This window comes from Ruegeria sp. AP12 (assembly GCF_056540025.1).
In genome coordinates this window covers 54,243-109,270 of sequence record NZ_JBQFVZ010000009.1, presented here as the reverse complement: position 1 = coordinate 109,270, position 55,028 = coordinate 54,243, and the positions used below count along the sequence as shown (strand labels likewise).

At 60.4% G+C, this 55,028-nt stretch carries 57 protein-coding genes (2 of these 57 cut by a window edge); 25 read left to right on the top strand and 32 right to left on the bottom strand.

The window, feature by feature from the left end:
- From ACR0E6_RS19435 to ACR0E6_RS19405, 7 genes are all read right to left on the bottom strand, one after another.
- A protein-coding gene (locus ACR0E6_RS19435) for a GcvT family protein (RefSeq protein ID WP_480586344.1) crosses the window boundary here: on the bottom strand, positions 1-2,373 show its 5' portion. 75 nt of this gene lie to the left of the window's left edge; 2,373 of the gene's 2,448 nt are visible here — the first part of the coding sequence; it begins with the start codon at positions 2,371-2,373; its stop codon lies off the left edge, out of view.
- Between the two features lie 15 nt (positions 2,374-2,388).
- Positions 2,389-2,769 carry a GFA family protein gene (locus ACR0E6_RS19430; RefSeq protein WP_480586341.1) on the bottom strand — a complete coding sequence of 127 codons (381 nt, stop codon included), beginning with the start codon at positions 2,767-2,769 and terminating at the stop codon, positions 2,389-2,391.
- 4 nt (positions 2,770-2,773) lie between these two features.
- Positions 2,774-3,397 carry a LysE family translocator gene (locus ACR0E6_RS19425; RefSeq protein WP_480586338.1) on the bottom strand — a complete coding sequence of 208 codons (624 nt, stop codon included), beginning with the start codon at positions 3,395-3,397 and terminating at the stop codon, positions 2,774-2,776.
- 13 nt (positions 3,398-3,410) lie between these two features.
- Positions 3,411-3,980, bottom strand: a complete 570-nt coding sequence (locus ACR0E6_RS19420; protein ID WP_170523903.1) for an XRE family transcriptional regulator — start codon at positions 3,978-3,980, stop codon at positions 3,411-3,413.
- Positions 3,981-4,135: 155 nt separating this feature from the next.
- Positions 4,136-5,620, bottom strand: coding sequence for a peroxidase family protein (locus tag ACR0E6_RS19415; protein ID WP_480586335.1), 1,485 nt, complete (start codon positions 5,618-5,620; stop codon positions 4,136-4,138).
- 226 nt (positions 5,621-5,846) lie between these two features.
- A complete protein-coding gene (locus ACR0E6_RS19410) occupies positions 5,847-6,296 on the bottom strand; it encodes a GAF domain-containing protein (protein ID WP_170455191.1) in 450 nt (149 codons plus the stop codon).
- Between the two features lie 93 nt (positions 6,297-6,389).
- Entirely contained in the window at positions 6,390-7,562 is a 1,173-nt protein-coding gene (locus ACR0E6_RS19405) for an acetyl-CoA C-acyltransferase (protein ID WP_480586332.1), read from the bottom strand.
- Positions 7,563-7,666: 104 nt separating this feature from the next.
- On the opposite strand from ACR0E6_RS19405, the gene ACR0E6_RS19400 reads away from it, so the two are divergent.
- The 3 genes from ACR0E6_RS19400 to ACR0E6_RS19390 all read left to right on the top strand — a co-directional run bounded on the left by ACR0E6_RS19400 (position 7,667) and on the right by ACR0E6_RS19390 (position 10,267).
- Positions 7,667-8,005, top strand: coding sequence for an STAS domain-containing protein (locus tag ACR0E6_RS19400; protein ID WP_480586329.1), 339 nt, complete (start codon positions 7,667-7,669; stop codon positions 8,003-8,005).
- Positions 8,006-8,024: 19 nt separating this feature from the next.
- Positions 8,025-8,474, top strand: coding sequence for an ATP-binding protein (locus ACR0E6_RS19395; protein WP_480586327.1), 450 nt, complete (start codon positions 8,025-8,027; stop codon positions 8,472-8,474).
- Between the two features lie 215 nt (positions 8,475-8,689).
- Positions 8,690-10,267 carry a gamma-glutamyltransferase family protein gene (locus ACR0E6_RS19390; RefSeq protein WP_480586324.1) on the top strand — a complete coding sequence of 526 codons (1,578 nt, stop codon included), beginning with the start codon at positions 8,690-8,692 and terminating at the stop codon, positions 10,265-10,267.
- A 35-nt stretch (positions 10,268-10,302) separates the two neighbouring features.
- Here ACR0E6_RS19390 and hspQ read toward each other — a convergent pair whose 3' ends face one another.
- Positions 10,303-10,629, bottom strand: coding sequence for a heat shock protein HspQ (gene hspQ, locus ACR0E6_RS19385; protein ID WP_170455199.1), 327 nt, complete (start codon positions 10,627-10,629; stop codon positions 10,303-10,305).
- A gap of 80 nt (positions 10,630-10,709) precedes the next feature.
- Between hspQ and ACR0E6_RS19380 the strand changes: the two genes are divergently transcribed.
- Together ACR0E6_RS19380 and ACR0E6_RS19375 are read left to right on the top strand one after the other, a co-directional pair.
- Positions 10,710-11,591, top strand: a complete 882-nt coding sequence (locus ACR0E6_RS19380) for an AEC family transporter (RefSeq protein WP_480586321.1) — start codon at positions 10,710-10,712, stop codon at positions 11,589-11,591.
- A 61-nt stretch (positions 11,592-11,652) separates the two neighbouring features.
- Entirely contained in the window at positions 11,653-12,234 is a 582-nt protein-coding gene (locus ACR0E6_RS19375; protein ID WP_170455203.1) for a transglycosylase SLT domain-containing protein, read from the top strand.
- A gap of 10 nt (positions 12,235-12,244) precedes the next feature.
- Here ACR0E6_RS19375 and ACR0E6_RS19370 read toward each other — a convergent pair whose 3' ends face one another.
- From ACR0E6_RS19370 to ACR0E6_RS19355, 4 genes are all read right to left on the bottom strand, one after another.
- Positions 12,245-12,841 (bottom strand): outer membrane lipoprotein carrier protein LolA, encoded by a 597-nt coding sequence (locus ACR0E6_RS19370; protein ID WP_170455204.1) that lies wholly within the window; start codon positions 12,839-12,841, stop codon positions 12,245-12,247.
- Positions 12,842-12,880: 39 nt separating this feature from the next.
- Entirely contained in the window at positions 12,881-15,727 is a 2,847-nt protein-coding gene (locus ACR0E6_RS19365; RefSeq protein WP_480586318.1) for a DNA translocase FtsK, read from the bottom strand.
- A gap of 14 nt (positions 15,728-15,741) precedes the next feature.
- The gene (locus ACR0E6_RS19360) at positions 15,742-16,923 is read right to left on the bottom strand and encodes an aminotransferase class I/II-fold pyridoxal phosphate-dependent enzyme (RefSeq protein WP_480586316.1); all 1,182 of its coding nucleotides are present in this window, start codon (positions 16,921-16,923) and stop codon (positions 15,742-15,744) included.
- 109 nt (positions 16,924-17,032) lie between these two features.
- Complete coding sequence (locus ACR0E6_RS19355; RefSeq protein WP_480586313.1) at positions 17,033-18,361, bottom strand: amidase; 1,329 nt, start codon at positions 18,359-18,361, stop codon at positions 17,033-17,035.
- A 52-nt stretch (positions 18,362-18,413) separates the two neighbouring features.
- Here ACR0E6_RS19355 and ACR0E6_RS19350 point away from each other — a divergent pair, with 52 nt between their 5' ends.
- Positions 18,414-19,676 carry an FAD-dependent monooxygenase gene (locus ACR0E6_RS19350; RefSeq protein ID WP_480586311.1) on the top strand — a complete coding sequence of 421 codons (1,263 nt, stop codon included), beginning with the start codon at positions 18,414-18,416 and terminating at the stop codon, positions 19,674-19,676.
- Here ACR0E6_RS19350 and ACR0E6_RS19345 read toward each other — a convergent pair.
- From ACR0E6_RS19345 to ACR0E6_RS19330, 4 genes are all read right to left on the bottom strand, one after another.
- Positions 19,673-19,858 (bottom strand): Trm112 family protein, encoded by a 186-nt coding sequence (locus tag ACR0E6_RS19345; RefSeq protein WP_170523870.1) that lies wholly within the window; start codon positions 19,856-19,858, stop codon positions 19,673-19,675. The two genes, ACR0E6_RS19350 and ACR0E6_RS19345, sit on opposite strands and share 4 nt — an antisense overlap.
- Positions 19,855-20,496, bottom strand: coding sequence for an LON peptidase substrate-binding domain-containing protein (locus ACR0E6_RS19340; protein WP_170523867.1), 642 nt, complete (start codon positions 20,494-20,496; stop codon positions 19,855-19,857). Before ACR0E6_RS19340 ends, ACR0E6_RS19345 begins: the two co-directional genes overlap by 4 nt.
- A gap of 27 nt (positions 20,497-20,523) precedes the next feature.
- The gene (gene trxA, locus ACR0E6_RS19335) at positions 20,524-21,441 is read right to left on the bottom strand and encodes a thioredoxin (RefSeq protein ID WP_480586308.1); all 918 of its coding nucleotides are present in this window, start codon (positions 21,439-21,441) and stop codon (positions 20,524-20,526) included.
- Between the two features lie 76 nt (positions 21,442-21,517).
- Positions 21,518-22,306 (bottom strand): exodeoxyribonuclease III, encoded by a 789-nt coding sequence (locus tag ACR0E6_RS19330; protein WP_480586305.1) that lies wholly within the window; start codon positions 22,304-22,306, stop codon positions 21,518-21,520.
- A gap of 376 nt (positions 22,307-22,682) precedes the next feature.
- Here ACR0E6_RS19330 and ACR0E6_RS19325 point away from each other — a divergent pair, with 376 nt between their 5' ends.
- Positions 22,683-23,387 carry a hypothetical protein gene (locus ACR0E6_RS19325; protein WP_480586302.1) on the top strand — a complete coding sequence of 235 codons (705 nt, stop codon included), beginning with the start codon at positions 22,683-22,685 and terminating at the stop codon, positions 23,385-23,387.
- A gap of 316 nt (positions 23,388-23,703) precedes the next feature.
- On the opposite strand, the gene ACR0E6_RS19320 is transcribed toward ACR0E6_RS19325, so the two are convergent.
- Complete coding sequence (locus ACR0E6_RS19320; protein WP_050605036.1) at positions 23,704-24,390, bottom strand: response regulator transcription factor; 687 nt, start codon at positions 24,388-24,390, stop codon at positions 23,704-23,706.
- Between the two features lie 161 nt (positions 24,391-24,551).
- Between ACR0E6_RS19320 and ribA the strand changes: the two genes are divergently transcribed.
- Together ribA and ACR0E6_RS19310 are read left to right on the top strand one after the other, a co-directional pair.
- Positions 24,552-25,646, top strand: a complete 1,095-nt coding sequence (gene ribA / locus ACR0E6_RS19315; protein ID WP_480586299.1) for a GTP cyclohydrolase II — start codon at positions 24,552-24,554, stop codon at positions 25,644-25,646.
- Positions 25,643-26,143: a L,D-transpeptidase family protein gene (locus tag ACR0E6_RS19310; RefSeq protein ID WP_480586296.1), complete on the top strand. Its 501-nt coding sequence runs from the start codon at positions 25,643-25,645 to the stop codon at positions 26,141-26,143. Before ribA ends, ACR0E6_RS19310 begins: the two co-directional genes overlap by 4 nt.
- Here the strand turns inward: ACR0E6_RS19310 and ACR0E6_RS19305 are convergent.
- A complete protein-coding gene (locus ACR0E6_RS19305; protein ID WP_480586293.1) occupies positions 26,127-26,786 on the bottom strand; it encodes a YggS family pyridoxal phosphate-dependent enzyme in 660 nt (219 codons plus the stop codon). The two genes, ACR0E6_RS19310 and ACR0E6_RS19305, sit on opposite strands and share 17 nt — an antisense overlap.
- Positions 26,787-26,890: 104 nt before the next feature.
- Complete coding sequence (locus ACR0E6_RS19300) at positions 26,891-27,919, bottom strand: porin (RefSeq protein WP_480586290.1); 1,029 nt, start codon at positions 27,917-27,919, stop codon at positions 26,891-26,893.
- 285 nt (positions 27,920-28,204) lie between these two features.
- Between ACR0E6_RS19300 and ACR0E6_RS19295 the strand changes: the two genes are divergently transcribed.
- The 5 genes from ACR0E6_RS19295 (at position 28,205) to ACR0E6_RS19275 (ending at position 33,459) form a co-directional block, all read left to right on the top strand.
- Positions 28,205-28,693: a DUF3576 domain-containing protein gene (locus tag ACR0E6_RS19295; protein ID WP_480586287.1), complete on the top strand. Its 489-nt coding sequence runs from the start codon at positions 28,205-28,207 to the stop codon at positions 28,691-28,693.
- Between the two features lie 72 nt (positions 28,694-28,765).
- Positions 28,766-31,300, top strand: coding sequence for a leucine--tRNA ligase (gene leuS / locus ACR0E6_RS19290; protein ID WP_480586284.1), 2,535 nt, complete (start codon positions 28,766-28,768; stop codon positions 31,298-31,300).
- The gene (gene lptE, locus ACR0E6_RS19285; protein WP_480586281.1) at positions 31,287-31,778 is read left to right on the top strand and encodes an LPS assembly lipoprotein LptE; all 492 of its coding nucleotides are present in this window, start codon (positions 31,287-31,289) and stop codon (positions 31,776-31,778) included. Before leuS ends, lptE begins: the two co-directional genes overlap by 14 nt.
- Positions 31,775-32,803, top strand: a complete 1,029-nt coding sequence (holA, locus tag ACR0E6_RS19280; protein WP_480586278.1) for a DNA polymerase III subunit delta — start codon at positions 31,775-31,777, stop codon at positions 32,801-32,803. The genes lptE and holA overlap by 4 nt, the downstream gene beginning before the upstream one ends.
- A gap of 68 nt (positions 32,804-32,871) precedes the next feature.
- Entirely contained in the window at positions 32,872-33,459 is a 588-nt protein-coding gene (locus ACR0E6_RS19275; RefSeq protein ID WP_480586275.1) for a glutathione S-transferase family protein, read from the top strand.
- Here the strand turns inward: ACR0E6_RS19275 and ACR0E6_RS19270 are convergent.
- Complete coding sequence (locus ACR0E6_RS19270; RefSeq protein WP_480586272.1) at positions 33,456-34,646, bottom strand: TIGR03862 family flavoprotein; 1,191 nt, start codon at positions 34,644-34,646, stop codon at positions 33,456-33,458. The genes ACR0E6_RS19275 and ACR0E6_RS19270 overlap by 4 nt on opposite strands.
- Positions 34,647-34,692: 46 nt before the next feature.
- Here ACR0E6_RS19270 and ACR0E6_RS19265 point away from each other — a divergent pair, with 46 nt between their 5' ends.
- Positions 34,693-34,989, top strand: a complete 297-nt coding sequence (locus tag ACR0E6_RS19265; protein ID WP_480586269.1) for an HNH endonuclease — start codon at positions 34,693-34,695, stop codon at positions 34,987-34,989.
- Here ACR0E6_RS19265 and ACR0E6_RS19260 read toward each other — a convergent pair whose 3' ends face one another.
- The 3 genes from ACR0E6_RS19260 to ACR0E6_RS19250 are packed head-to-tail and all read right to left on the bottom strand — an operon-like array spanning position 34,990 to position 37,072.
- Complete coding sequence (locus tag ACR0E6_RS19260) at positions 34,990-35,727, bottom strand: VOC family protein (protein WP_480586267.1); 738 nt, start codon at positions 35,725-35,727, stop codon at positions 34,990-34,992. It lies immediately after the preceding gene.
- Positions 35,724-36,332 (bottom strand): enoyl-CoA hydratase/isomerase family protein, encoded by a 609-nt coding sequence (locus ACR0E6_RS19255; protein WP_480586264.1) that lies wholly within the window; start codon positions 36,330-36,332, stop codon positions 35,724-35,726. Before ACR0E6_RS19255 ends, ACR0E6_RS19260 begins: the two co-directional genes overlap by 4 nt.
- The gene (locus ACR0E6_RS19250) at positions 36,329-37,072 is read right to left on the bottom strand and encodes an SDR family oxidoreductase (RefSeq protein ID WP_480586261.1); all 744 of its coding nucleotides are present in this window, start codon (positions 37,070-37,072) and stop codon (positions 36,329-36,331) included. The genes ACR0E6_RS19255 and ACR0E6_RS19250 overlap by 4 nt, the downstream gene beginning before the upstream one ends.
- A gap of 139 nt (positions 37,073-37,211) precedes the next feature.
- Here ACR0E6_RS19250 and ACR0E6_RS19245 point away from each other — a divergent pair, with 139 nt between their 5' ends.
- The 5 genes from ACR0E6_RS19245 (at position 37,212) to lpxK (ending at position 43,218) form a co-directional block, all read left to right on the top strand.
- Complete coding sequence (locus tag ACR0E6_RS19245; protein WP_170624617.1) at positions 37,212-38,732, top strand: DUF2125 domain-containing protein; 1,521 nt, start codon at positions 37,212-37,214, stop codon at positions 38,730-38,732.
- Positions 38,733-38,867: 135 nt separating this feature from the next.
- The gene (locus tag ACR0E6_RS19240) at positions 38,868-40,214 is read left to right on the top strand and encodes a TldD/PmbA family protein (RefSeq protein ID WP_480586258.1); all 1,347 of its coding nucleotides are present in this window, start codon (positions 38,868-38,870) and stop codon (positions 40,212-40,214) included.
- Entirely contained in the window at positions 40,201-41,001 is an 801-nt protein-coding gene (locus ACR0E6_RS19235) for a 3'(2'),5'-bisphosphate nucleotidase CysQ (RefSeq protein WP_170624621.1), read from the top strand. The genes ACR0E6_RS19240 and ACR0E6_RS19235 overlap by 14 nt, the downstream gene beginning before the upstream one ends.
- Entirely contained in the window at positions 40,998-42,233 is a 1,236-nt protein-coding gene (locus tag ACR0E6_RS19230; RefSeq protein ID WP_480586256.1) for a 3-deoxy-D-manno-octulosonic acid transferase, read from the top strand. Before ACR0E6_RS19235 ends, ACR0E6_RS19230 begins: the two co-directional genes overlap by 4 nt.
- Entirely contained in the window at positions 42,220-43,218 is a 999-nt protein-coding gene (gene lpxK, locus ACR0E6_RS19225) for a tetraacyldisaccharide 4'-kinase (RefSeq protein WP_480586419.1), read from the top strand. Before ACR0E6_RS19230 ends, lpxK begins: the two co-directional genes overlap by 14 nt.
- 40 nt (positions 43,219-43,258) lie before the next feature.
- On the opposite strand, the gene ACR0E6_RS19220 is transcribed toward lpxK, so the two are convergent.
- Positions 43,259-43,921, bottom strand: coding sequence for a DsbA family protein (locus ACR0E6_RS19220; protein WP_170455256.1), 663 nt, complete (start codon positions 43,919-43,921; stop codon positions 43,259-43,261).
- Positions 43,922-43,934: 13 nt separating this feature from the next.
- On the bottom strand, positions 43,935-44,441 hold the full coding sequence (locus ACR0E6_RS19215) for a DciA family protein (RefSeq protein WP_170737802.1): 507 nt from the start codon (positions 44,439-44,441) through the stop codon (positions 43,935-43,937).
- A gap of 81 nt (positions 44,442-44,522) precedes the next feature.
- Here ACR0E6_RS19215 and mutY point away from each other — a divergent pair, with 81 nt between their 5' ends.
- Positions 44,523-45,578 carry an A/G-specific adenine glycosylase gene (mutY, locus tag ACR0E6_RS19210; RefSeq protein ID WP_480586253.1) on the top strand — a complete coding sequence of 352 codons (1,056 nt, stop codon included), beginning with the start codon at positions 44,523-44,525 and terminating at the stop codon, positions 45,576-45,578.
- Between the two features lie 61 nt (positions 45,579-45,639).
- Positions 45,640-46,776, top strand: coding sequence for an alkane 1-monooxygenase (locus tag ACR0E6_RS19205; RefSeq protein WP_480586416.1), 1,137 nt, complete (start codon positions 45,640-45,642; stop codon positions 46,774-46,776).
- Positions 46,777-46,854: 78 nt separating this feature from the next.
- On the opposite strand, the gene ACR0E6_RS19200 is transcribed toward ACR0E6_RS19205, so the two are convergent.
- The 4 genes from ACR0E6_RS19200 to ACR0E6_RS19185 form a co-directional block, all read right to left on the bottom strand.
- Complete coding sequence (locus ACR0E6_RS19200; protein WP_480586251.1) at positions 46,855-48,231, bottom strand: adenylate/guanylate cyclase domain-containing protein; 1,377 nt, start codon at positions 48,229-48,231, stop codon at positions 46,855-46,857.
- 141 nt (positions 48,232-48,372) lie between these two features.
- Complete coding sequence (locus ACR0E6_RS19195) at positions 48,373-49,473, bottom strand: DNA methyltransferase (RefSeq protein ID WP_480586249.1); 1,101 nt, start codon at positions 49,471-49,473, stop codon at positions 48,373-48,375.
- A 107-nt stretch (positions 49,474-49,580) separates the two neighbouring features.
- Positions 49,581-50,198, bottom strand: coding sequence for a ribonuclease HII (locus ACR0E6_RS19190; protein WP_480586246.1), 618 nt, complete (start codon positions 50,196-50,198; stop codon positions 49,581-49,583).
- Positions 50,199-50,310: 112 nt separating this feature from the next.
- A complete protein-coding gene (locus ACR0E6_RS19185; protein ID WP_170523816.1) occupies positions 50,311-50,775 on the bottom strand; it encodes a hypothetical protein in 465 nt (154 codons plus the stop codon).
- Positions 50,776-50,951: 176 nt separating this feature from the next.
- Here ACR0E6_RS19185 and ACR0E6_RS19180 point away from each other — a divergent pair, with 176 nt between their 5' ends.
- The 3 genes from ACR0E6_RS19180 (at position 50,952) to ACR0E6_RS19170 (ending at position 53,575) form a co-directional block, all read left to right on the top strand.
- The gene (locus ACR0E6_RS19180) at positions 50,952-51,239 is read left to right on the top strand and encodes a hypothetical protein (protein ID WP_170455270.1); all 288 of its coding nucleotides are present in this window, start codon (positions 50,952-50,954) and stop codon (positions 51,237-51,239) included.
- Entirely contained in the window at positions 51,211-51,912 is a 702-nt protein-coding gene (locus ACR0E6_RS19175) for a helix-turn-helix domain-containing protein (protein WP_170523814.1), read from the top strand. The genes ACR0E6_RS19180 and ACR0E6_RS19175 overlap by 29 nt, the downstream gene beginning before the upstream one ends.
- Before the next feature lie 91 nt (positions 51,913-52,003).
- On the top strand, positions 52,004-53,575 hold the full coding sequence (locus ACR0E6_RS19170; RefSeq protein WP_480586241.1) for a DUF427 domain-containing protein: 1,572 nt from the start codon (positions 52,004-52,006) through the stop codon (positions 53,573-53,575).
- Positions 53,576-53,686: 111 nt separating this feature from the next.
- On the opposite strand, the gene ACR0E6_RS19165 is transcribed toward ACR0E6_RS19170, so the two are convergent.
- The 3 genes in view from ACR0E6_RS19165 to flaF are tightly spaced (each overlapping or abutting the next) and all read right to left on the bottom strand, a layout consistent with a single transcriptional unit that may run on beyond the window.
- Positions 53,687-54,481, bottom strand: coding sequence for a DUF1217 domain-containing protein (locus tag ACR0E6_RS19165; RefSeq protein WP_480586239.1), 795 nt, complete (start codon positions 54,479-54,481; stop codon positions 53,687-53,689).
- Positions 54,478-54,879, bottom strand: coding sequence for a flagellar biosynthesis repressor FlbT (gene flbT, locus ACR0E6_RS19160; RefSeq protein WP_170455278.1), 402 nt, complete (start codon positions 54,877-54,879; stop codon positions 54,478-54,480). The genes ACR0E6_RS19165 and flbT overlap by 4 nt, the downstream gene beginning before the upstream one ends.
- A protein-coding gene (flaF, locus tag ACR0E6_RS19155) for a flagellar biosynthesis regulator FlaF (RefSeq protein WP_170455280.1) crosses the window boundary here: on the bottom strand, positions 54,879-55,028 show its 3' portion. The gene runs 225 nt beyond the window's last position; 150 of the gene's 375 nt are visible here — the last part of the coding sequence; the start codon falls outside the window, past its right edge; its stop codon occupies positions 54,879-54,881. Before flaF ends, flbT begins: the two co-directional genes overlap by 1 nt.

Here is a 55,028-nt window from a genome sequence, read left to right as displayed (position 1 = left end):
GTAGATTTCGACCTCAAGCTCGGTGCCGGGATTGGCAAGCTCGGTCCTGATCATGCCCAGCGCGATGGATTTGCCCACGCGATAACCCCATGCGCCCGAGGTCGTCTCACCCACAATCTGATCGCCTTGCCAGATGCAGGACATATAGGGCGCGTCACACTCACCGGCTTCGACCGTCAGGGTAACGAACGACTTCTTCACGCCCTGCTGCTTTTCGTTCAGGATCGCCGCCTTGCCGGGGAAGTCCTGCGGCTTGTCCAGCTTGACGAACCGCCCCAGCCCGCCTTGCAGAAGCGAGTAATCGGTCGACAGATCGCCTTTCCACGCGCGGTATCCCTTTTCGATACGCAAGCTGTTCAGCGCGTACATGCCAAACGGCTTGGCCCCGGCGTCGATGATCGCACCGTAGATCGCGGGCATATGCTCGTTCAGGGCATGAACCTCCCAACCCAGTTCACCGGCAAAGGACACGCGGATCAGATAGGCGGGTTGGCCTGCAACGGTGGCCGACTGGTGGGTCAGCCATCCGGTGGACAGGTCCGCATCGGTCAGACCCGACAGGATTTCGCGCGATTTCGGGCCGGTCACGATCAGCGTGTCGCGGGTGGTGGTGACATCCTCGACCGACACCCCGGCAGGCATCGCCTTCAGCAGGATGTCGCGGTCATGCCACTGCGCGGTGGCGGCGGTGATCATCACGAACTCATCTTCGCCCAGACGGATACAGGACATCTCGGTCAGGATGCGGCCCCGGTCGTCCGAGATATAGACAAGGTTCATCCGGCCCGCCTTGGGCAGACCGCCCGTGACCAGACCGCGCAGCGCCTCGGCGGCACCCTCGCCCTTGACCATGAAGCGCGAGAAACCCGGCAGGTCGAGCACGCCGCAATGGTCGCGCACGGCCTCACATTCTTCTTTGATGCGGCTCTCCCACGGACCGGAGCGGCCCCATGTGTGCGTGGCGTCAAGCGAGGTGTCGTCGCCCGGCTGCGCGAACCAGTTGGCGCGTTCCCAGCCGTTATAGGCGCCCATGACACCGCCCAGCTCCTTGACCGTGTCATGCACCGGCGACAGTTTCTTGTCGCGCGCGGCGGGCCATTCGTGGTGGGGGAAATGCATGGCGTATTCGTTGCCGTAAACCTCCATCCCCTTTTTCACGCAGTAATCGTGATCGGTGTAGTCGGTGTAGCGGCGCGGATCGACCGACCACATATCCCATTCGGTGTGGCCATCGACGATCCATTCCGCCAGCACCTTGCCAGCACCGCCGCCCTGCGCGATGCCAAAGGTAAAGACGCAGGCCTCGAACGCGTTTTTCACACCGGGCATCGGGCCGATCAGCGGCAGGCCATCGGGCGCATAGGGGATCGGGCCGTTGATGATGCGCGAGATTCCGGCCTCACCGGACAGCGGCACACGCTCCATCGCGTCGGCGACGATGTCTTCGATCCGGTCCAGATCGTCGGACCAGAGCTGGAAGCTGAAATCGTCCGGCATCGGGTCAGAGTCGGTCTCCCAATGGGCGCGGCAGTTGGGCTCATATGGGCCGATGTTAAAGCCGTGCTTTTCCTGACGCAGGTAATAAGACACATCCACGTCGCGCAGCAGAGGCAGCTTTTTGCCGGTTTGCTTCGACCAAGCCTCAATCTCGGGGATTTCTTCGGTCAGCAGATACTGGTGGCTCATCACCATCATCGGCACCGTGCGCCCGCCATAGGGCTTGAACCACTCACCAACGCGCTGCGCGTAATACCCGGCGGCGTTGACCACGTAATCGCAGTCGATATCGCCCTTTTCGGTGCTGACGGTCCAGGTGCCATCCTCATGTTGGGTCACACCGGTCGCGGGCGTAAAGCGCAGGATTTTCGCGCCCATATCGCGCGCGCCTTTGGCCAGCGCCTGCGTCAGCTGCGCCGGGTCGATGTCACCATCGCTGGGGTCGAACAGCACGCCTTCCAGATCGTGGGTTTCCAGGAACGGGTATTTCTCCTTGGCCTGCTCGGGAGTCCACATCTCCATCTCGATGCCCTGATAGCGGCCCATGGCGCAGGCGCGCTCGAACTCCTGCACACGCTCTTTGGTGTGCGCCAGACGGATGGATCCGGTCTGGTGGTAGTTCATCGGGTAATCGACTTCCTCGCCCAGACGCGCATACAGCTCGGTCGAATAGCGCTGCATGTTCATGATCGCCCACGAGGTCGAGAAGGTCGGCACGTTCCCTGCCGCGTGCCATGTAGACCCGGCGGTCAGTTCGTTCTTTTCCAGCAGAACGCAGTCGGTCCAGCCTTTCTTGGCCAGATGATACAGCGAGGAGGTCCCCACCACACCGCCACCGATAACAACCACGCGGGCTTTTGTCGGAAAATCACTCATTCGTCTTGATCCCTGTTACTGTGCCCGTTGGGGCAAATCGTCCGTGATGTCGTAGTAATCGCCCTTGTCGGCGACAAAGATATGCTGCGAGAGCATCAATCCGGTGGGCGCATCAAACGCCCCCATGGAAATCGAAATCGTGTCCTCATCATTGTGCTTCCAGAACAGGAACGAGCCGCATTGGGCACAGAACCCGCGCCGGGCAATGTCCGAGGCACGGAACCAGCGCAGCGTGTCGCTGGCGGTGAAACTCAGGTTGTCCTGATGGGTCGAGGTCGAGGACCAGTGATGGCCCGATTGCTTACGGCACTGGCCGCAATGACAGGCAGAGGGTGGCGACAGATCCCCATCGATGGTAAAGGCGACCGCGCCGCACAGGCAGGAACCCTTGTGCATGTGATTACCCCCTTGCAACGGGTGTGGAGCTGGTGCCCAGCAACACGCCGTAGATGATGAAACAGGCGGCCATGATCCGGCGCACCCATATGTTGAACACCGCCCCCAGCGCCGCCTTGCCCATCAGCGCGCCTAGCAGTGTGAAGCCGGTATAGCTGAGCGTGGTGATGACCAGCGCGGTGGGCATGATGACCCCCATTTGCTGCCAGATCGGCACGTCCGGCTGCACGAATTGCGAAAAGGCGGCGAGATATCCGGCCACACTTTTGGGATTGATCGTCGCCACCGCCAGCGCGTGCAGATAGACATGCCGAGCGGGCCGTTCAGATGCAGGCGCGGGCTTGGTGGCGTTCATCCAGCCACGGATACCGACCCAGATCAGGAACCCAGCCCCCACCAGTTTGGCGATGAAGAATCCGGTCGGAGACGCCGTGATCAGCGCGGTGATGCCGAGCGCCGACAGGACCAAAAACGCGCTGGCCTGCGTCAGGATCGCCAACACCCCCAGCATCGCCTTGGGAAACGGCAGGCTCATACCGTTCGAGATGCAATTGACCGCATTTGGTCCGGGCGTAGTGACGAACACCACCCAGAACAGCGCGAATATGGTCCAGGCCTCAAAGCTCATCAATACGCTCTCATCAATACACCGGCGGGGCGATGACCCAGATCGCCACGGCGGGCTCATCATAGGGGTTCGCCCATTGATAGGGTTCATGCTTGATGCGGAAACTATCGCCCGGTCCCACCGTGAACTGGCGGCTGCCGATGGTCAGGTCCAGATGGCCGGATACCATATACCCGACCTCCTGCGTCGGTCGGTTGGCCGGGGTTTGCATTTGCGACCGAGGCTCGAAGGTGGAATGCACCATTTCGAAATCGTCGGTCAGATCGGGCGAGAGCAGTTCTTCGATCAGGCCCTCTTCATCCGATCCCATGGGTCTGCGGGTTCCGGCCCGCACCACATAGCCCTGTTCGTCGCTGGGAACAGCAGAATGCGCAAACAGCATCGACATTGGCACGCCCAGCGATTCCGCAATCTGGCGCAGGTCGGAAATCGACGGGTCGGATTTGTCGCGTTCAACCTGGCTGAGCCACCCGACAGAGCGATCCAAACGTGCCGCGATCTCGGTCAGCGTCAACCCACGCGCCTTTCGCAGCGCGCGAATATCGGCACCCAATGTGGCACTTTGGGGGGCTTGGCTGTTCACTGGCCGCTCCGAATCTCGTGAAAATTTCTCCCTGTTTTTCACGATGCCAGAGGTTCGTGAAATTTCAAAGCATTTTTTCACGCAATTTCATCGAGCCGGTAACAGTATCGTTGGACCTGTCGGGCACCGGATGCCCGACAGGTTTTCACACCTCTTCAGCCACACATCAGACTGTGCGGATCGCGGATATGCCCCCGGTTGGCTTCGACATAAGCAATAATGCCGGCCATACAGGACGGCTGGCCACCAAATCCCGGCCAGGGCGTGAAGTGGGGAATATGCACAAAGGTCGTCGGATCCCGTTGCAGCAGATTGGCAAAGACCGAGGCGACGATCAGACCGCCAACACCGGTGAGTTTGCCGTGCCCATGCTGCTCAGCCTCTTGCAGGGCATAGAACCACAAGGGCGTTTTCTGAAACCCTTTGGCGGCAAGCTCTGGCGGTACGGCAACGGGGGCGGTTCCCAGATGCGCGGCAAAGTGCTGACCACTGGCAAGTTGATAGGTGTAACGGTCGCGGATCATGTTGCGCAGCGCCAGGTTCTTGGATTGCGCCTCGGTCAGCGTCTCGCCGATATCCTCCAACGCGATCTGGCCGGTGACAAAGGGCAGCTCCAGCAGCGGTGCGCCCATTTTGGGACCAACCGGTCGGGCCTTTTGCGACGCGGTCTTGCCGTTCATCGAGAAATACAAGTCCATATCGATATTGGCTGCCTTGTCCCTTGGGCCGAAGCCTTGCGTTGCAAACAGGCTGACGGGGCTGCCGGACGCGTTCAGCTTGTATTCGAATTGCGTCGTTGCATGGCCGAAACGATAACAAGCACCGGTGAATTCAACCGGCATGACCGGCGCATCCCAGCCAAAGATCGGACGTTTCATCGCTGCTGTCAGGCAGCTGTCTTCGACGAAGGCATGCAGCAACTCGTTCCAGACGATCCACTGGTAGTGCAGACGAATGAACCGCCGCACTTCCTGAAAGTTGCTTAATCCGGGGGATACGTGATCCTTCCAGATTTTGGCACTGATCCCTTCATGGGCGCAGGCGTGAATATCCTTGGCCTCGGACCCGCCCTCGATCAGCTTGCTCATCAGGATGTTGTGCAACTCGATAAAGATGCCCTGCACCTGTGCGACGATGATGTTCTCGTCGTTGCGCGGATCACCGATCAGGGCCTTGCCCGCGCAGGTGCGTGCCAGATCCAGATGGTTTTCCTTGCGCCCGAACATCAGCATATGGTCCTGATCCCCGGCTCCATAGAGATGCGGTGACGCCTCGGGCCCGGCACCATAGACGCAGTCGAGGTCCAGGCTGGGCGTTCTGACATTCGGGATGGTGGCCGGATCGATCCGGGTGCCCAGGGCCGATGTCGCATCCAGTGTGATGTCGTGGTCAACGAACTGACCCAGAAAGGTCATGCCCGCATCCGCCGGGCCATCATGGTTTTCCTTGGCTCGCATGGACTGGGACAAGTCGTCCAGCGCATGGATCACATCCGCATGGGTGATTTTGACGATATGAACCGGGTTTGGTGGCTTGAGACGCCCAAGTGTCTGCACAAAAGGTCTGGAGGGGCCCGCGCCGCTGAGACAAACCTTGGTGAGTTGATCAATGCGCGTAAGGCCGTGATGCATACCTGCCATAACAAAATACTCCTGAAACAAATAAAAAATGCCGGTGAAAATAGAAATCCGACAGGTCGATTCATAGCAGAAACAGGGAAGATTCTCAATTTGACGGCGCGCGAATCCGCCGACGAGAAAGGGTCTTTCAGACCTTTCCGGTACTTGGCAGCACAAGCTCAGGTTTAAAGAACCTGAGGTGAAGAGGCGTCAGACGGGTCGGGGCAGGCGGAACCGGATGTGGCGATCAGCCAAAGACCCGCGCCAGAATTGTGCCCAGCGCATCCGCGTCCGCATCGTTGAACGCATCAGGCTGATCACTGTCGATATCGAACACCGCAATCACCTCGCCCGAGGCGTCCCGCACGGGCAAGACCAGCTCGGACCGGGTGGAGGAGGCACAGGCGATATGGCCGGGAAACGCATCTACGTCGGGAACCAGTTGTACCTCACCCGTACGCGCCGCAGCACCGCAGACACCGCGATCGAACGGGATGGTCAGGCAGCCATGTCCGCCCTGATACGGGCCGATCTTCAGCAACCCGGGTTCAGTCACACGGTAAAAGCCCGTCCAGTCAAACCGATCATCGGCGTGATGCACTTCGCAGGCGATGGTCGCCATCAAGGCAACCTGATCGGTCTCGCCTTCTGTCAGCGCGGCGATGGTTTTGGCAAGCGTGTCGTAATCGGCGGTCATGGTTGCGCTTTTGTCTCTTGGGGGCGGGGGCGCTGCCCCCTCTTGAGCCTTTGGCTCAATTCACCCCCGCCGTATTTGAAACAAGAAGAAGGGTCAATTGCGTTCTATGGCGATGGCCGTTCCTTCGCCGCCGCCGATGCAGATCGCTGCGACGCCGCGTTTGAGGCCCCGTTTCTCCAGGGCGTTCAGCAGTGTGACCATGATCCGAGCGCCAGACGCGCCGATGGGGTGGCCCAGCGCGCAGGCCCCGCCGTTCACGTTCATCTTGTCCCGGGGCAAGCCCATTTCATGCATGAAGGCCATCGGGACAACGGCGAAGGCTTCGTTCACCTCCCAAAGGTCAACATCTTCAGTGCTCCAGCCGATGCGGGCCAGAAGTTTCTGCGCGGCCGGAACCGGGGCTGTGGTGAACAGGCCCGGGGCCTGCGCGTGGCTGGCATGGCCAAGGATACGCGCACGAACGGACAGATTCTGTGCCTCAGCAGCCGAGGCAGACGCTAGAACCAGCGCCGCCGCGCCATCCGAGATCGATGAGGCATTGGCAGCGGTCACCGTGCCATCCTTGCGGAAAGCCGGCTTCAGGGTTGGGATCTTTTCGGGCCGGGCTGATTTTGGCTGCTCATCCGCCGATTGAATCACCTCTCCTTTCCGGGTGCGTACCGAGACCGGGGCGATCTCGCCGTCGAACGCGCCGCTGTCCTGCGCCGCCAGAGCATTGGACAGGGATTGCAGCGCGTATTCGTCCTGCGCCTCGCGGGTGAATTGGAAGGATTCGGCACAGTCTTCGGCGAAGGTGCCCATCAGGCGGCCTTTGTCATACGCATCTTCAAGCCCGTCGAGGAACATGTGATCGACGACCTGACCGTGCCCGATACGCGCGCCGCCGCGCATTTTCGGCAGCAGGTAGGGGGCGTTCGTCATGCTTTCCATTCCGCCCGCAACCATCAGATCGGCATGTCCCAGTGCGATCTGGTCAAAGGCCATCATGGCCGCCTTCATGCCCGATCCGCACATCTTGTTCAGCGTCGTGGCCGGCACCTCTTGGCCCAGACCGGCGGCGAAACCGGCCTGACGTGCCGGGGCCTGCCCTTGTCCTGCGGGAAGAACGCAGCCCATCAGCACCTCGTCCACGGTTTCGGTGCCTGCCTGTACCAATGCGGCGCGAATTGCGGCCCCGCCCAGATCCGCGGCTGCGACCCCGTCGAACATGCCCTGAAATCCACCCATCGGCGTGCGGGCGGCCCCCGCGATCACAACCTCATTCATCACGGTCTTCCTTTGTTCATTTTCCGGCTTCTGCATACCGAATGGTAAGATTTGCCGTCTAGCGTATTTCTACGAAGCAATTCCAGGAAAGAGGGCGGTCAAACATGGGCCTGACCACTACAACATCCGGTGAGACTCAGATCATCACGGTCCAGACCGACCGGATCGACGCCGCCATCGCCATTCAGTTCAAGGAAGACATGCGGCGCGCAACCGAAACGGGATGCAACCGGGTGGTGCTGGATCTTGGCGGGGTCGAATTTATCGATTCCAGCGGGCTGGGCGCAATTGTCGCCTCGATGAAGCAGCTTGGGGCCGGGCGCAGGCTGGATCTGGCCGGGCTGCAACCGGTGGTCGAAAAGGTGTTTCGCCTGACCCGCATGGACACGGTGTTCAATCTGTTTGCCACCCTGGATGACGCCCTGGCCGGTTCCATCGACTGATCTGGGCGGAGTGGACTGCGTGAAGCCGATAGGGACCAAAACCTGCCTTGAACTGACCTTCCCAGCCACTGAGGCCGAAGCGAGCGCGGGAATTTCGCAACTCAGCACCGGCCTGTCACGGCAGGGGCTGCCGACGCATATGGCGGATGATGTGAAGATCGCGCTGGCTGAGGCGATCAACAACGTGGTCGAACATGCCTATGCGGGCATCGCCCCGGCCAAAGTGCAGGTGACCTGCAGGCTGGACCACAACCGGCTGGACATCCTGATTTCCGATACCGGCAATCCCCTGCCCGGCTACAAACTGCCCGACGGGGTTCCTGCTTCGGTCGAGACAGGCGTTCAGGACCTGCCCGAAGGCGGATTTGGTTGGTTTCTGATCCACCAGCTAACCAGCGATATCTGGTATGAAAGGCGGGACGGATGTAACCGCCTGTCGCTGCGGTTCGACTTCGATCCGCAAGACTGACCGGCAAGCAATAGCCATAATAAGGCCTTTTTCGAACCATTGTCGCGCCGCAAACCCCCGTCATACAGTGACTTGTAGCTCAGATAGCTTCCCTCGGCGCCAAGTGTCACAGCCCCCACCCAGTGAACGGCGCCGAGGAACTTCTCTCCCTAATATTACTGGACAAACACAGGCCTCGTCTTAGGTTCGACCCGTCGATGGGGAGGAGGAATACCATGCGGGATCTGCATCTGCCGGGCCGGTCTGAAGTTCTGGCAACCGAAGGGATATGTGCAACGTCGCATCCTCTGGCCGCAAAGGCGGCGCTGGATATTCTGGGTCAGGGCGGCAATGCGATGGATGCCGCAATTGCCGGGGCCATCCTGTTGGGCATTTGCGAACCGCAGATGACGGGTTTGGGCGGCGATTGCTTTGTGCTGTTCAACCGGGCAGGTGAAGACAGGATCCGCGCTTTGAATGGTTCCGGGCGTGCCCCGGAACTGGCGGATGCCGAGACTTTGCGCGCCAAGGGGCTGGCTGCGGTACCTCTGACCAGCCCTGACGCCGTCACCATTCCCGGCGCGGTGGATGCGTTCTGTCATCTTTCGGAAAACGAAGGTCGTCTGGGACTGGACGCCATTCTGCAACCGGCGATTCATTATGCCGAACTCGGCGTACCGGTTGCGCCCCGGGTCGCTTTTGACTGGCAACGCGGCGCGCGCACTCTGCACGGGGCCGCCAGGCAGCACTATCTGATCAACGGCGGCGTCCCAGAGATCGGTCAGGTCTTCCGGTCTCCGGGTCAGGCCGAGGTTCTGCGCCAGATTGCCAAGCACGGGCGCGACGCCTTCTACACCGGTGAAATTGCCGAGGATATGCTTTCGGCGCTGACCCAACTAGGCGGTGTTCATGGCGCGGATGATTTCGCGAACACGAAATGCACCGTGACCGACCCGATGAGCGGCACCTATCAGGGCATCGATCTGGTCGAACATCCGCCCAACGGTCAGGGGGCGACGGCCATCCTGCTGCTGAACATCCTGAAGCATTTTGATCTGGCCAGCATGGACCCATTCGGGGCTGAGCGTGTTCATATCGAGGCCGAAGCCACCAAACTGGCCTATGACGCCCGCAACCGCTTTATCGCGGACCCGGATCATATGGCCCGCGCGGAACGGTTCCTTGATCCCGAAATCGCCGCATCGCTGGCCGCCATGATCGACCCCAAACGCGCGATGCAAGCAGCAGCGCCGCTAACCGAAGCCGTTCACAAGGACACCGTTTATTTCACGGTGGTCGATCGCGACCGGATGGCAGTTTCGCTGATCTATTCGATCTTCCACAGTTTCGGATCGGGCATCGCATCCCAGAAATACGGCATTCTGCTGCAGAACCGCGGGGCCGGTTTCACTCTGGACACCGGCCATCCAAATGAATTGGGTGGTGGCAAACGCCCAATGCACACGATCATCCCCGGAATGCTGCAAGAAAACGGCCGCGTGATGATGCCCTTTGGGGTCATGGGCGGCGCGTATCAGCCGACCGGTCATGCCCGCTTCCTGTCAAACCTCACGGATTTCGACATGGGCCTACAGGACAGCATCGATGCCCCCCGCGCCTTTGCCGACGGGGGTGTGTTGAAACTGGAACGCGGGTTCTCAGAACAGGTGGCGCAACAATTGTCGCAACTTGGGCACACTGTTGAGATTTCAGAAACCCCACTTGGCGGCGCGCAGGCAATCCGAATCCGAAACGACGGCGTGTTAGAGGGCGCAAGCGATCCGCGCAAAGACGGGTGTGCGTTGGGATATTAGGGACATCAGCGTCCGGGCCGGGTTGGCCCGGTGGATCAGTTCAGATGGAAGTGCAGCGGGTAGGACCCGTCCTCGAACGGCCCGAACATATTGGGAATATCGGGATGCTCTACCGGCTCGCCCGATTGATCGGCGATCAGATTTTGTTCTGAAACATAAGCCACATAGAAGGACTGATCATTCTCGGCCAGCAGATGATAGAACGGCTGATCCTTGATCGGCCGACTGTCTTCAGGGATGGCTTCGTACCATTCCTCGGTGTTGGAAAATTCCGCGTCCACGTCAAAAATCACCCCTCGGAAGGGATGTTTTTTATGTCGCACTACTTGTCCCAAGCCGTACTTGGCATGTGTCTTTAGCATTGTTTCAGCCCCCAAAGCAGTTACTACCTCTTTCCGGGCGGAAAATCCAATCATTGATCTGAAATTCAGGGAAACAGTCTGTGAACCTTCTACTGACAGTGTTCGAAATTGTCGCGCCGGTGTTTATTCTGGCGGGCATTGGATTTGCCTGGGTCAAGCTGGGGTTTGAATACCGCCTGCAATTCGTCACCCGTTTCGCCATGATGCTGGCGGTGCCCAGCCTGATCTTCGTGGCGCTGATGCAGACCGAAATACCGGGTGGCGACCTGTCGCGATTCACCGTGGCCACCATCGTCGCCAACCTTGGTCTGGCGGTCGTGTTCTGGGGGATCGTTCGGGTTCTGAGGCTGGAACAGCGCACTTACCTGTCGCCTTTGATCTTTGGCAATACCGGCAATCTGGGCCTGCCGTTATGCATCTTTGCCTTTGGACAGGCGGGGCTGGGATATGCCGTAATTTTCTTGTCGGTGACGGCGCTGTTTTCCTTTACCTACGGCATTTATCTTGTCGCAGGCAAAGGGGCGTTTGGGCAGGTCATCAGGCAACCGATGGTTTGGGCAACGCTGCTTGGGGCATTGTTCCTGTGGCAGGATTGGGAAACCCCGCTGTTTCTGACCAACACATTGGATTTGCTAGGGCAAATGGCGGTTCCGATGATGCTGGTCACTTTGGGCGTTGCCATCGCGCGCCTGACCACCCGCAGTCTGGGGCAAGCCATCTGGCTGTCGATCCTGAAAGTGGTGGTGTGCTTTGCCCTCGGTTGGGCCATAGCGTCCGCTTTTGACCTGGAAGCCATCGCCTTTGGCGTGCTGGTATTGCAGATGTGCACCCCCGTCGCGGTCACGTCCTACCTGCTGGCAGAGCGGTTTCAGGCCGACGCAGATGCCGTTGCGGGGATGGTCATGGTCTCGACCCTGCTGTCAGTCGCAGCGTTACCCCTTGTTCTGGCGCTGATTCTGTAGCGATTGTGATTTCCTCAGCGCTCAATCTGCGCTAGAATGCCTGAAAAAAGGCACGAGGCACATGAGCAGAATTCTTTTCGTACTCCTAGGGGTGCTGCTTTTGGCATCCTGTGGGGGCGGCTCGAAACAGCCGCCCAGCAGATTGAACGACGCGTGCAGCATTGCGCGCGAAAAGCCCGACTATATCCGGGCTTTCAAAAGCACCGAGCGTAAATGGGGCGTTCCCGTTCACGTTCAGATGGCCACGATCTATCAGGAAAGCCGCTATCGCCACGATGCGCGCACGCCGCATCGCTATGTTCTGGGCGTGATCCCGATGGGCCGTCAAAGCAGTGCATATGGCTACGGTCAGGCGCTGGACGGCACGTGGGAGCAGTACCAGCGCGAAACCGGCAAACGCCGCGCCAAGCGGGATCGCATTCGCGACGCGTCGGATTTCATTGGCTGGTACATGAACAAAAGCTACGAGCGGAACGGCATCCACCCCGCCGACACGCGCAATCAGTATCTGGCCTATCACGAAGGTCATACGGGCTTTGCCCGCGGCAGCCACAACAAGAAATCATGGCTGCTGAACGTGGCCAGCGATGTGGACGCGCGCGCGAACCTGTATCAGTCGCAACTGGCAAATTGCCGGTACTGAGGTGAAGGGGTCAGCGATCAGCTGACCCACTTCTTTTGCTGTTCGAGAACAGATCCTGATTCAGCCTGCCACCCTCGGTCAACGGGCCCAGCAGCACCGTGGTCTGGGTGCCTGCGTTGTCGTGGATCACCCATTTCCGCAGCTCGACCGGGTTGTCGGTGAACATCAGCTCAATCCGGCCCGAGTCCGGGTTCTTGGGGTCTTGCGCCGTTACCACGGTCGCCGTGCCGTCGAACTCGTGCCCTACCACCATATTGGCCTGACCAAGGTTCACATTCCGCGCCAGAACCAGAGACAACGGTGTCCGCTTTAGCGGGTATTGTTCGGGCGGTTGGTTCGATTTGGGATCGAAGATCATGACACTGCCGGAACGTGCCAGCACCACCGCACTGTCCGGCGGATCATATTCGAACCGCATTTTACCGGGTCGCTGCATCCACAGCTTACCGGTGCTCAGCGAGCCATCATCGTTGACCTGAGTAAAACTGGTCTGAACCGTTTTCAGCTGGTTCAGGTAATTTGAGATTTCCGACAGCGGCAGCTTATCCGCCGCCCAGGCCGCAGGTGCGGCCAGTGTCAAAGCAAGGGCAAAAGCAATCTGTTTCATGCTTCACAGATATGCGCTCTGCCCTTGTTATTAAATATCCTATTGCTCGGGGACGAGGATTTCGCGTTTGCCGACGTGATTTGCCGCCGAAACAACGCCTTCGTCCTCCATCTGCTCAACCAGCCGTGCGGCTTTGTTGTAGCCGATGGCAAGTTTCCGCTGGATATACGAGGTCGAGCATTTGCGATCCTTGATCACAATCGCCACCGCTTGATCGTACAGAGCGTCTTCGCCATTGGTGTTGCCACCGGTGTTCAGCCCAAGAACGGCGTCGATATTGTCGGCCTTTTCTTCGGCCGGGCCATCGACCACGCCGCTCATGTAATCCGGCGGGCCGAATTGTTTCAGGTGGTTAACGATTTCCTCGACCTCTTCATCCGAGACAAAGGGGCCATGGCAACGGGTGATCTTGGCACCGCCCGCCATATACAGCATGTCGCCCTGCCCCAGCAGTTGCTCAGCACCCATCTCGCCCAAAATTGTGCGGCTGTCGACTTTCGAGGTCACCTGGAACGAAATCCGGGTGGGGAAGTTCGCCTTAATCGTGCCGGTAATCACATCAACCGACGGGCGCTGTGTGGCCATGATCAGGTGAATGCCCGAGGCACGCGCCATCTGCGCCAGACGCTGAATGCAGGCTTCGATCTCTTTACCCGCAACCATCATCAGGTCGGCCATCTCGTCGACGATGACGACGATATAGGGCATCGCTTCGGGGGCGAATTCTTCGGTCTCGAACATCGGCTCGCCGGTTTCGTCGTCGAACCCGGTCTGCACCGTGCGGCTGAACATCTCGCCCTTGACCAGAGCGTCCTTCACACGGCCATTGTAACCGGCGATATTACGCACGCCCATCTTGGACATCTTGCGATAGCGATCCTCCATCTCACCCACGACCCATTTCAGGGCGACAACCGCCTTTTTCGGGTCGGTCACAACGGGCGACAGCAGGTGCGGGATGCCGTCATAGACCGACAGTTCCAGCATCTTGGGATCGATCATAATCAGGCGGCATTCATCCGGCGTCAGCTTATAGAGCAGCGACAGGATCATCGTGTTGATCGCCACCGACTTACCCGAACCCGTGGTCCCCGCGATCAGAAGGTGAGGCATCTTCGCAAGGTTCGCCACGACGGACTCACCGCCGATATCCTTGCCCAATGCCAGCGGCAGCGCGTGGTTGCCATCGCCGAAATCACGGCTGGCGAGGATTTCGCGCAGCACCACCATCTCGCGGTTTTCATTGGGCAGTTCGATCCCGATCACCGAACGGCCCGGCAGGGTCGAAACCCGCGCCGACAGCGCCGACATCGAGCGTGCGATATCGTCGGCCAAACCGATCACCCGGCTGGCTTTCAAGCCCGGGGCCGGTTCCAGTTCATACATGGTGACAACCGGGCCGGGGCGGACGCTGACGATCTCACCCTTGACGCCATAGTCATCCAGCACGTTTTCAAGCATCCGCGCGTTTTCCTCCAGCGCCTCATCGCTCAGGTGATGGCGCTGAATGCTGGCCGGGTTCGACAACAGGCCCAGCGGCGGCAGTTCGAAATCGGAATGCCGTTCTTCGAAAGACAGGGCCGGTTGCGCCTCGGCCTGCGCGCGGCGGGATGGTTGCGGCGCGCGGCGCACCGGCTGTGCGACCACCGGCTTGCGCGGCTCGGCCACCGGGATTTTCATCGCCGGGCGCGATTGCGGCGCGGGTTCGGGGGAGTCCTCGAACACGGCGTCATCGTCAAAATCCGGCTCGGGCGCGAAGTCCTGATGCAGAGGCTCCTGCCACTCGGGCGCGGTCATAGGCGGTTCAGGCGGCAGGCCACCTGTTGGCCCTGCGTTCAGGATCAACGGGTCCGGCCCGCGACCACGGCCTTTGGTCAGCGGCAGGTTCGGATCGGGCTCGGGCGTCACCTCACCGGTTGCCACCTTGCGGTTGCGCACAGCGGCCGAGATTTTCGAGCGGATGCGATCCTCACCCGGCATTTCATCGAAGCCTTCGACCGGCATGGGCTCAACCAGTTCGGGTTCGGGCATCGGATCAGGGCGGCGGATCAGGGCGGGCATACGGGCCAGCAGGCCGGTTTTTGGGGCAGGTTCCGGCGCTTCCTCTTCCAGGTCTTCAAAGACGGGATCCCCAAAGGCAATCTCATCATTCAAAACCGGCTCAACCCGCGCGGCGCGGTGTTCTTTCCACTGCGCCCGGCGATCCCGCGCGGCCTGCGCAGTGGCCGAGGCCCCACGGCCCAGCAGGTTCATCAACAGATCGTAGGCCATCACCAGACCCAGCAGGAAAGCACGCGTTCCGCGGCGCACGTCAACCTTGGTGAAGCCCAGCACAAAGACACCCAGCGCGATCATCCCGACGGCCATGGCCAGCGACATCAGCTTGACCAGGAAATGCGAGGAAATCGGCAAAAGGGTCAGCAACGCCCCAATTACGGTGTCGCCAAACAGCCCGCCCAGCCCATAGCTGTGGGTCGCGCGCCATTCGGCACCGGGCACCAGAGTCGCGGCGTAGACCGAGACAATTGCGATCCAGATCGGGGCAAAGATCAAACGGGCAACGGCACGATCTTCGCCGAAATGGCCGGCAAATCGCACACCCCAACCGATCAGCACCAGCGCAATACCCCAACTACCCCAGCCAACGATCATGAACAACGGCGCGGCAATCGAGGCACCAATCCGCCCCATCCAGTTCTGCACCGGCGCATCGGTCGAGACCATCCAGTTCGGATCGTCCGGCGTGTAGGACCAGATCATCGCCGCGGCGGCAAAGCCCAGCAGGATCAGGGCGATCCCGATCAATTCCTTGCTGCGCCGCTCGATCGCGGCCTGAGTCGTGCTGTCCAGTAGCGGATCGCGGTTGCGCGCGTTCAATGATGCCATTTTGCCCTCGTACCTCACGAATAGATGCAGTCGCGGAGCGTGATCAGCCCGCGCTGCAACTCTGTTTTTGGGGCCACCATAGCGGCCCGGATAAAGTGCTCGCCCGGGTTTTGCCCCGGATCGCCTTGAGAAAGATATGCGCCCGGCAGGACCCGCACTCCGGTCTCCAGCCACAGCTTCAATGCGGTCTCCTCGCCGTTTTCAACGGGCAGCCACAGGAAAAACCCAGCCTCGGGCGGCATATAACCCTGCACACCGGCAAAGACCTCATCCGCAATGGCGTATTTTTCCTGATAGAGCGCGCGGTTTTCGACCACATGCGCCTCATCAGCCCAAACCTTGGCGGCTGCAGCCTGCAGCGGCAGCGGCAAAGGCGCACCGGCATAGTTGCGCAACTGTTTGACACGTTTGATCGTTTCGGGCCCGCCCGCGATCAGACCGGACCGCAGACCAGCCAGATTGGACCGCTTCGACAGTGAGTTGAACAGGGTGATCCGTTCAGGATCGGCCCCCATCTCTTGCGCGACGGTCAGCACGCCCGTGGGGGCTTCATCCCGGTAAATCTCGGAATAGCATTCATCGGCGAAGATGCGGAAATCGTATTTCTCTGCCAGGGCGATCTGTTCGGCCCAATAATCGCGCGATGCCACGGCCCCCTGCGGGTTGGCGGGCGAGCAGATATAGGCAATGGCGGTGCGGTTCAGCACGTCTTGGGGCAGGCCCGCATAGTCGGGCAAATGTCCGGTGGCCGCTGTGGCAGGGACAAAAACAGGCTCGGCTGCGACCGAGATCGAGGCGACCATATAGACCTGATAAAACGGGTTCGGGCACAGAACGACCGGCTTTTGGCCGTTCTTCTGTTCCGGGCACAGGGCCATTGCGGCATTGTACAGCCCCTCTCGGGTGCCGTTCAGCGCCATGACGTTGGTGTCAGGGTCCATGCTCACGCCATAACGGCGCTTGATCCAGTCGGTGATTGCCCCACGTAACTCGGGCGAGCCTTCATTCGGTGGGTATCCCTGAAACCCCGCCGCATTTTCGGTGATCACATCCGTCACCCATGCGGGAAAGTCATGCATCGGCGCGCCGATGGTCATGTGAATCACGTCACCCCCCGGCTGGTGATGGTCCAACAGGGTGCGCAGACGCGGGAATGCATATTCCGGTAGGTTCGAAAACCGCTCGGGGAAAATCATAACTACTGCCTCAATATCGGGGTCATTTCGCCCCGTCTTTTTTGGCAGATTACAGATCAGACCCCGCCCCGTCCAGACAAAGAGGTGCCGAATCAGGGGATTGTGGCATTCACGCCAATGCGGTTTCCGCCGCTGAGCCCAGCCGCAACAGGGCCTCTTCGGACCCCGGATAGCCCAACATCATCAGCCCGCAACCGGGTGTCTGGGTCGGTAAAGTCAAAGCCGCCAGCCCCATCAGATTGCCAATGCGGGTGTTGCGCAGGGCCAGCAGATTCTCGGTCACGTAATAGTCGTGATCGCTCAACAACCGGTCCAGATTGGGCGGCAGGATCGGTGCGGTCGGGGCCAGAACGGCATCAAATCCGGCAGTAGCTGCGTCCCATGCGGCACGGCAGGCTTTGAGCCTGGACCAGGCCGTAACATAGTCGGGGCCTGAAAAAGCCTGACCCATGCGGAACCGTTCCAAAATCTCGGGGTACATTGCCTCGGGGTTGGCCTCGATAACGTCCTTCCACAAGCCATAAGCCTCGGTTGTATAAAGCACTCCGGTCAGGCCCATCGCGTCATTCAGCTCGGGCACGTCCAGCGGGACGATCTCGGCCCCTGCATCGGCCAGACGGGCCAGCGCATCCTCATAGGCCGCGCGCGGGGCGTCGCGCAGATCGTCCTTCGCGACATTCTGCAGATCCGCAAAGCGACGACCCGCCAAAGACGCGCCGCGCAGATCGGCGGGGGTACCGCCTTCCAGCAAGGCCAGAACATGCGCCGCATCCTCGACCGACCGGGCCAAGGGGCCGACCGTATCGAACCGCAGACATAGCGGAACAGTGCCTTCAAGGCTGACCCGGCCCGCGGTGGTTTTCAGACCCACCAGATTGTTCCACGCCGACGGGATACGCACCGACCCGCCGGTATCCGACCCAATCCCACAGGCGGCCAAACCCCAGGCAACACTGGCCCCGGCGCCCGAGGATGAGCCGCCCGGCACAGCATCTTCATCATCGATACAAGGTGGGGTACCGGTGATCGGGTTCAGGCCAAGACCGGAGAAGGCCAGTTCGCTCATATGGGTTTTGCCCAGACAGACCGCGCCCATGGATGTGGCATTGCGCACGACCACGGCGTCCGCATCCGGAACACGGCCTTTCAACAGGGCCGATCCAGCCTCGGTGCCAATACCAGCCGTATCGAACAGATCCTTCCAGCTGATCGGAACGCCATCCAGCAGGGACCGGCGCAAGCCCAAGGCGGCGCGGTCTTTTGCGGCCTTCGCCTCGGCCCGCGCGCGGTCATGGGTGACACGGGCATAGATGCGGTCGCGATGGGGGTGGGCGTCAATGGCGGTCAGATAGGTTTCGGTCAGGTCTACCGGGTCGATCTGCCCCATGCCGATGCCCCGACCCAGATCACAGGCCGTCATGGTTAGCCATTCCTGCATCTCACCCCTCCTTCTTTTCCGCCTGAACCGGACGGTAGCGACAGGACCGCACATGGACAATCCCGAAAGGGCGCGCATATTGCAGGGCATGACACGGGCATCGGATATCCTGATCGTTGGCGGCGGCCTGAACGGCCCCGCTCTGGCACTGGCCTTGGCGCAAACCGGTCACACGGTCAGCGTGATTGATTCTCTGGCCGAGACGGTCCGCACAGACGCAGACTTTGACGGGCGATCTTATGCGCTGGCGCTGGCTTCGAAACGGTTGCTGGACGCGATTGGTGTGTGGGAGCGGGTCGCCGACCACGCCCAGCCGATGCTCGAAATCAAGGTGACCGACGGCCATGCCGGTTCCGGCCCGTCGCCCTTTTTCATGCATTTCGACCATGCCGAGATCGAAGAAGGCCCGATGGGCTATATGGTCGAGGATCGCCACCTGCGCCGCGCCTTTCTTGAGGCGATGGCAGAGGAAAAGCGCATCACCCAGATCAGCGGCAAGACCGTTGTGGCGCAGGAAACGGGTACATCCGGCGTCACCCTGACATTGGATGACGGCAGCACGGTTGCAGGGCAACTGGTCGTCGGGTGCGACGGTCGGCGCAGCGGTACGGCGGCGCGGGCGGGCATCAAGCGCAGCGGGTGGGATTATGGTCAAACCGCCCTTGTCTGCGCCATCGAGCACGACCTGCCCCATAACGGCGTCGCGCATCAGTTCTTCATGCCCCCCGGGCCACTGGCGATTCTGCCACTGACCGGCAATCGCAGTTCCATCGTCTGGAGCGAACGCACCGACACCGCCTATCGCATCAACGCGCTGCCCGAGGCCGAGTACCTACAGGTTCTGCGGCCCAGATTCGGAGATTTTCTGGGTGACATCCGCCTGCAAGGCGACCGCTTCACCTATCCGCTGAACCTGACCATCGCCAATTCCTTTATCTCGGATCACTTGGCCTTGGTTGGGGATGCGGCGCATGGGATGCACCCGATTGCCGGGCAAGGCCTCAACGCCGGTCTGCGCGACGTGGGCGCGCTGGCCGAAGTGCTGACACTGGCCGGACGGCGGGGTGAAGAGATCGGCTCGACCCTTGTATTGCAGCGGTATCAGGAGTGGCGGCGCTTTGACACAGCCTCGCTTGCGATGGCGACGGATGTGTTCAACAAGCTGTTTTCAAACGACAATCCGCTGCTGCGGATCGGTCGCGATATCGGCATGGGGATCGTCGGATCCTTGCCCGGATTGCGGCGCGGATTCGTGCGTGAAGCGGCAGGTCTGACTGGCGATCTGCCGAAACTGCTGCAAGGCCGCCCGATTTAGTCCAGCGGACGCGCCTCATCCACCAGCATCACCGGAATCCCGTTGCGGATCGGAAAGGCCAGACCTGCGGCTTTGGACACAAGTTCCTGCTTTTCCGCGTCATAGTGCAGTGTTGTATGCGTCTGCGGGCAAATCAGCGCCTCAAGCATATGGCGGTCAAACGCGTTAGCTGGATCACTCATTGCAATGTTTCCTCATTTGATCCGCCGCGCAGGGCGAATTCGATCAGTGTCACAAGGGTCTCGCGCCGCGTGCGCAGGCATGGGGCCTCGAGCAGGGCCTGTTTGTCTTCCGGGTCGAAATCCATCAGCATCGACAGGGAATTCACCAAAAGCTCATCATCGGCATCCTTCAGCGAACCCCAGTCGGTGGACAATTGGCGGGATACGAAGAATCGTTCCAACAGGGTCAGGAACCGTGTCCGATTGAACCCATCATCGTTCTCGGATTTTCCCAGATCGCGATCAAACCCGTCCCACGACACCTCGCACCGGCGATACGGGGTGAAGGCGTCCAGTTCGGATTTGATGCGGAACCGGGAAATGCCAGTCAGTGTGATCAGGTACCGGCCATCTTCCGTTTCGGAAAACTGGGTGATGCGCCCGGCGCATCCGATGCGGTGCAACTTGGTGTCATCGTTGACCGAGGGGTTCGGCTGGACCATCGCAATCAGCCGTTCCTTGGTCTTCAGCGCGTCATCCACCATTTGCAGATAGCGCGGCTCGAAAATATGCAGCGGCAGGGGCGAACGGGGCAGCAGCAGCGCCCCGGGCAATGGGAAAACGGATACCGTTTCCGGCAGGTCGGCGGGATGCATCATGTACCCGAGTGTAGCTCTGATCAGGAATTAGGCAAATATCATCGAGCTGAGCTTGCGCCGCCCGTTCAGAACAATCGGATCATTGGGCTTGAGCGCGTCGAAGATCGTGAACAGCTGAGCCTTGGCCGCACCGTCATTCCACTCGCGATCCCGGCGGAACAATTCCAGCAATTGCGCCACGGCGTCTTCCACATCGCCATTGGCGTGCAGCGCCTGCGCCAGATCGAAACGGGCCTGATGGTTGTCGGGCTCGGCCTCGACCGCAGCGGTCAGTTCAGCCACCGGGCCTGCATCTGCCGCCTGTTTCGCCAATTCCAATTGCGCATGCGCCGCTTCCAGTTCGGGCGCGTTGGAAATCTCGGCCGGGGCACCGTTCAGGATCGCCTCGGCCTGGTCCAAATCGTCCGATGCGATATGCGCGCGCACCAGCCCGCCGTAGGCCGCTGCATGGTTGGGGTCTTCACCCAGAATGGCGGCAAAGGTCTGCGCCGCATCTACAGCGGCCCCTTCGGCCAGCATTTCTTCGGCGGCCTGAACCGCATCCTCCAACTGACCACCCGGGCTTTCGCCGCCCGCCGCTTCGATCACGCGGTCCACAAAGGCCTTGATCTCGGACCCTGGCAAAGCGCCCTGAAACCCGTCAACCGGCTGTCCCTTGAAGAAGGCGTAAACGGTCGGGATCGACTGGATCCGCAACTGAGACGCAATCATCTGCGCCTCGTCCACGTTGATCTTGACCATCTTCACCGCACCCTTGGCGGCGGTTACGGCCTCTTCCAGCAATGGCCCCAACGTTTTGCACGGGCCGCACCACGGTGCCCAGAAATCCACGATCACCGGGATGTCCTGCGACGCCTCGACCACATCGGCCATGAACGTGGCCTCAGAGCCGTCCTTGATCAGATCGGTGGCGGGGGTGCTGTCTGACGGGTTCAGAAGGTCCATGGCAAATACTCTTTCGTTCGAACTTGCGCCCTATATGCAACCGCTTGGCGCAGAAACCAAGGGCTGAGTTTCCCGGTTACAGATCGAAACTTGCAAAGACGGGCGCGTGATCGCTGGGCTTTTCCCATCCGCGCGCCTCGCGCAGGATACGGCTGGAATGGCCCGCGTTCGAGATATCCGGCGTCGCCCAGACGTGATCCAGCCGCCGCCCCTTGTCCGCCGCATCCCAGTCGCGGGCGCGATAGGACCACCAGCTATAGAGCTGCCCTTTGGGAATGTCCTGCCGGGTGATATCGACCCAACCGCCCGCATCCTGCGTCTCGGCCAGTTGCTCAACCTCAATCGGCGTGTGTGAAACGACCTTGAGCAGCTGTTTATGCGACCAGACATCATCTTCGCGCGGGGCGATGTTCAGATCGCCGACCAGAATGGATTTCTCGGGCTTTTCCGCATGGAACCAGTCGCGCATGTCGGTGAGGTAATCCAGCTTCTGCCCGAACTTCTCATTCACCTCACGATCCGGCACATCCCCACCCGCCGGCACATAGAAATTGTGGATCGTCACGCCGTTTTCCAACCGTCCCGCAATGTGACGGGCATGGCCGAGACCTGCGAAATCCTTGTCTCCGACCTCCTCCATCGGCAGACGCGACAGGATGGCAACGCCGTTATAGCCCTTCTGCCCGCGCGCAACCATGTGAGTATACCCCAGTTCCGCAAACCCTTCGGTCGGGATCTTTTCGACCGGAGACTTGCATTCCTGCAAACACAGCACATCCGGAGCCTCTTCCTGCAACAATTTCAGCACGATAGGCTCGCGCAGGCGGACCGAGTTGATGTTCCAGGTGGCAAGGGTGAAGGGCATGGGTCGGGATTCCTCTGTCGCGATTGGGCGGAGGTTAGCGCGACATAGAACCAGGTGCCATGAGAAAAGGCCGCGGAACAACTTCGTTACCTGAATCGCAGTTAAGCGGACAAAGCACCATTTCGCTGCGACTGCGCCAAGGCCCGCTTTACAGGTTTCGCCTTTGTCAAAAACGGTCGTTTCTCAGCGTCAACGTTATCTCAGCCTATAATTCACTACACAACAGGCGCGGATAACTAGGTCGGCAGTGTGGGCAAGGAAGGTGTTGCTCATAGGTTTGAAGTTTTGGCAAGTATGACCGCTTTGGTATTGAGAATTTCTTGAAAGACAGCAAATATCTGACTAGCAGAGTTAAGATCTGATAGGTGCCAGCGCAATGTGGTTGCAAAGACTGTTGTTGGTCGTAACATTCCCGGCCCTAGCGTCTGTGCTCTTTGTTGCTTCCCCCGCGCAAGCGAACCAGCTTAACAACTGGTCGATTTCTTGCGGAGTCGACCAAGGAGCGATCACTAAGAAAGGTAAGGACTGGCGCTTTACCACCAGTTCAAACAGGTGCCGAGGAGGATCTTGGCAGCAACGTGCTGAAATCTCTACAAAACATGTGAAACCAAATGTGAAAGGGGCTTATCTGTTTACTTCAAGGGTATCGATGACAAGCAGCCGCCCAAAGCGCTTCGATATCTTCCAACTGCACGATGGGCGGCGTTCGTGCGCTCCGCCACTCAAGGTAACGGTTCTATCGAATGGCAGAATGGAGCTTTGGAGCGACACTGAGTTCACGAACGGCGGTTGCATATATGGAAAGCTGACTCGGCAACCATCTGCGGGCAGGCTTAGGTTTGATGGGACAGAACAAGAACTGAAAGTCCTCATAAACTTCGATGGTAACGGCGGTTTCGATGTTACCGTTTGGTTGGATGGACGGGTCGAAATGAAGGGCCGATATGACCAGCCCCTTCAAGCTAACGCTTTCAGATCAACCAAGTTCTATTTTAAGCACGGAGCGTACTCACCAAAAACCTTTGACTACGTGCTGTTTTCTCGCGGGATGAGTGTGAAAAAAGTAAGGCTCAGCAACTGAGTACTACGCGTACACCACTCTCTGCGGAAAACCGAAGCAGCGCTGATGACAGGGCACTATCTGCACTGCCTCGCGGGGTGAAGAACTGAGTAGATGCGAAATTTACCGCGCTGCGGGCGCTCGCAGCTCGAAAGGGCAAGGTACAGTTTGGGCTCAAAGCGGACATTTATAAATCAACTCCCCACAAAAAAAGCCGGGCCATCAGGCCCGGCAGTCCAACAGGGAGGTGCATGTCATAACCCGGACATGCGCGGGTTGGGAGTAACCTAATTATGAGGCCAGAGTATCACTTTGATCCAAATCAATCCACCTCGGATCACGATACAAGGCGATATCCACCCGATTCTGTGACCAAAAGGCGTGCATTCGATGGATCAGGCTCGATCTTCTGACGTAGACGGTAGATGTGCGTTTCCAGCGTGTGGGTGGTGACACCGGCGTTGTAACCCCAGACCTCGTGCAGAAGCACATCGCGTGCCACGACGCCATCGGTCGAGCGGTACAGGAATTTGAGGATATTGGTCTCTTTCTCGGTCAGACGGATTTTCCGGTCTTCCTCGGTTATTAGCATCTTCATGGCCGGCTTGAAGGTGTACGGGCCAAGAACGAATACGGCGTCCTCGGATTGTTCATGCTGGCGCAGTTGCGCACGGATGCGGGCCAGAAGAACCGGGAATTTGAAGGGCTTAGACACATAATCATTGGCACCGGCATCCAGGCCCAGGATCGTGTCGGCGTCGCTGTCATGGCCCGTCAGCATCAGGATCGGGCTTTTGACGCCCTGTTTGCGCATCAGGCGGCACAGCTCTCGCCCGTCGGTATCGGGCAGGCCCACATCCAGAATGACCAGATCGTAGATCGCCTCGCGGGCCCGCTCCATCGCTGACGAACCATCAGAGGCTTCGAACACGTCAAAATCCTCGGTCATCACCAGTTGCTCGCTAAGCGCTTCGCGCAGGTCTTCGTCGTCATCCACCAGCAGGATTTTCTTGAGCTGAGCCATTTCGCGGTCCTCCTAAGCCTTTTCCATCACTTGCGCGTAGAAGATGCAATCGACAAGCTTTGCTGCACCCGTCTCACGCCATCGTGTCAGACGCGGCGGAAATGTTTCACATTTCTTTTGGAAACCGTTACAAGTCCGCCGAACGCGATTGGGCATTATCAATGAGTCTGAACCCCGACATCACCGAGCTGCTGGCCCGCGCCCGGGCTGACCTGCGCATGGGCGTGCCTGTGGCCCTGACCGACGACAGCGGCGTCAGTGTGTTGGCGCTTGCGGCCGAGACGCTCAGCCCCCAACGTCTGGCGGATTTACGCAGGCTTGGCGGGACACCTGTGGTCGCGATCACCGGACGGCGGGCCGAGACGCTGAAAGCGCGCGCCTATGACGGGGATCTGGCGCGGGTTGTGATCCCGGCAGATGTTGAGATTGACTGGGTGCAGGCGGTTGCCGATCCCTCGGACGATCTGAACGCGCCAATGAAGGGCCCCCTGATGACCGAGCGGCAGGGGAACGCAAACCTGCATCGCATTGCCATCGCGCTGACCAAGTCGGCACGCCTGCTGCCCGCAGTTGTTGTGATGCCGGTTGAGGACGGCCTGGCCTTTGCGGCACAGCACGGCCTCACCTGCATCGATCACACGCGTGCGGCCCCTCATCTGGCGGATCGCAGCGCCCTGCATCCGGTTGTTGCCGCGCGTCTGCCGATGGAGGTGTCCGAGGCCGGTCGCCTGCATGTGTTCCGCCCCGAAGACGGTGGCGAGGAGCATTACGCCGTAGAAATCGGCCGTCCGGATCGCGACAAACCGGTTTTGACGCGCCTGCACTCGGCCTGTTTTACCGGCGACCTGATGGGCAGTCTGAAATGCGATTGCGGCCCGCAGTTGCGGGGCGCGCTGGCGCAAATGGGGGCTGAGGGCGCAGGCGTTTTGCTGTACCTGAATCAAGAGGGGCGCGGGATTGGCCTGGCCAATAAAATGCGCGCATATTTCCTTCAGGATCAGGGGTTTGACACTGTCGAGGCCAATCATCGGCTAGGTTTTGAAGACGATGAGCGTGATTTCCGGCTGGGCTCTGACATTCTGAAATCGCTGGGCTTTAGCTCGGTGCGTCTGTTGACCAACAACCCGGCCAAGATTTCGATGATGGAGAAAACCGGCATCGCAGTGACCGAGCGCGTGCCGTTGAAAGTGGGCGAGACAGCGCATAACCGCGGCTACTTGGCCACCAAGGCTGCGAAATCCGGGCATTTACTGTGACACCGGGCGATCTGGTCTGGACCCCACGCGGCGTCCGGTTTCTGGGCCGCGTCTTTCCCTGTTCGATTGGGAAAGGGGGTCTGAGCGCCGCGAAACGCGAAGGTGACGGGGCCACCCCAACCGGAACGCACCGCATTGTCGGGATGCTGTATCGCCCGGATCGGATGGCTGCACCCTGTTCCTGGGCGCGGCCCATCGGCCCGACGGATTTGTGGTCCGACGACATGTCCGACAGCCGGTATAACAGTTTGGTTTCAACGCCTTACGCCTTCAGCCATGAAAAGCTGCGCCGGGCGGATCCGTTATATGATCTGGTTCTGATAACCGACTGGAACTGGCCAAATGCGGTGCCGGGGGCGGGGTCGGCCATCTTTGTTCACCAATGGCGCAGGCCCGGCTATCCGACAGAAGGCTGCGTGGCCTTCCGTCGCGATCATCTGCACTGGATCGCCCGGCGGATCGCACCGGGCACGCGGCTGATTATTCCTCAGGCCTGACCCGCTCGCCGAAAATGGCCGAGCCGACCCGCACATGGGTCGCGCCAAGGACGATGGCTTGTTCGAAATCACCGCTCATGCCCATGGACAGGCCGTTCAACCCGTTGCGTTCAGCAATTTTGGCCAGCAGAGCAAAATGCAGCGCGGGCTCTTCCTCAACCGGGGGGATGCACATCAGCCCCCGAACCGGCAGGTCCAGAGCCTTGCATTCCGCAATAAACCCATCCGCGTCGGTCGGGAGAATCCCGGCCTTTTGTTCCTCTTCCCCTGTATTCACCTGAACGAACAGGTCTGGGCAGAACCCGATCTCCTGCGCCAGCCGCGCCAGGGTTTTGGCAAGTTTCGGACGGTCGACGGAATGGATCGCGTCGCACAACTCCATCGCTTGTCGTGCCTTGTTGGTTTGCAACGGTCCGATCAGGTGCAGGTCAATCCCGTCGAACTGCTCTTTGAACGCGGGCCACTTGCCCGCCGCCTCTTGCACCCGGTTCTCACCGAAACAGCGGTGGCCCTGTTCCAATACGGCCCGAACACGTTCATTCGGCTGAACCTTCGATACGGCGATCAGTTTGACCGACCCGGGGTCCCGGCCTGCTTTGGATTCGGCCGTTGTGATGCGGGCGGTGATGTCTTGCAGGGACATGGCGTTCCTCAAATCTGTCTTTGGCGCGACAGAACACCATGTGCGGGCAAAAGAAAAGGGCGGGTCCATAGACCCGCCCCAAGAACCGTTCGGTTCAGAGCAACTTAGAAGTTGAACTGTGCACCGAAGTCAGCACGCAGCTGGCTGTCGCCGTCGCCACGCTTCTGGTTGCCGATACCACCGCGCAGCGATGCACCGCCACCCAGGTCGTAGATGGCACCAATGCCGTACTGCTGCAGGTCGTCGTCAGCCGAACCGTCACCGTAGGCGAAGGTCAGGGTGGTTGCTGCGTTCACGTTGTAAGCAGCCGACAGACCGTATGCGGTACCGTTGCGGTCATCGTTTGCAACGTCATCGTCCGCGACGAACAGAGTACCCGAGAAGTCACCGAATTCTGCACCCAGGGTCAGAACGGTCAGGCTCTGCTTGTCAAGCGCACCAATGTCGCTGGTCTGACCATAGGCCACAGCGGCAGTGATGTTGTTGAACGTGTAGGTCGCGCTGATGTCCCAACGGTCGGCGTCGGTGGTGCCCGCAGTCGGATCGCCAGCTACGTTACCAAAGGTGCGCTGGTCATATGATGCGCCAAACGCGAAATCGCCAACTGCATACTGGAAGAACACAGCGTTCGAACCATCACCGGTCGAGTCGTAACCCAGGAAGCTGTAGTCAACGCCCGAGTACTGGCCGATGAAGTTTTCCAGACCAGGCTCGTTACCGTAGTAGTTTGCCAGGTTGTCGAACGAGCCAGCAACGTTGCCCGCGTCAACACGCAGACCGCCGAAGATGACCGAGAAACGCGCGCCGTTCAGGCTGGCCGCGTTTGCTTCGCCATTGCCTGCGTCTTCGTCAGCTTGCAGACGAACACGACCTTCAAAGCGTACGCCACCGTCGGTTTCAACGATGCCGTCGATGTTCAGACGGAAACGCGAGACCAGGATGGTTTCGTCAGTGTCAACACCTTCCACATTGCCAGTGCCAGTGCCGGTAAGAACGGCAGCGGTGTCCACGGTGCCTGTGCGATCTTCCAGATAGCCCAGACCGAAACGGCCATAACCGCTGAATTTCACTTCAGCTGCTGCAACGCCTGCGGTCGCGATCAGCGCCGTCGTTGCGAAGAGAACTTTTTTCATCTTGTTTCCCTCGGTTTCAAAAGTTTTATCTACTCGACACATACCAAGGCATATGTCTCAGCACGGACACCGTTTCGCTCTTTTTGCCCCCATTGCGCAAGCTTGGCATAAAAGGGGGCGGTTCATTGGGATCAGATTGGTGCAAGGATGCCACAGTCGGTTTTGGGGCCTGTCAGGCGGCAATCACACTGACAATTCATAAAGAATAGGCTTGTTGCACACAGGGACCTTAGTTAGGAGTATCCCCCGACGATATATAGCAAGTGAAAACAGGATCTGCTGACGATGCGCCTGCCGACGATTTTGGGTCTGATTGCAATTACCGCCGCCGTTTCCGCCTGCGGCCCGAATCGCGGCGCTGCGCCGAACCCGGTTTACAACGATACGGACAGCACCCGATCCGCTGAACGGGAACTGAACGACCCCAACCGTTCGACCATTTGGGATGTGTTCGACCGCAGCGGTGCTGAACAGACAGCGAATGTGAACCGTTACCTGTGGGCCGCATCGCTGGACGTTCTCAGTTTCCTGCCTGTGCAAGAGGTGGATCCGTTTACCGGCGTAATTGTAACGGGTTACGGCACCCCTCCGGGCGGAGGGCGCTCGTACCGGGCAACCGTGCATATCAGCGACCCGGCGCTTGCGGCGCGGTCCTTGTCGGTTGCGTTGCAGTCCAGCGGCGGTGCACCCGTCAGCGCGGCAACCTCGCGCGCGGTTGAAGATGCGATCCTGTCCCGCGCGCGTCAGCTACGCATTGCAGACAGTAAGTTCTAGCAACCCGTCGAATTTCGCACTAAGACCACGCCGGGTTCTGACCCGGCGTTTTCATTCACGAAGGACCGCATGATGTCGCGCTACTCGGCCACCGAAATCGAAGCAAAATGGCAAGAGGCCTGGGACAAGGCCGGGATCTTCACCGCCAACCACAAGGCGGACAAGCCGAAATACTATGTGCTTGAGATGTTCCCCTACCCGTCGGGGCGCATCCATATGGGGCATGTGCGCAACTACACGATGGGCGACGTGATCGCGCGGCACAAGCTGGCGACCGGGCATAACGTGCTGCATCCGATGGGCTGGGACGCATTTGGGATGCCCGCCGAAAACGCCGCGATGGCCATCGGCGGCCACCCCAAAGACTGGACCTATGGCAATATCGCCGACATGCGCGGACAGATGAAACCTCTGGGCTTGTCGATCGACTGGTCGCGCGAGTTTGCCACCTGTGACCCGGAATACTACGGCCAGCAGCAGGCGTTGTTTCTGGACATGCTCGAGGCCGGGCTGGTTTACCGCAAGAACGCCGTGGTGAACTGGGACCCGGTCGACATGACTGTTCTGGCCAACGAACAGGTGGAAAACGGGCGCGGCTGGCGCTCGGGCGCGCTGGTGGAACGGCGGGAGCTTACGCAGTGGTTCTTCAAGATCTCGGATTATTCCGAAGAGCTGCTGGATGCGTTGGACACGCTCGACAACTGGCCCGCCAAGGTCCGCCTGATGCAGGAGAACTGGATCGGCAAGTCGCGTGGCCTGCAATTCGGCTTTGAGCGCACCGATGGGGGTGAGCCGATCACTGTCTATACGACTCGGCCCGACACGCTGCTGGGTGCGTCCTTTGTGGGCATCTCGCCGGATCACCCGATTGCCAAGGCGCTGGAGTCTGAGAACCCTGAAGTTGCTGAATTTGTTGCCGAATGCCGCAAGGGCGGCACCACCGAAGAGGCCATCGAAACGGCAGAAAAGCTGGGCTATGACACCGGCATCCGCGTGCGCCACCCGCTGGATCCGAATTGGGAGCTGCCGGTGTGGATCGCCAATTTCATCCTGATGGATTACGGCACCGGGGCAATCTTTGCCTGCCCGGCGCATGACCAGCGCGACCTCGATTTCTGCCGCAAATACGGCCTGCCCGTGATCGATACCTTCTTTGCGCTGGACGATGACACGCCGGTCGACAAGATCGCCTTTGTGCCGCCGAAGACCGAAAAGGTGCGCTGGGTGAACCATTTCGGGGGCCTGACCGAGGCCACGGGCGAAGAGGCCATCAACACCACCGTCGATTTCGCCGAAAAGGCGGGCTGGGGTGAAGGTGTCACCAAATACCGCCTGCGCGACTGGGGTCTCAGCCGTCAGCGCTATTGGGGTTGCCCGATTCCCGTTGTGCATTGCGATGCCTGCGGCGTGGTGCCCGAGAAGAAAGAGAATCTGCCGGTCCGCCTGCCCGACGATGTCACATTCGACAAACCGGGCAACCCGCTGGACCGCCACCCGACCTGGCGCGACTGCGCCTGCCCGTCCTGTGGTGCCCCGGCCAAGCGTGAAACCGACACGATGGACACATTCGTCGATTCGTCTTGGTATTTCGCCCGTTTCACCGCCCCGCGCGCGGAAACGCCCACCGATCTGGCCGAGGCCGAATACTGGATGAATGTCGATCAATATATCGGCGGCATCGAACATGCGATTCTGCACCTGCTTTATTCCCGTTTCTTCGCACGGGCGATGCAGATCACCGGTCATTTGCCGAAAAAGGCCATCGAACCGTTCAACGCGCTGTTCACGCAAGGCATGGTGACGCATGAGATTTACCAGACCCGCGACGCCAAGGGGCGCCCGGTTTATCACCTGCCCGAGGACGTGACCGACGGTAGACTGGCCGACGGCACCGAGGTCGAGATCATCCCCTCGGCCAAAATGTCGAAATCCAAGAAGAACGTGGTGGACCCGGTCAGCATCATATCGGCCTTTGGCGCAGATACCGCACGCTGGTTTGTGCTGTCCGATTCGCCGCCCGAGCGGGACGTTGAATGGACCGCCGCCGGGGCCGAGGCCGCGTTCAAACATCTGGCCCGTGTGCATCGCATCGCTTCGGAAATCGCCGAGTCGAACAACCCGGCCAATGCCGAGGACGAGGCCCTGCTGCGCGAGATGCACAAAGCCATCCATGATGTGACCGGCGGGGTTGAATCCTTTGGCTTCAACGCCTCGATTGCCAAGCTTTACGCCTTTACCAATACGCTGGCCAAATCCAAAGCGGGCACCGACGCCAAGCGTCAGGCCGCCAAGACACTGGCGCAACTGATGTCGCCGATGACCCCGCACCTTTCAGAGGAACTCTGGGAGTTGCTGGGCGGCGAAGGGCTGGTGGCAACTGCGCCATGGCCGGTGGCCGATGAGGCGATGCTGGTCGATGACACCATCACCCTGCCGATCCAGATCAACGGCAAGCGCCGCGCCGAAATCAGCGTTCCGAAGGACATGGACAAGAACGAGGTTGAAAAAATCGCGCTTGGCACCGAAGCTGTGCAAAGGGCGCTGGATGGATCGGCCCCGAAGAAAGTGATCGTTGTCCCGGGTCGGATCGTGAATGTCGTCGTTTGACCGAAGAAGTTTTCTGTTGATGCCGCTGGCGCTTGCTGCCTGCGGCTTTCAACCGGTTTACGCTCCGGGCGGGGCAGGATCGGCGCTGTTTGGCAAGGTCGAACTGTCTGCACCAAATAACGAAAACACGTTCCTTCTGGTTCAGAATCTGGAACAGCAGTTGGGGCGCAGTGCGACCTCCGGTAAGGATTACAAGCTGAGCGTGCAGGTCTCTACCCAGATTCAAAGCGCGGCCATCACCACAACCAACGAAACCAACCGCTACACGGTCAACGGACGGGCGCAGTATTCGCTGCGCTCCAACGCCTCGGGGCAGATCGTGGCCTCGGGCACCGTCACCGATTTCGTGGGCTATTCGGCGTCTGGTTCAACGGTTTCCACACTCGCCGATGAACGCGACGCGACACGGCGCCTGATGACGATTCTGTCGGATCAGATCGTCAATCGCCTTTACGCCACGCCGGGCTTGACCGCATGAAGCTGAGCCCGCGTGAGGCTGACGGCTATTTCGCCAAACCGGATGCAGACAAGACCGGCCTGCTGATCTACGGCGCGGATGCCATGCGGGTGGCGCTGAAGCGTCAGCAGGTGCTGGCAGCCTTGCTGGGCGCAAATGCCGAAGAGGAAATGCGCCTGACCCGGATGCCCGGCAGCGATCTGCGCGGCGATCTGGCCCTGCTGCTGGATGCGGTCAAAGCGGTCGGTTTCTTCCCCGGCCCCCGCGCCGTGTTCGTCGAAGAAGCCACGGATGTCGCCGCCCCTTCGATCCTGGCCGCACTAGAGGATTGGGCACCCGGAGACGCCCAGATCATTGTCACCGCTGGGCAGCTGAAACCCAGTTCCAAAATCCGCAAAGCCTTCGAATCGCACCCGGCGGCTTATGCGGTGGGCATTTATGACGACCCACCCTCGCGGGCCGAGGTCGAGCGTGTACTGGCACAGGCCGGATTGCGGAACGTGCCGCGCGACGCGATGTCGGCGCTGAACGAACTGGCCGTCAGCCTCAGCCCCGGCGATTTCGCCCAGACCGTTGAAAAACTGTCGCTGTTCAAGCGCGGAGATGACAGCGAACTCAACCTGGAGGACATCGAAGCCTGCGCCCCCCGCTCGACCGAGGCGGCGCTGGACGATGTCCTGAACGTGGTCGCCGAGGGCCGCGCCGGTGAGATCGGGCCGCTGATCCGGCGTCTGCAGGCGCAGGGTACCAACGGGGTAACACTGTGCATCGGAGCGACACGGCATTTTCGCACACTTTATGCCTGCGCCTCGGACCCCGGCGGTGCGGCGCAGGGCATCGGCAAGCTGCGGCCGCCGGTCTATGGCAAACGCCGCGACCGCATTCTACGGCAAGCGCAAGGGTGGGGTGCGCCCAAGCTGCAGACGGCGTTGACCGTTTTGACCGATACCGACCTGTCCTTGCGCTCTGCCGGGCAAACAGCCCCGGCGATGGCGCTGGTCGAACGTGCCATGATCCGTCTGGCAATGCTCGCCCGGTCGCGCTGACCCTGCGTTTGTCTTGACCCCTGCCCGTTCCGGGCCACACTCAGGCCAGCAAATGGCAGGAGATCAGCATGTACAAGATCTATGGACGCGTCCAAAGCCGCGCCTCGCGCGTCATCTGGTTGCTGGAAGAGCTCGGGCAACCGTACGAGTTGGTCAATGTCGGGCCACGAGATCCACAGGTTGCCGCGTTGAACCACAGCGGCAAGATTCCGGTTCTGGTGGACGGCGATCATGTGATCTCGGACAGTTCCGCGATCATGACCTATCTGGCCGACAAACACGGGGCCTTCACCTTCCCGGCGGGCAGCCCTGAACGCGCTGTTCAGGATTCGGTGTTCCACGCGATTCTGGACGAGCTGGACGCGGTCCTGTGGGTTGCGGCACGGCACGGGTTCATCCTGCCCGAGGACAAGCGTTTGCCGCAGATTGGCGAGGCCGCCAAATGGGAGTTCGATCAGAATTTCAAGCGGTTAGAGAAACGGTTCCAGGGTCCGTTCCTGATGGGCGACCAGATGACCATCGCCGACATCCTGCTGGTACATTGCATGAGTTGGGCAAAGGGCGCGGGCTTTTCGTTGGATTCGGACGTGTTGAAAGCCTACGGCAAAGAGATGCGGAATCGGCCTGCCTATAAGAAACTGGCCCAACTCAATTAATCAGGGCGGTTCTGCATTAGCCGCTCCGCTGCGGATCGACCGGCCCAGCGCCCTGTGGCCAGACACGCCGTCAACAGGTAGCCGCCTGTTGGCGCTTCCCAGTCCAGCATCTCTCCGGCGCAAAAAACGCCTGGCAGGGCCGTCAGCATCAGGCCATCGGTCAGGGCCGCGCGCGAAACGCCGCCTGCGGTAGAAATGGCTTCGTCCATTGGGCGCAGGCCCGCGTGATGCACCGGCAGCGATTTGATGAGTTGGGCCAAGTTATCGGGTGCGGATGGGACAGGTCGCCCGAACTCCATGAGTAACGCCGTTCGGGTCGGCCCCAATTTCAGAACTTTGCGGATGTGATTGGACAGGCTGGCCTTGCCGCGCGGTTTGCTGAGGCGCTGCGCCACGTCGTCCTGCGACACATCAGGCATCAGGTCGAGCGTCAATGGCGCCCCATCCCGCACCGCCTTGCAGATGGTGTAGATGCCGCCGCCCTCCAGCCCGCGGGCCGAGATCACCGCCTCGCCGCGTGTGTGCAAGGACCCGGCTTGCAGGGAAACACCTTTGATCGGCGCGCCGAAATGCGGTGTCATGTGGTCGGACCAGTCGACCAGCAGACCGGCATTGGCGGGGGCAAACGGGGTGATTTGAACACCTTTGTCGGCAAGGGGGGTCGCCCAAATACCGTCCGATCCCAATCGCGCCCAACTGGCCCCGCCCATCGCAAGGATTGTTGCGTCCGCCGTCAGGCTGTGTTCCCCGTCCGGGGTGTCAAATGTAAGCACATCGCCCTGCCACCCGGTCCAGCGCCAGCGCGTCCTGATCTCAACGCCCGCGTCTGAAAGGCGGGCCAGCCACGCGCGCAACAGGGGTGAGGCTTTCATGACAGTCGGAAATACCCGGCCCGTTGAGCCGGTGAACAGCTCTTGCCCCAGACCGCGCGCCCAGTCCTGAACCGCCTGCGCGCCGAACTCGGCCAGCATCGGGCGCAGCCAGTCGGCGGCTTCGTCATAAGACTGGATCAAGGTCTCGAAAGGCTCATCCTTGGTCAGGTTCAGCCCCGATTTTCCCGCCATCAGAAACTTGCGCGCGACCGAGGGTTTGGCCTCGGCCACCAGAACCGCGTGACCGGCCCGGGCAAGCTGTTCCGCCGCCATCAACCCGGCGGGTCCTGCCCCGATCACCACTGCCTGCGCCATTCTCACCCTCTTGCCTTCATCGCCCACGGGCGCATCATTCCCGATCATGACGAACAGCGATCCGATCTGCCCGCTTTGCGACCGCCCGATCCCCGAGGGCGGCGGCAGCCTGCATCATCTGATCCCAAAACTCAAAGGAGGCAAGGGCGGACCCACCGTTCTGCTGCACCAGATCTGCCACAAGGAAATCCACGCCACGCTGACCGAGGCCGAATTGGCGCGCAGTTTCAACACGGTCGAGGCCCTGGGTGCGCATCCCAGGCTTGCGAAATTCCTGAACTGGGTCCGCAAACGCCCGCCCGGTTTTCGTTCGAAAGTGCCGGGCAAACGGCGCGGTCGGTGATCAGCCGGGCAGGACGGGATCCCCAAAGGCATCCGAAACCGGCTGGGCCAAGCCCTCGAACTCCAACCCCTTGTAATCCGGCACAGGTGCGAATTGCGCGCCCTGAATGTGCTGAAATTCCAGCGTTGTGTAGGGGCGCTTCCACAACCATTCGCAGTTTCCGACTGCCCACGGGTCGGGATCAAGCGGGGCATCCTGCGTGAAGGCGTAGAAATGCAGATCGAACCCGTATGGGGCGACGTCCTGCATTGACAGCAGTTTCATGCCCCGGGCGCGGCAGAACGCGTCCTCGGCGGCTATATCGCCGGTACGCAGGGTGATCTGACCGACCCGCGCCTGCGCGAACGGGTTCGCGGGATCGGCTGCATTTTCGGGCCGGTTGCCTTCGAAATCATGTTGCAGAAGTTCGATCACAAAGCCTTCGGGGTCGCTGAGATGGGCCATGTAGCCGATATCCAGAAACTGGCGCGGGACACTGACAGCATGGCCCTGTTTGCTCAACGCCTCAACCGCCGCGTCCACATCGGGCAGAGTAATCCCGATCTTCCAGTATCGTTGCCCCTGATCATGGGCGTACCCGCCGCCACCTGGCATCAGCAACAGATCCGCATCCTGCCCGTCATAGCCGACGCGGCGGTTTTGCCCTTCGGCCCGCACCGACATGCCAAGCGCGTTCCGGTAAAATCCGGCCAGGCGATCCGGATCGGCGACGCGCAATCGCAGCGCGGACAACCTCATCGGCACAGCTCGGCGATGCCAGCGGCGATGTCGGGCTTTGCAGCGACACTGTCCGCCACCAGCTCGCGCGCTGTGGGCATCAGGTCTTCGGGCGCGACGATGCGGTCCACAAGACCGAAGGCATAGGCTTCCTCTGCCGTGATCTTCTGCCCTGCCATCAGGATCAGTTTGGTCCGCGCCGGGCCAATCAGGGCCGCCATGCGTTTGGGATCGGACGGTTGCGGCAGAAAGCCCAGCTTCATCACCGGATAGAAGAACTTGGCCGAGGGCACCGCGATGCGCAGATCACAGGCCAGCACCATCCCGTTGGCCCCACCGGCCAGCGTCCCGTTCAACGCGGCTACTGTCAGACAGGGCAAGGCGGCGATCGCACCCGACAGGCGCTCCCATATATCCGAGGTGGCCAGCCCGGCGCGCGCCTCGTCCAGATCGGCCCCGGCGCTGAACACTTTGCCGGTACCTGTCAGGATCAGGGCGCTGGCCTCGGTCGCGGCCTCGGCAATCTCGGCCAGTTCGGTCAGCATCGCTCCGGTCAAGGCGTTTGCCTTGCCCGGGTTATTGATCGTGACGGTCCAAAGACCGTCGTCCTTCGTCAATTCAATCACGTCAAACCAATCCTTTGGCGGATGTCATCCTGGCGCAGGGAAATCTCGGATCCCAGAAACTCATCGGCGTCCGCCGAACACATCCACATCAGCGCCCGCGCGGGCCAGTCCGCCGGGATGTGAACATCCCAATCCAACTGGCTGACCGGGTTGATGCCGCTGGCCTTGATGACACGTTGCATGTCCGTAGCCACCGTGCCCGGCGACAGACCCATGGCGCGGATACCGTTATGCGCCTCTTCCAGATGCAGGCATTCGGTCAGCATCTTCGCACCCGCTTTCGAGGAACAATAGTGGCTCCAAGCCTCAACAGGGTTCGACGCCGCGCCGGACGAGACGGTCAGGACCGTACCACCCCCGGCGGCGCGCATCACCGGCAGGGCGGCGCGCATGCCGTAGAAGACGCCTTTGAGGTTAATATCGATGGCCTGACTCCAGGATGCAACATCGGCGTTCGACAGGTGAAAGATCGGCTCGATCACACCGGCGTTGCCGATCAGCACGTCCAGACCGCCAAAGCGGGCAACGCAATCGGCCACCGCCTGTTCGACCTGCGCGAAATCACTGACGTCGCAAGCCAGCGCAATCGCGTTATCCCCCAGCGCAGCCGCCAGCGCATCAATCTGATCACGACTGCGTGCAATCAGCGCGACATTGGCCCCGGCTGCGGCAAAAACGCGCCCCGCCTCGGCCCCGATTCCCCGGCTGGCCCCTGTTATGAGTACTGTTTTTCCCTGCATTTCCCCCTCCTCAATCCGTGGGCTGGTCCTTGTCCAAAGCCGTAGCGCGGAAACGGGGAAGGCGTCCAGCCCTTGCCCCTTGACGATACCCGCCGCAACCCCGACCATGCGCCACAAATTGATCAAGAAGGGTTACCTTATGTCTGTTTTCCTTCGCCGCAGCTGCGGCGCAGCCCTGGCTTACGCCGTTGCCACCCAAGGCGCCTGGGCCGACCTGACTGCAAATGATGTCTGGGCCGATTGGCAGAACTATTTCCAGTCGATGGGCTATACAATTACCGGCGATCAAAGCAACGCCGGGGACGTGACCACAATCGCGGACATGACCCTGTCGATGACCTTCCCCGAAGATGACGGTCAGTTCCAGATGGTCATGCCGGAAATGACACTGACCGAAAACGGCGATGGCACCGTCAGCATCGGCTTTCCCGACAGCTTCCCGATGACAATCTCGGGCACGGCCGAAGATGAGGCATTCTCGGTCGACCTGATCTATTCGCAGACCGATCTGGACATGGTTGTTTCCGGCTCGCCCGAAGACATGACCTATGACTATTCCGCATCCACCCTCAGCATCGTTCTGGGCGAGTTGCAGGCTGGCGACGAAGCCCTGCCCGATGATGCTCTGAATGTCAGCTTTGACATGACCGACCTGTCCGGAAGCTCTCGCATGTTGATCGGTGATGAGCGCACAATCGATCAGACGTTCGAAGCCGCCGAACTGTCCTACGACATCCAGTTCGAAGACCCTGAGAACGGCGATTCCGGCCTGTTTGTCGGCAAAATGGACCAGTTGACGTTTGCGGGTGAAAACATCCTGCCGCTGGAATTTGACCTCAGCGATCCTGAGGCGCTGTACGCTGCCGGTTTCGCCTTTGCGGGCGATTTCACCTATGCCTCGGGCAAGACCGATATCAGCGGCGTCAGCGAGGGTGAGCAGTTCAACATGGCCAGCTCATCCGAAGGCGGGCGCTTTGCGGCCAGCATGGATGCCGAGCGGATTGCCTATGATATCGAGCAGAACAATACCAAGCTGGCGGTGACAACGGCGGACCTGCCCTTCCCATTGGAAGCCGCGATGGAGAAAGCCGGTCTGCAACTTGAGATTCCGGTTCAACCTTCGGATGAGGTCAAGCCGTTTGGCTTCTCGATGAACCTGACCGATTTCACCATGTCGGATATCTTGTGGAGCATGTTTGACCCCGCAGGCACTCTGCCCCGCGATCCGGCGACCATCGCGCTGGACACCAGCGGCACCGCCAAAGTTCTGATGAACATCTTCGATCCCGAAGAGGCCGCCGAGTTCGAAGCAACAGGCGAGATTCCGGCCGAGCTGCACTCGCTGAAGATCAACGAGCTTCTGGTTTCGCTGGTTGGGGCAAGACTGACCGGTGACGGCGATTTCACCTTCGACAACGCAAACACCGAGGAATTCGGCATGCCCGCCCCGGCTGGTGTCGCGAACCTTCAACTGGTGGGGGCAAATGCACTGATCGACAAGCTGATCGGAATGGGCCTGATGTCCGACAGCGATGCCTTGGGCGCCCGGATGATGATGGGCATGATGGCGGTGCCGGGGGATGAGCCCGACACGCTGAATTCAACCATCGAATTCACCGAAGACGGCCAGATTCTGGCGAATGGTCAGCGTATTAAGTAAATGTGATCGGGCAAGGGCGTGACCGCGCGCCCTTGCCCTTGACCTACGGTGCAGACGTCACAAAACCATTCGGTCACGGGTCTTGCGAGACGGGCTGTGCAAGGCTAGGTCCATTGCAGTCAAACCGGAGGCCCCATGACGCGCACACCAGAAGAAATCAGCCAATCCCTACTGGATGCGGCCCGCAAAGCCGGGGCTGAAGCGGCCGATGCGATTGTTATCGACGGCTCGTCGGTCTCGGTCGAAGTGCGCGGCGGGGCGCTGGAACATGCGGAACGTTCGGAAGGAACCGATCTTGGGCTGCGCGTGTTCGTGGGCAAACGGCAGGCCATCGTTTCAAGCTCTGACAATCGTCCCGAAACCCTGAACGCGATGGCCGAACGCGCCGTTGCCATGGCGAGAGAGGCCCCTGAGGACCCCTTTGCCGGGTTGGCCGATGCCGCGCAACTGGCCAATGGCTGGGACATCGACGCGCTGGAATTGTTCGACCCCACCCCGGAACCTGCGGCAGATGCGTTGATGCAGGATGCGCTTGCTGCCGAAGCCGCCGCCTTGGCCGTGCCGGGCGTGTCGCAAGTATCCGATGCCGGTGCCAGCTATGGCACCCACCGCATTTTTCTGGCGGCCACGAACGGGTTTTCAGGCGGGTATGCGCGCAGCTATCGCTCGACTTCCTGCGTTGCGATCTCGGGCGAAGGTACGGGGATGGAGCGGGATTATGACGGCGACAGCCGCACGTTCCAGTCCGACCTGCGCGACCCGCAGGAGATCGGTCGCAAGGCGGGCGAACGCGCCGTGGCCCTTGTGGGTGCGCGCAAACCCGAGACCGGCAGCTTTCCGGTTCTGTTTGATGAACGTATCTCATCCTCTTTGATCGGGCATTTGTTGGCCGCCAGCAACGGTGCCGCCATCGCGCGCGGGGCCTCGTGGCTGAAAGACAGCCTTGGGAAGCAGGTTCTGCCCGAACATTTGTCCCTGATCGAAGACCCCAGCCGCCCGCGCATCTCGGGCTCGCGCCCCTTTGATGCCGAAGGTCTGCCGACCCGCCGCCGCGCGATTGTCGAAAACGGCATTCTGACGGGCTGGACACTGGATCTGTCCAGCGCGCGCAAGCTGGACATGGCCTCGACCGGGAACGCCACACGCGGCGTGTCGGGGCCGCCCTCGCCCAGCAACTGGAACCTGAGCCTGACCCAGGGTGACCAAAGCCGCGCGGACCTGATCCGCGACATGGGCACCGGCCTGCTGGTGACGTCGATGATCGGATCGACGATCAACCCGAATACCGGCGATTACTCGCGTGGGGCCTCCGGGTTCTGGGTCGAAAACGGTGAGATCACGCACCCGGTCAACGAATGCACCATCGCGGGCAATCTGCACGACATGCTGAAACGGATGATCCCGGCCAATGACGCGCGGGCTTACCTGTCGCGGGTCGTCCCCTCGGTGCTGATCGAAGGAATGACGCTTGCCGGCAACTGATCTGCCACTTCTGATCGACGCAGCCCTTGAGGCCGGAAAGATCGCAACCCGCTATTCGGGGGCGCAGGCGCAACGCTGGGACAAGCCCGACGGGGCCGGGCCGGTGACCGAGGCCGATCTGGCCGTCAACGCCATGCTGGAGCAGCACCTGCCCGCAGCCCGCCCCGATTACGGCTGGCTGAGCGAAGAAACCGAGGATACGCCGGATCGGCTGAACCGCGACCGCGTCTTTGTCATCGACCCGATCGACGGCACCCGCAGCTTTGCCGAGGGTGCCCGCACATGGGCGCATTCGCTGGCCATCGCTGAGAAGGGTGAGGTCACGGCAGCGGTGATCTATCTGCCCCTGCGCGACCTGCTGTACGCCGCAGCCAAGGGTCAGGGGGCCACGCTGAACGGCGCCCCCATCCGCATCGCAACAACCGCCACGCTGGACGATTCCGAGCTTTTGGCGGCCAAACCAAACCTCGCGCCCCATCATTGGCGTCAGGGCCAGCCCCCGTCGTTCACGCGGGCCTATCGCCCGTCGCTGGCCTATCGCATGGCGCTGGTCGCGCAGGGCCGGTTCGACGGGATGCTGACCCTGCGCCCCAGTTGGGAATGGGACATCGCGGCAGGCGACCTGATCGTGCGCGAGGCGGGCGGCATCTGTTCCGACCGCGCAGGCCAACCGCTGCGCTTCAACAATGCCCATCCCCGCCTGAACGGGGTCATCGCCGCCGGGAAACCCCTGCACGACCAGCTATCCGAGCAACTGGACCCGAACGGCCCCGGGATCAGCGGATGAGCAAGCCCCGCTCTCTCAGCCTTGCGGCCTATCGGGTTCTGTCGTGGGGGGTTCCCAACGGCAATGGCCAGCCCGACCTGCCGCGCCCCGAGGGCGAGCTGATGTGGATCCACATCGCAGATCAGGACCGGCTGCGGGTGATCAATCACTTCTGCCACCGTCTGCAACAGGCCCGTCCCGGCCTGTCCATCCTGCTGACCGCACCGCCAAAGGCCGACCTGAAACGATGGGCCGAAACGCCCTATCCGCTTGTCTCCCTGCCGGTCGAGCACACCGGCGCGGCACGCGGGTTTCTGAGCCACTGGCGTCCGAATATGGGGCTGTGGGTTGGCGGCGGCCTGATGCCCAACATCATTACCCGCGCTCAGGAACGGGGCATACCGCTGATCCTGATCGAGGCGACGCTGGAGATCGTGATCCCCAGAACCGCGCGGTGGCTGCCGGACATTTCCCGGTATACATTTGATTGCTTTGACAGAATCCTGACCAAATCCGAAGACACATCACGCCAGATCCGGCGCATGGGTGTTGCGTCGGCCAAGGTTGCCGTATCTCCGCCCCTGCAAATCAGCCCCAACCCGGAACCTTGGCCCGAAGACGAGCTTATTGAGATCAATCACATCTTTTCGGGTCGGCCCGTCTGGCTGGCGGCCTGGGTGCAGGACAAGGAATTCATCTCGGTTCTCAGTGCCCATCGTCAGGCGATGCGGATGCTGCCGCGTCTGGCGCTGGTGCTGCATGTGGCCGATATGCGCGAAGCCGGACCGCTGCACAGGCGGCTTGAATCGATGGATCTGCGTTGTGCGTACTGGGATCAGGGCGACAAGATCGAAGACACGACTCAGGTCATTCTGACGTCCGAGCCCGAAGATCTGGGCCTCTGGCAACGTGTCTCGTCCGTCACATTCATGGCCAGTTCGCTTGAACGTGGCGCAGGTGGCAAGGACCCGCTTGAGACGATTGCATTGGGATCGGCCATTGTGCACGGCCCCTTTGTGCACAGCCAGCAAGAGCTTTACGATCAGTTGAAACAGGTCAAGGCGGCACGCATGGTGAAATCCGCCACCGAATTGGGCGATGCGATTGTCGAGCTTCTGGCCCCCGATCAGGCGGCGGGCATGGCCCTTGCAGGATGGCAAATGATCACCGAAGGCGCGCCGCAGGCCGACCAGTTGATCGAGATGGTGCAGGAAGCGCTGGACCAGCGGAGTGCAGATGATGCGAGCACCTGAGTTCTGGAATACCGGCCCCGACAAGCTGGACCTGCGGGCCCGGCTGCTGGCCCCTCTGGGTCGTATCTACGCCTCGGCAACCGCGCGCCGCGTTGCAGCCGATGCCGGGGTCAATCCGGGCGTTCCGGTGATCTGCATCGGCAATCTGAATGCAGGCGGAACCGGCAAGACCCCCACGGCGATCTGGGTTGTCGAACAGTTGCGCAACGCCTGGCACGAACCGCATATCGTCACACGCGGACATGGCGGGTCGCTGGAAGGACCGGTGCGGGTCGATCCAAGCAAACATTCGGCCGCGCAAGTCGGCGACGAACCGCTGCTGCTGGCCATGTTTGCCGAGGTTTGGGTGGCCAAGGATCGCGCCGCCGGTGCGCGTGCTGCCGCACAAGAAGGCGCAAGTGTGATCGTGCTGGATGACGGGTTCCAGAACCCCTCGGTCGCCAAGGATTTCTCGATCATCGTGGTGGACGCGCAACGCGGGTTCGGGAACGGGTTGTGCCTGCCTGCTGGGCCTTTGCGCGAACCCGTCGATGTGGGCCTGAAACGCGCCGATCTGGTTCTGTCCCTTGGCGACGCCCCCGCGCAACAGGTATTTGCCGATCAGTGGGGCGATCAGATTTCAGTGCCGCACGCGACCGGTGTCGTCGAACCTTTGCAAACAGGAATGGACTGGGCCGGGTCGCGCGTGCTGGCCTTTGCAGGCATCGGACATCCCGAGAAATTCTTCCAGACCCTGCGCCAGCAAGGGGCCGAGCTGCTGCGGGCCGAGGCTTTGGACGATCACCAACCGCTGACGACAGCCCTTATGACCCGGCTTGAGAACGAAGCCCGGTCCTTGGGTGCCCAGATGGTGACAACGGAAAAGGATGCGGTCCGGTTGCCCGATGCCTTTCGTCGCAAGGTCGTGACCCTGCCGGTGCGCCTGCAAGTGGCAGATGCCGATTCTGTGCGCGAGATGCTGTTAAAGGCGGCACCTTCGCCCTGATGGATCCGGCCAGCCCTGAACGGGCTGACCGGGAATGGGTTTAGCTGCCAAGCTCGGCTTCGATCAGCCGCTTGAAATCCTCGTAGGACTGGTTCGACACCTTCTCGCCGTTGACGATAAAGGACGGGGTGGCCTGAATATCGTCACGCTCGGCGTTTTCCTGATACCACGCAACCAGTGTCTGAGCGCGAGTACCGTCCTGCAGACAGGCCTCTAGCTGATCACCATCGATCCCGGCCAGACGCCCGATCTTGCGCAGTTCATCCACGATTTCCGGCGGGCCGCCCGCGCGGGTCCATTCGGACTGACCCTCATAGATCAGGTCGGTGATGCCAAAGAACTTCTCGGGACCCGCGCAGCGCGCCACCATCGAGGCCCACAGACCATAGCGGTCAAAATACACCTCGCGGTAGATGAACTTGACCTTGCCGGTGTCGATGAAATCCTTCTTGAGCTGCTTATACGCGCCCTGATGGAAATTCGCACAATGCGGGCAGGTATAGGATGCGTATTCGATGATCTCGACCGGCGCGTCCTCGGCCCCTTGCACCATTTCGACGATGGTCGAGGTGTCCAGATCAGCCTCTTGCGCGATAGCACTGCCAACCAGCGGGTTGGCGGGGGTGGAATTCGAGGTTGTCAGCCAATAGCCGCCAGCGGCGACGGCGACAGCCGCACAGATTACGGTTGCAATACGGCTCATTCTCAGCCCTTTCTCAGCGTTTCTGTTTGGATAAAACGTTGCGGCCCAGACGTTCAAGGGCAGCGCGCAAATCACCATCGTGAACATCGCGCGACACTTTGTCTGCCTCGGCTGCAATTTCTGGTTTTATTTCCGGTTTCGCTTGTTTCGGCTTGTGATCGAAACTGGCCTGCCCCTCGGCAAATCCTGTCGGAGCGGTCTGGGTGATGCGAATGCGGCTGATCGCGTTATAGCCGTATACGGCGTTCACTTTGCCGCGCAGCTGTTCCTTCTGCATCTCCAGCATCGGCGCTTGCGGGCCTGTGGTCAAAAGGGTCAGCGTCGCGCCGATCCCGCCCTTGCCATAGCCCACATTCACCGGACGCGCGATCGAGGCGGTGTCCTGCCCCACAATCTCGGCCCAGTGGGTCAACAGACGCGACACGGCAAAGCCCCGGCTTTCCCCGGCGCGCCTGATCTGGTCGTTCAGCAATGTCGCGGTCCGTTTGAACCCGCGGGTCGAAGAACGTCTGCGCTGCATCTGGTTTCCAACTCTTGCGCCGCTATTGTAATGGGCGAAACGGCAGGTGCCAGCGAAACCCGACAGAGAGTTAGATAAATCTTGCGTGACAGCCCTGAATTCGACCTGAGCGCCGCGTTGCTCGAATGGTATGACCGCCACGCGCGGGACATGCCATGGCGCGTGGGGCCTGCGGATCGTGCCGCAGGCGTTCAGCCAGACCCCTATCGCGTCTGGTTGTCCGAAGTAATGCTGCAACAAACAACCGTTGCTGCCGTGCGTGATTACTTCATGCGTTTCACCTCGCGCTGGCCAAACGTTCAGGACCTGGCCTCCGCGCCGGATGATCAGGTGATGGGCGAATGGGCAGGGCTTGGCTATTACGCCCGCGCCCGCAATCTGCTGAAATGCGCCCGGGTCGTGGCCGATCAGCATGACGGGCGGTTTCCCGACACCTATGACGCCCTGCTGAACCTACCGGGGATCGGCCCCTACACCGCCGCTGCCATCGCATCCATCGCCTTTGACCGGCCCGAGACCGTGCTGGACGGCAATGTCGAGCGTGTCATGGCGCGGCTTTATGACATTCATGATCCGCTGCCCGGATCTAAACCCGTTCTGAAGGCCAAGGCCGCCGCGCTGACGCCGGATCAGCGCCCCGGCGACCATGCGCAGGCGGTGATGGATCTGGGCGCAACGATCTGCACCCCGAAATCCCCCGCCTGCGGCATCTGCCCTCTGCGTGACCCCTGTCTGGCCCGCGCCGAAGGAACCCAAGCGGAATTGCCCAAGAAAACCCCGAAAAAGCCTAAACCCACCCGCTTCGGCCACGTCTACATCGCCCAGCGCAAGGACGGAGCGTTGCTGCTGGAACGTCGTCCCGACAAGGGGCTGCTGGGCGGAATGCTGGGCTGGCCGGGCTCGGACTGGTCGGATGCACCAGCCGAGGCACCTCCGTTCTCTGCTGATTGGAACCTGCTGCCCGGCGAAGTGCGCCACACCTTCACCCATTTCCATCTGGTCTTGCGCATCTGGACGGCGGACCTGCCGGACCACGAAACACCGAAGGGCCTGACGATACTGCCCAAACACGATTTCAAACCCAGCGACTTGCCAACCGTGATGCGCAAGGCCCACGATCTGTGGCGCGGGCAATAAGCCCGTTGTGCCCTGTTGGGTCACCCGGCTAGGCTGCCCATACCGGTTCGGAGCACGAATGATGATCACAACAGAGACCCTGACCCGCTGGCAAACGGCTCTGCCCTTCTGGGTGTCCTTTCTGCTGGTTCCGCTGATCTGGGCCACAGCCATCGCGGGCGGCTGGTGGGTTCTGCTAATCCCCTTGACGACCTGGTGGGCCTTTGCCGCGCTGGACCGCCTGACCGGCCTTAACCTCGACAATGCCGATCCCGAAACGCCAGACAATGTGCTGCGCTGGTACATCCTGCTGACCAAGCTTTGGGTGCCGGTTCAGTTTGCCACCCTGTTTGGCCTGATCTGGTACGTGACACATACCGATCACCTGTCAAGCTGGTCCAAGATCGGGCTGTTCTTTGGCATGGGCATCCTGTCAGGCACGGTTGGTATCAACTACAGCCACGAGCTGATGCACCAGAAATCCCGGCTGGAACGCTGGCTGGGCGATATCCTTTTGGCCATGGTCCTCTATTCCCATTTCCGGTCCGAGCATCTGCTGGTCCATCACCGTTATGTCGGCACCCCCCGCGACCCGGTGACCGCGCGGTATAACGAGGGCTTCCACCGGTTCTACCCGCGCGTCCTGCTGCAATGCCTCATGTCTGCCTTCAAGGCCGAGCGGGACAAGCTGGCCCGCAAGGATCGCCCCTGGACCGACCCGTCGAACCCGTTCTGGCGGTATTGGGCACTGCAGGGCGGAATGCTGGCGCTTGCGGCCCTGATCGGCGGATGGTCCGGGTTGGGGCTGTTCCTGATGCAAGCCGGCGTGGCGATCTGGCAATTGGAACTGGTGAACTACGTCGAACATTACGGGCTGACCCGGAAGCATATCGGCGACGGGAAATACGAACATGTTCTGCCGCGCCATTCCTGGAACGCCTCGCAAAAGGCGTCAAACTGGTTGCTGATCAACCTGCAACGCCATTCGGATCACCACTACAAACCCAACCGGCGCTTTCCGCTGCTGCAAAACCACGCGCAAGAGGACGCGCCGCAATTGCCCCATGGCTACCCCGTGATGACCGTGGCCGCGATGATCCCGCCCTTGTGGCGGCGCGTCATGAACCCCCGCGTCCGGGCCTGGCGGCGGCAATACTACCCCGAGATCACCGACTGGCATCCCTACAACAAGGCGCAGAACCCCCTGCCAAATGCGTGACCGCAGCGCGCCCTGCGCGCTGCCCGGCCCAACCAAAGGCGCTGCATCTGTGATGCAGCAACGACGAGCGGGAGCCCCTCAGTACACCCAGATATCCATGGGGTCCGCCACTCCGCGCACGGCCTGAGCGCTGCGCCTGGTGAACCCTTCCATCGCGTGTGCGGGGCTTTCCTGCAACGCCTGAGCCCGCAGCGCGTCACTGACGACAACGCGCGCCTTATAGTCACGCGTCATCGCCTCAAGCTTGGCAGCCACATTCACCGCATCGCCGATCACCGCAAATTCCAAGCGGTTGGCCCCGATATCACCCAACACGACCGAGCCATAGTGGACCCCGATCCCCACATGAATCTCAACCTCGCCCGCGCGGCGGCGTTCCAGATTCCAGCGGTCGATCATGTCCACCATCGCCCGCGCACAGCCCAGCGCATTGGTGGCATCCAGCGGCGTCGGGACCGGTGTGCCAAACGTGGCCATCAACCCATCACCCAGATATTTGTCCAGAGTCCCATGATGACGAAACACCTCGGTCTCCATCCGGGCATGGAACCCGCGCAGAACCTCGATCACCTCATACGGGTCGCGACCCGCCGCAAACTTGGTGAAGCCCACGATATCGATGAACAGAACCGCGATGTTTTCCTTGCGCACCTGTTTCAACGGCTCGTCATTCTGGCTGAGTTCATCGACCACATTGGGCGAGAAATAGCGCGACAGGTTCGCCCGCTCGCGTTCCAGCCCCGCATTGGTCATCAACAGCCGGTTCAGCCGCCGCATGGACACGCCCAGCGTCACCGCGACCATTACAAACACGATCACCTCCTGGATGCGCAGTTCGGCCCGGAAACTGTTTGGATCCAACATTTCGGCCACATCCGGATAGCCCTGCAACGCATCCGCCACCCGCTCGCTGATCCCGGGGAAGGGGGTGGCGATCCACCAGGCAATGATCCACCCAGCAGTCCATACCCCTGCGGTCCACGACCCGATGGCAATCACCGTGCGCCAGGAATAAGCCAGCGTGCCCGCCGCCAGAATGATGAAGAAATACTGGAAATTGTCGAACCGGTACTGCATCGCCAGCGGTCGGACATCGTCGCTGAACGGGTTGGGTACGATCATGCCCAAGGTCATGATTAGCAGATCGACAAAGATCAGCAACAGCTCAGCCCGCGATTGCCCCACCCGGCCCGCGCGGCGGATCAGCCAGCCATTGGCGCAGAGCAGCAGCAGGATGAAGTGATACCACAACACCTCCCACTGCGGGTTCAGATAGATCAGCAACACCCCGGTCAGCCCCATCGCGATCCAGCGGGCGCGAACGGCCAGTTCCAGCCCCTCACGCTTGTGCTGTTCCAGCGCGGCTTCGGTATATTTGTTGTCCAGATCGAAATTGTCGGGCCGGGTGACAAAGAACCTTTCAAAACGCGAGGGGCTGGCGCTGGTGTCTGTCATGACGGGTCGCTCTCGTACCAGGTATCAGGATGATCCCATGCAACCATTCCTGCGACCAAAACAAAAGACCCCGCCGGATGATCGGCGGGGCAAGGCGTAGTGCCATGTGTCAGGTCACAGGCACCGGCGGTTTTCGTGAAATCAGTTCATTTCCGCGCGAATCTGCTGGCGCAGCACGTCAATCGGCACCGTCTTGCCGTCGCGCTTGAAACACCAGTAGGTCCAGCCATTGCAGGACGGCGCGTTTTCCAGATGTGCGCCGACCTGATGGATCGAACCTTTGACGTTGTCGCCCACCAGCGTCCCGTCGGCGCGGACCTTGGCCTTGTGGCGCTGGTTCATCGAATACAGCTCTTCGCCCGGGCGCAGCATGCCGCGTTCAACCAACTGGCCAAAGGGCACGCGCGGTTCGGCGCGTTTGCTGGCGCTGACTTCCAGCGCCTCACGGTCGAATTTACGGACCTTGGAAATACGTTTCTCGGCCACCTTGCGATAGCTTTCCTCGCGCTCGATGCCGATGAACTCGCGTCCCAGCATCTTGGCAACCGCACCGGTCGTGCCGGTGCCAAAGAACGGGTCCAGAATCACATCCCCCGGATTGGTCGAGCCGATTAGAACCCGGTGCAGCAACGATTCCGGTTTCTGCGTCGGATGTGCCTTGTCGCCGTTTTCATCCTTGAGCCGTTCATGCCCGGTGCAGATCGGCAGCACCCAGTCGCTGCGCATCTGCACGCCTTCGTTCAGGGCTTTCAGCGCCTCGTAGTTGAACGTGTATTTCGCACCTTCGCGCTTGGACGCCCAGATCATCGTCTCATGCGCGTTGGTGAATCGCTTGCCGCGGAAGTTTGGCATCGGGTTCGACTTGCGCCAGACCACGTCGTTCAGGATCCAGTAGCCGGCATCCTGCAGGGCCGAACCCACGCGGAAGATGTTGTGGTACGACCCGATCACCCAGATCGCGCCATTGGGTTTCAGGAGACGGTGCGCCGCCTTCAGCCAATCACGGGTGAACTGGTCATAAGCGCCAAAGCTGGAAAACTGATCCCAGTGGTCGTCAACCGCATCCACCTGAGAGTTATCCGGGCGATGCAATTGCCCCTTGAGCTGCAAATTATACGGAGGATCCGCAAAGATCAGGTCAACCGACGCCTCGGGCAGACTGTTCATCACATCGATGCAGTCCCCGGATATAATCGTGTTTAAAGGGAGCGCTTTCGCGCCCTTTTTGGTGGTTGTTGTCATTTTACTGCCTCAAGTATCCACGGCGCTTTTGCGCTCATTTGGTTGAGACAAGGATGAGTCAAAGACGATTCGGCGTCAATTTCTTTTTTGAATCAGCGACTTACGATTTACTCTTGATACAAGATATTGTGGACAGGCTTGAACGAACGTCTATGGTGTGGGGTCACACCAAGATTTCGCAGCGCCTCCTTGTGTTGTTTTGACGGATAACCGGCGTTTGTCTCCCACCCATAGCCCGGATGCTGTTGCGCCAAATCCACCATCACCTGATCGCGCCAGTTTTTCGCAAGGATCGAGGCCGCCGCGATCGACACCGATCGCGCATCCCCTTTGACCACCGCCTGCGAAGGGATTTTCAGGCCGCGCGGTATCATATTGCCATCGATCAGCAGAAAATCGGGCGCAGGGTCCAGGGCCGCCACCGCCCGCGCCATGGCCAGATGCGAGGCGCGCAGGATGTTGATCTCGTCGATTTCTTCCACCGACGCCTCGGCAACCGCAAATTCGGCGCTGTCCCGCAAGGCCGTGTCCAAAGCGGCGCGGCGCTTGGCGGTCAGTTTCTTGGAATCGTTCAACCCGTCGGGAAAATCGACGGGGTTCAGAATCACCGCAGCCGCCACAACCGGCCCGGCCAGCGGGCCGCGCCCGACCTCATCAACACCTGCGACACGCAGATGCCCCCGGTCCAGCAGGGCCTGCTCTAGTTCAAAATTCGGTACCATCATCCCTTTGGCAAACCGCGTTTCACGACCGACCGCAAGAAAAAAGAGAGGGCAGCTTGCGCCGCCCCCTCTCTTGCGCGGCGCTTCTTGCGGCACCGCTCCTGCTCGTGACCGATTACTGATAAACCACACGGTATCCTTGCTGGCGCAGGCACGCGGGTTCATACCCCCGCTTGACCTTTTTGCCGTTCCAGAAACCGACCTTGCATTGGTTGGGCAGGCTATTGGCATGTCTGTAGTGTTTCTTCAGGCATTTTGGCCCAAGCAACTGCCGGTTGGGTCCGTAGCCTTTGATTGTCCGCAGGCACCGGTGCGGCAGGTCATATCGCGCCACACGTTTCGGAACCGGACGAACATGTGGATGCACGATCTTCGGTTCCTTGTACACGTGATGATACTGGCGGCTCGGCCGATCCCTGCGCTTTTCCTTGTTATAGTGATTGACCGCCGCGCCGATGATGGCAATGGCGGCCAGCCCGCCAAGAATGTCCCCGGTATCTGCAGCCCGCGCTTGCGAGGCCGAGACGCCGGTAACGGCAATGGCGGTGGCGACGATCAGGGCGATGAATTTGCGGTGCATGATGCATGTCCTTTCGCAACTTGGGGCGGACCCGCTAAGGACCGCGAATGTGATGCCCCGACACTGGGCCCGCCCCCTTCAGACAAGCAATAACGCGCGGTTGTTATCGAATATCAGCCGCGTCTAACCCCTTATGTTATTGAATATCCCGGCCACCCATGCGCAGGATGCGGCCTATGAAACAGATCCTCTCTTCTCTGGTCATTGCGACCCTGTTATCGGTGGGCTCCTCTGCTTTGGCGGCGGATTGCTATGCCGACTACAAGGCCAAACAGGACAATCCGTTGCGCCTGCACTACGGCGTGATGCAGGTGTCTTCGTGCAAAAAAGGGCAGGCAAAGCAGGAGGTCGCGCAGCGCCTGCGCGGGTCCGGCTGGACCTTGCTGAACGTCATGTCGGTATTTGGGCCGGAAGGGTTGGATCAAAGGAAGGCCAATGCCGGAAAATTCTATCTCCGTTTCTGACGCAAGACGCTCCGGGGTTCGACTGGTCGGGCTGGGCATTGCTGCCATCCTGGCCATTCTCGTGACCGCAGCCGCATTTCTGTTCTGGACCCTGCCCGACGCCAACGCCTTCAACGCACGGGTCGAAAGGCTGTTTGTCGAAAGCGACCTGACCACGCAGGCCGAAATCCGGCTGTTGGAGATTCTGGCCCAATCCGGCACCGCCTTTGCCGATACGCTGGCCAGCTATCGGATGGTCATCTATGTGCTGCTTGTCTTTTCCTGCGCGATGCTGATTTCGGCCTTTGTGTTTCTGGTGATGCTGGTGCTGCTGAACCGGCGCATGGCACAGATCGAACGCACCGGGATTCAGGTGACCTCGCTTTTGATCAGCCGCGAGGAAAACACGGTTTACCTCAACAACATGGACTTCAAACTGACCCCTGCCGCGATGGAAACCCTGTCCATTCTGGCCGAATCCCGCCTTGACGACGAGGTCCTGTCAGGTGCCCAGATCGAGGCGATGATCTCGGGCCGTGATGCAGCCGATTGTGACGAGGCAGCCGGGGCCACCCGTATCAAACGCCTTCGCGACGCGTTGGGCAACCAGATGGTCAGCGAATTGTTGGTCAAGAATATCGCCAAAAAGGGCTATATGCTGTCCATCGAAAAGGACGTCATCCAGATGGTGTGACCCGGCGCAGCGGAAAAACTGGGCCGTGCCCCTTGGAATAAAGACCGGAAAACCCCATTATTTTGGGACCCCATGGCAAGGGAGGTCGATCATGAACGTCCACGCCACACCAAGACCCAAAGGTTACGGAATCTCTGTCGAGCCGTTGAAAGGCAGAATTGCCATTTACCGGAACGACATTCTTCTGGCCGAGAGCCACAATGCCAAGGTGATGTATGAGACACGGCTGCCGCCCACCCTCTACATCCCGCGCGCGGATTTGTGCGTGGACCTGAGTTCGGAAACCGAACTGCAGACCTTTTGCCCGTTCAAGGGCACCGCGACCTATCATGACATCAACCTGCCGGGTGAGCATCTGACCAATTCCGTCTGGGCCTATGAAGACGCGCTGCCGGAAAGCATCGCGATTCAGGGCCATATCGGGTTCATGCCCGGCGCCTATACCGAGATCGATCTGGGCCAGAACCAACTGCGCGAACCTGATGACGGGAACATCAGCGGCCCCTTGATTGATTGGCTGATGCGCGGTGCCTCAACCGCCAATACGCCCGAGGCGTTTACAGAAGCGCTGGCCGAGAAAATGCTGGAACACGGGATCGCGATTCAACGCCTCAGCATTCTGGCCTGGTCGCTTCATCCCCTGATCGTGGGCAAGCATTATATCTGGGAAAAGGATCAGGCCGAGATTCTGACCCACGCACCAACCTACGAGATCCATGACCATCCGGCGTTTATCAACAGCCCGCTGCGTCATGTTTCCAACGGGCTGGGTGGCGTGCGGCAACGGCTGAACGACGAGAACCCCCATAACAGTTTCCCGATCATGGAGGATTTGAGGGCCAAGGGCGCAACGGACTATGTCGCCATGCCGCTGCCGTTTTCGGACGGGCGCACCAATGTTCTGACCCTGACCTGCGATCACCCCAACGGCTTCACGACCGAAAATCTTGGGCTGGTTTTTGAATGCTCGGCCGTGATCGCTCGGTATTACGAAGTGTTCATGCAGCGCGAGAACGCGCAGGTTCTGCTGGAAACCTATGTCGGCAAACGATCCGGGGCGCGGGTTCTGGGTGGTGAAATCCGTCGCGGCGACGGGGATGAGATTGATGCGGCGATCATGTTCTGCGATCTGCGCAATTCGACCAGCCTTGAAGAGAAATTGGGACGTGCGGCTTATATCAACCTTCTGAATGAGTTTTTCGAAACCGTATCCGGCATCGTTCACGGCAATGGGGGAGAAGTTCTGAAATTCATCGGCGACGCTGTGCTTGCTGTCTTTCCGGCCATCGACGACCCCGCGGTCGCGCGAGAAAGCGCGCAACGTACGGCAATTGGAATTGTCGAACGACTGGGCGAGTTGCGGCAAGCCGGCACCGACACCCATTGCGATTGCTCGATCGGTCTGGCCTATGGGCGTGTGACCTATGGCAATGTCGGCTCGCGCGAAAGGTTGGATTTCACCGTGATCGGTCAGGCTGCCAATGTCGCCGCCCGGTTGGGGGAGTTCGGCAAAACCGTTGGGCACCGCATCGTAGTTTCGGAAGACATCGCGCCGGCCTGCGCAAATGCGCAGCCCTTGGGCGAGGTCGCGTTGCATAATGTGTCCAAACCGGTCAGATCCTATGCTCTGCGTACATCTGCAGATGACATCCTGAATTCTTAGCTTGCCCGTGCCTCGATCCGGGTCGTCCGACTAGCGGTGCAATCATAGTCTGGGGCGAACCCGATTTCGCCGCAGGACGTTCCTTCCCTGACTTGTTCGGCCATCATAGGCTTATCCGGCCCCCAGCAGGATCAGCGCGGTCTGCGCAGGAGAGATCGTGTTCTGCAACTGCGCGATCTGGCTGCGCGCAAGATAGGTATCGGTCAGGCGGGACACAGCGCCCTCATCCGTGAATTGCGACAAATCTTCTGAGCCCGTCAGACTGAACAAACGCTCTTTGAACTCGACCAATTGCGTATCAATGTCCAACTGCCCGAAGGACGCAGGTAATCCCAATGCCGTTTCCATCATGCTGCGCAGCGGTGGCAACCCCATCAGATCGAACCACTTCGTGTCCGTGCTTGTATCCGCCTCAGCCAGTTCGGTCAGTGCGTGTTGCGCATAAAGGGCGATGCGCATGGACTCATCCGAGTCACCTACCGAGATCTCGAAACGGGCGGTCATGTTGTCCTGTGCGACCTGTTCCATAAGCGATGCAAATCCGGTCCGCCGCACCTGACCGGGGCCAAATCCAAAAGCGTCCGAGAACTCGCGATACCGCTTGTCGGCCAGCCGGTTGGACAAGGCATCATCGGCGCTGGTTCCATCCTCAAGGATCTTGCGGATGAAGAAGCGGTTATCCAGATCACCCTCAAGCCCGAACGCCCCAAGTGCGACTTGCAGTAGCCTCCGATCCGACACCAGTTGTTCGGCTGTTTCGACCTGACCGATGTTTTCCAGAAAATACCGTGTCTCTCGCTCGTTGATGTTCGAGGTCGAGAAGGCCTGAAACTGCGAATCGTACGTGCGTTGTAGAAAACGCCAGCCGACCAGCCCGCCAGTGGGTATGACGGGTTGGAAGGTCATTGCTGATAGGCCATCAAACGCTCCTCCCTCGGCAATAGCGAGCGGAGCGATTTCAGACATTTATAATAATGCTCGGCCACCAGCGCATCGGTTGCTTCTGTCAGAACGCGCCGGCTGTCGGCATCGGTGAAAACCTGACTCAGTTCTTCAACGCGGCGCAGCAGTTGTTGTCTTGCCGAAACAGGATCCATATCCCCGGACAGAACAAGCTGCGCGGCGTAACAGACACGACGGACGGGTGTATTCACCTCATCCGGGTGAATGGCATCCCGCAACCTCAGCACATTGGCCTGCGGCGTCATGATCGAGAACCGGCTGCGTCGATCCCCGTTTTCAATGACAACGCCGTTGATCAGAACCCTCTCTTTCGGGGCCAATTTCAGGACCAGCCCCCCCATCACGCGGCCCCACCTTGACGCAGCCCGCGCAGAACTGCGGTGTTGATTTCCAACAAGGGATCAATGGTTGCGTTGTTGGTCAGAACCTGACTGCTGTGATGTTCGGTAAACTCCGCCAGATAGAAAATGCGGGCCCGCAGATCATTGGG

Coding starts and splice junctions, on each gene's coding strand:
- ACR0E6_RS19325 (WP_480586302.1), top strand. CDS start 22,683: ATGTGGTTGCAAAGACTGTTGTTGGTCGTAACATTCCCGGCCCTAGCG.
- ACR0E6_RS19205 (WP_480586416.1), top strand. CDS start 45,640: ATGATCACAACAGAGACCCTGACCCGCTGGCAAACGGCTCTGCCCTTC.
- ACR0E6_RS19415 (WP_480586335.1), bottom strand. CDS start 5,620: ATGGCAGGTATGCATCACGGCCTTACGCGCATTGATCAACTCACCAAG.
- ACR0E6_RS19190 (WP_480586246.1), bottom strand. CDS start 50,198: ATGATGGTACCGAATTTTGAACTAGAGCAGGCCCTGCTGGACCGGGGG.
- ACR0E6_RS19170 (WP_480586241.1), top strand. CDS start 52,004: ATGAACGTCCACGCCACACCAAGACCCAAAGGTTACGGAATCTCTGTC.
- ACR0E6_RS19265 (WP_480586269.1), top strand. CDS start 34,693: ATGACGAACAGCGATCCGATCTGCCCGCTTTGCGACCGCCCGATCCCC.
- ACR0E6_RS19340 (WP_170523867.1), bottom strand. CDS start 20,496: ATGATGCATCCCGCCGACCTGCCGGAAACGGTATCCGTTTTCCCATTG.
- ACR0E6_RS19245 (WP_170624617.1), top strand. CDS start 37,212: ATGTCTGTTTTCCTTCGCCGCAGCTGCGGCGCAGCCCTGGCTTACGCC.
- hspQ (WP_170455199.1), bottom strand. CDS start 10,629: ATGCTAAAGACACATGCCAAGTACGGCTTGGGACAAGTAGTGCGACAT.
- ACR0E6_RS19230 (WP_480586256.1), top strand. CDS start 40,998: ATGAGCAAGCCCCGCTCTCTCAGCCTTGCGGCCTATCGGGTTCTGTCG.
- ACR0E6_RS19345 (WP_170523870.1), bottom strand. CDS start 19,858: ATGAGTGATCCAGCTAACGCGTTTGACCGCCATATGCTTGAGGCGCTG.
- leuS (WP_480586284.1), top strand. CDS start 28,766: ATGTCGCGCTACTCGGCCACCGAAATCGAAGCAAAATGGCAAGAGGCC.
- ACR0E6_RS19375 (WP_170455203.1), top strand. CDS start 11,653: ATGAGCAGAATTCTTTTCGTACTCCTAGGGGTGCTGCTTTTGGCATCC.
- ACR0E6_RS19305 (WP_480586293.1), bottom strand. CDS start 26,786: ATGTCCCTGCAAGACATCACCGCCCGCATCACAACGGCCGAATCCAAA.
- ACR0E6_RS19240 (WP_480586258.1), top strand. CDS start 38,868: ATGACGCGCACACCAGAAGAAATCAGCCAATCCCTACTGGATGCGGCC.
- ACR0E6_RS19430 (WP_480586341.1), bottom strand. CDS start 2,769: ATGCACAAGGGTTCCTGCCTGTGCGGCGCGGTCGCCTTTACCATCGAT.
- ACR0E6_RS19400 (WP_480586329.1), top strand. CDS start 7,667: ATGGGCCTGACCACTACAACATCCGGTGAGACTCAGATCATCACGGTC.
- ACR0E6_RS19365 (WP_480586318.1), bottom strand. CDS start 15,727: ATGGCATCATTGAACGCGCGCAACCGCGATCCGCTACTGGACAGCACG.
- ACR0E6_RS19360 (WP_480586316.1), bottom strand. CDS start 16,923: ATGATTTTCCCCGAGCGGTTTTCGAACCTACCGGAATATGCATTCCCG.
- ACR0E6_RS19195 (WP_480586249.1), bottom strand. CDS start 49,473: ATGACAACAACCACCAAAAAGGGCGCGAAAGCGCTCCCTTTAAACACG.
- lpxK (WP_480586419.1), top strand. CDS start 42,220: ATGCGAGCACCTGAGTTCTGGAATACCGGCCCCGACAAGCTGGACCTG.
- ACR0E6_RS19425 (WP_480586338.1), bottom strand. CDS start 3,397: ATGAGCTTTGAGGCCTGGACCATATTCGCGCTGTTCTGGGTGGTGTTC.
- ACR0E6_RS19370 (WP_170455204.1), bottom strand. CDS start 12,841: ATGAAACAGATTGCTTTTGCCCTTGCTTTGACACTGGCCGCACCTGCG.
- ribA (WP_480586299.1), top strand. CDS start 24,552: ATGAGTCTGAACCCCGACATCACCGAGCTGCTGGCCCGCGCCCGGGCT.
- ACR0E6_RS19165 (WP_480586239.1), bottom strand. CDS start 54,481: ATGACCTTCCAACCCGTCATACCCACTGGCGGGCTGGTCGGCTGGCGT.
- ACR0E6_RS19330 (WP_480586305.1), bottom strand. CDS start 22,306: ATGCCCTTCACCCTTGCCACCTGGAACATCAACTCGGTCCGCCTGCGC.
- ACR0E6_RS19300 (WP_480586290.1), bottom strand. CDS start 27,919: ATGAAAAAAGTTCTCTTCGCAACGACGGCGCTGATCGCGACCGCAGGC.
- ACR0E6_RS19390 (WP_480586324.1), top strand. CDS start 8,690: ATGCGGGATCTGCATCTGCCGGGCCGGTCTGAAGTTCTGGCAACCGAA.
- ACR0E6_RS19180 (WP_170455270.1), top strand. CDS start 50,952: ATGAAACAGATCCTCTCTTCTCTGGTCATTGCGACCCTGTTATCGGTG.
- ACR0E6_RS19410 (WP_170455191.1), bottom strand. CDS start 6,296: ATGACCGCCGATTACGACACGCTTGCCAAAACCATCGCCGCGCTGACA.
- ACR0E6_RS19405 (WP_480586332.1), bottom strand. CDS start 7,562: ATGAATGAGGTTGTGATCGCGGGGGCCGCCCGCACGCCGATGGGTGGA.
- ACR0E6_RS19350 (WP_480586311.1), top strand. CDS start 18,414: ATGGACAATCCCGAAAGGGCGCGCATATTGCAGGGCATGACACGGGCA.
- ACR0E6_RS19175 (WP_170523814.1), top strand. CDS start 51,211: ATGCCGGAAAATTCTATCTCCGTTTCTGACGCAAGACGCTCCGGGGTT.
- ACR0E6_RS19270 (WP_480586272.1), bottom strand. CDS start 34,646: ATGGCGCAGGCAGTGGTGATCGGGGCAGGACCCGCCGGGTTGATGGCG.
- ACR0E6_RS19215 (WP_170737802.1), bottom strand. CDS start 44,441: ATGCAGCGCAGACGTTCTTCGACCCGCGGGTTCAAACGGACCGCGACA.
- ACR0E6_RS19220 (WP_170455256.1), bottom strand. CDS start 43,921: ATGAGCCGTATTGCAACCGTAATCTGTGCGGCTGTCGCCGTCGCCGCT.
- ACR0E6_RS19260 (WP_480586267.1), bottom strand. CDS start 35,727: ATGAGGTTGTCCGCGCTGCGATTGCGCGTCGCCGATCCGGATCGCCTG.
- ACR0E6_RS19320 (WP_050605036.1), bottom strand. CDS start 24,390: ATGGCTCAGCTCAAGAAAATCCTGCTGGTGGATGACGACGAAGACCTG.
- ACR0E6_RS19295 (WP_480586287.1), top strand. CDS start 28,205: ATGCGCCTGCCGACGATTTTGGGTCTGATTGCAATTACCGCCGCCGTT.
- ACR0E6_RS19275 (WP_480586275.1), top strand. CDS start 32,872: ATGTACAAGATCTATGGACGCGTCCAAAGCCGCGCCTCGCGCGTCATC.
- ACR0E6_RS19200 (WP_480586251.1), bottom strand. CDS start 48,231: ATGACAGACACCAGCGCCAGCCCCTCGCGTTTTGAAAGGTTCTTTGTC.
- trxA (WP_480586308.1), bottom strand. CDS start 21,441: ATGGACCTTCTGAACCCGTCAGACAGCACCCCCGCCACCGATCTGATC.
- flbT (WP_170455278.1), bottom strand. CDS start 54,879: ATGGGGGGGCTGGTCCTGAAATTGGCCCCGAAAGAGAGGGTTCTGATC.
- holA (WP_480586278.1), top strand. CDS start 31,775: ATGAAGCTGAGCCCGCGTGAGGCTGACGGCTATTTCGCCAAACCGGAT.
- ACR0E6_RS19185 (WP_170523816.1), bottom strand. CDS start 50,775: ATGCACCGCAAATTCATCGCCCTGATCGTCGCCACCGCCATTGCCGTT.
- lptE (WP_480586281.1), top strand. CDS start 31,287: ATGTCGTCGTTTGACCGAAGAAGTTTTCTGTTGATGCCGCTGGCGCTT.
- ACR0E6_RS19250 (WP_480586261.1), bottom strand. CDS start 37,072: ATGCAGGGAAAAACAGTACTCATAACAGGGGCCAGCCGGGGAATCGGG.
- ACR0E6_RS19355 (WP_480586313.1), bottom strand. CDS start 18,361: ATGCAGGAATGGCTAACCATGACGGCCTGTGATCTGGGTCGGGGCATC.